The 57671-nt window shown below is 55.4% G+C and carries 53 protein-coding genes (1 of these 53 running past the window's edge); 39 read left to right on the top strand and 14 right to left on the bottom strand.

The features are described from left to right. The 8 genes in view from AB1F12_RS17350 to AB1F12_RS17315 are tightly spaced (at most 11 nt apart) and all read left to right on the top strand, a layout consistent with a single transcriptional unit that may run on beyond the window. Positions 1–1434: the 3' portion of a 4Fe-4S binding protein gene (locus AB1F12_RS17350; RefSeq protein WP_368188493.1), read on the top strand. The gene continues 741 nt to the left of window position 1, outside the view; 1434 of the gene's 2175 nt are visible here — the last part of the coding sequence; its start codon lies beyond the left edge, outside the window; its stop codon occupies positions 1432–1434. A gap of 10 nt (positions 1435–1444) precedes the next feature. Further along, on the top strand, positions 1445–3358 hold the full coding sequence (nosZ, locus tag AB1F12_RS17345) for a TAT-dependent nitrous-oxide reductase (protein WP_368188492.1): 1914 nt from the start codon (positions 1445–1447) through the stop codon (positions 3356–3358). A 2-nt stretch (positions 3359–3360) separates the two neighbouring features. Continuing rightward, the gene (locus tag AB1F12_RS17340; protein WP_368188491.1) at positions 3361–4611 is read left to right on the top strand and encodes a nitrous oxide reductase family maturation protein NosD; all 1251 of its coding nucleotides are present in this window, start codon (positions 3361–3363) and stop codon (positions 4609–4611) included. Further along, complete coding sequence (locus AB1F12_RS17335) at positions 4608–5501, top strand: ABC transporter ATP-binding protein (RefSeq protein WP_368188490.1); 894 nt, start codon at positions 4608–4610, stop codon at positions 5499–5501. The genes AB1F12_RS17340 and AB1F12_RS17335 overlap by 4 nt, the downstream gene beginning before the upstream one ends. Next, positions 5498–6319: an ABC transporter permease gene (locus tag AB1F12_RS17330; RefSeq protein ID WP_368188489.1), complete on the top strand. Its 822-nt coding sequence runs from the start codon at positions 5498–5500 to the stop codon at positions 6317–6319. The genes AB1F12_RS17335 and AB1F12_RS17330 overlap by 4 nt, the downstream gene beginning before the upstream one ends. After that, positions 6316–6834: a nitrous oxide reductase accessory protein NosL gene (locus AB1F12_RS17325; protein ID WP_368188488.1), complete on the top strand. Its 519-nt coding sequence runs from the start codon at positions 6316–6318 to the stop codon at positions 6832–6834. Before AB1F12_RS17330 ends, AB1F12_RS17325 begins: the two co-directional genes overlap by 4 nt. After that, positions 6831–7715: an FAD:protein FMN transferase gene (locus AB1F12_RS17320; protein ID WP_368188487.1), complete on the top strand. Its 885-nt coding sequence runs from the start codon at positions 6831–6833 to the stop codon at positions 7713–7715. Before AB1F12_RS17325 ends, AB1F12_RS17320 begins: the two co-directional genes overlap by 4 nt. 11 nt (positions 7716–7726) lie before the next feature. Next, entirely contained in the window at positions 7727–8113 is a 387-nt protein-coding gene (locus AB1F12_RS17315) for a cytochrome c family protein (RefSeq protein ID WP_368188486.1), read from the top strand. Positions 8114–8178: 65 nt separating this feature from the next. Here AB1F12_RS17315 and AB1F12_RS17310 read toward each other — a convergent pair whose 3' ends face one another. Then, a complete protein-coding gene (locus AB1F12_RS17310; protein WP_368188485.1) occupies positions 8179–8637 on the bottom strand; it encodes a MarR family winged helix-turn-helix transcriptional regulator in 459 nt (152 codons plus the stop codon). 101 nt (positions 8638–8738) lie between these two features. Between AB1F12_RS17310 and AB1F12_RS17305 the strand changes: the two genes are divergently transcribed. Continuing rightward, the gene (locus AB1F12_RS17305) at positions 8739–11882 is read left to right on the top strand and encodes a reductive dehalogenase domain-containing protein (RefSeq protein ID WP_368188484.1); all 3144 of its coding nucleotides are present in this window, start codon (positions 8739–8741) and stop codon (positions 11880–11882) included. A gap of 20 nt (positions 11883–11902) precedes the next feature. On the opposite strand, the gene AB1F12_RS17300 is transcribed toward AB1F12_RS17305, so the two are convergent. The 6 genes from AB1F12_RS17300 to AB1F12_RS17275 form a co-directional block, all read right to left on the bottom strand. Continuing rightward, positions 11903–12766: a carbohydrate ABC transporter permease gene (locus AB1F12_RS17300; protein ID WP_368188483.1), complete on the bottom strand. Its 864-nt coding sequence runs from the start codon at positions 12764–12766 to the stop codon at positions 11903–11905. Beyond that, positions 12763–13692 carry a carbohydrate ABC transporter permease gene (locus tag AB1F12_RS17295; protein WP_368188482.1) on the bottom strand — a complete coding sequence of 310 codons (930 nt, stop codon included), beginning with the start codon at positions 13690–13692 and terminating at the stop codon, positions 12763–12765. The genes AB1F12_RS17300 and AB1F12_RS17295 overlap by 4 nt, the downstream gene beginning before the upstream one ends. 54 nt (positions 13693–13746) lie before the next feature. Further along, on the bottom strand, positions 13747–14961 hold the full coding sequence (locus tag AB1F12_RS17290; protein ID WP_368188481.1) for an ABC transporter substrate-binding protein: 1215 nt from the start codon (positions 14959–14961) through the stop codon (positions 13747–13749). 53 nt (positions 14962–15014) lie between these two features. Then, entirely contained in the window at positions 15015–16193 is a 1179-nt protein-coding gene (locus AB1F12_RS17285) for an ABC transporter ATP-binding protein (RefSeq protein WP_368188480.1), read from the bottom strand. Positions 16194–16376: 183 nt separating this feature from the next. Continuing rightward, the gene (locus tag AB1F12_RS17280) at positions 16377–17033 is read right to left on the bottom strand and encodes a GntR family transcriptional regulator (protein WP_368188479.1); all 657 of its coding nucleotides are present in this window, start codon (positions 17031–17033) and stop codon (positions 16377–16379) included. Positions 17034–17251: 218 nt separating this feature from the next. Further along, on the bottom strand, positions 17252–17905 hold the full coding sequence (locus tag AB1F12_RS17275; protein ID WP_368188478.1) for a GntR family transcriptional regulator: 654 nt from the start codon (positions 17903–17905) through the stop codon (positions 17252–17254). A 251-nt stretch (positions 17906–18156) separates the two neighbouring features. On the opposite strand from AB1F12_RS17275, the gene AB1F12_RS17270 reads away from it, so the two are divergent. The 10 genes from AB1F12_RS17270 to AB1F12_RS17225 all read left to right on the top strand — a co-directional run bounded on the left by AB1F12_RS17270 (position 18157) and on the right by AB1F12_RS17225 (position 29373). Beyond that, positions 18157–20094: an ABC transporter substrate-binding protein gene (locus AB1F12_RS17270; protein WP_368188477.1), complete on the top strand. Its 1938-nt coding sequence runs from the start codon at positions 18157–18159 to the stop codon at positions 20092–20094. 107 nt (positions 20095–20201) lie between these two features. Next, the gene (locus tag AB1F12_RS17265; RefSeq protein WP_368188476.1) at positions 20202–21185 is read left to right on the top strand and encodes an ABC transporter permease; all 984 of its coding nucleotides are present in this window, start codon (positions 20202–20204) and stop codon (positions 21183–21185) included. Next, a complete protein-coding gene (locus AB1F12_RS17260) occupies positions 21182–22327 on the top strand; it encodes an ABC transporter permease (RefSeq protein WP_368188475.1) in 1146 nt (381 codons plus the stop codon). Before AB1F12_RS17265 ends, AB1F12_RS17260 begins: the two co-directional genes overlap by 4 nt. Continuing rightward, a complete protein-coding gene (locus tag AB1F12_RS17255) occupies positions 22302–23354 on the top strand; it encodes an ABC transporter ATP-binding protein (RefSeq protein ID WP_368188474.1) in 1053 nt (350 codons plus the stop codon). Before AB1F12_RS17260 ends, AB1F12_RS17255 begins: the two co-directional genes overlap by 26 nt. Beyond that, a complete protein-coding gene (locus AB1F12_RS17250) occupies positions 23347–24342 on the top strand; it encodes an ABC transporter ATP-binding protein (protein WP_368188473.1) in 996 nt (331 codons plus the stop codon). Before AB1F12_RS17255 ends, AB1F12_RS17250 begins: the two co-directional genes overlap by 8 nt. A gap of 30 nt (positions 24343–24372) precedes the next feature. Beyond that, a complete protein-coding gene (locus AB1F12_RS17245) occupies positions 24373–25596 on the top strand; it encodes a mandelate racemase/muconate lactonizing enzyme family protein (protein WP_368188472.1) in 1224 nt (407 codons plus the stop codon). A gap of 42 nt (positions 25597–25638) precedes the next feature. Beyond that, positions 25639–26871 carry an ABC transporter substrate-binding protein gene (locus AB1F12_RS17240; protein ID WP_368188471.1) on the top strand — a complete coding sequence of 411 codons (1233 nt, stop codon included), beginning with the start codon at positions 25639–25641 and terminating at the stop codon, positions 26869–26871. Positions 26872–26930: 59 nt separating this feature from the next. Then, positions 26931–27797 carry a carbohydrate ABC transporter permease gene (locus AB1F12_RS17235; protein ID WP_368188523.1) on the top strand — a complete coding sequence of 289 codons (867 nt, stop codon included), beginning with the start codon at positions 26931–26933 and terminating at the stop codon, positions 27795–27797. After that, a complete protein-coding gene (locus AB1F12_RS17230; protein ID WP_368188522.1) occupies positions 27794–28621 on the top strand; it encodes a carbohydrate ABC transporter permease in 828 nt (275 codons plus the stop codon). The genes AB1F12_RS17235 and AB1F12_RS17230 overlap by 4 nt, the downstream gene beginning before the upstream one ends. Continuing rightward, on the top strand, positions 28618–29373 hold the full coding sequence (locus AB1F12_RS17225) for an SDR family NAD(P)-dependent oxidoreductase (RefSeq protein WP_368188521.1): 756 nt from the start codon (positions 28618–28620) through the stop codon (positions 29371–29373). The genes AB1F12_RS17230 and AB1F12_RS17225 overlap by 4 nt, the downstream gene beginning before the upstream one ends. Before the next feature lie 128 nt (positions 29374–29501). On the opposite strand, the gene AB1F12_RS17220 is transcribed toward AB1F12_RS17225, so the two are convergent. Both AB1F12_RS17220 and AB1F12_RS17215 read right to left on the bottom strand, forming a co-directional pair. Further along, positions 29502–30110, bottom strand: a complete 609-nt coding sequence (locus AB1F12_RS17220) for an alpha/beta hydrolase (RefSeq protein ID WP_368188520.1) — start codon at positions 30108–30110, stop codon at positions 29502–29504. Position 30111: 1 nt separating this feature from the next. Then, the gene (locus tag AB1F12_RS17215) at positions 30112–31044 is read right to left on the bottom strand and encodes a VOC family protein (RefSeq protein ID WP_368188519.1); all 933 of its coding nucleotides are present in this window, start codon (positions 31042–31044) and stop codon (positions 30112–30114) included. A 112-nt stretch (positions 31045–31156) separates the two neighbouring features. Here AB1F12_RS17215 and AB1F12_RS17210 point away from each other — a divergent pair, with 112 nt between their 5' ends. From AB1F12_RS17210 to AB1F12_RS17190, 5 genes are all read left to right on the top strand, one after another. Continuing rightward, positions 31157–32065 carry a LysR family transcriptional regulator gene (locus AB1F12_RS17210; protein WP_368188518.1) on the top strand — a complete coding sequence of 303 codons (909 nt, stop codon included), beginning with the start codon at positions 31157–31159 and terminating at the stop codon, positions 32063–32065. A gap of 44 nt (positions 32066–32109) precedes the next feature. Further along, positions 32110–32583, top strand: a complete 474-nt coding sequence (locus AB1F12_RS17205; RefSeq protein WP_368188517.1) for a pirin-like C-terminal cupin domain-containing protein — start codon at positions 32110–32112, stop codon at positions 32581–32583. Between the two features lies 1 nt (position 32584). Then, positions 32585–33283 carry a pirin family protein gene (locus AB1F12_RS17200; protein ID WP_368188516.1) on the top strand — a complete coding sequence of 233 codons (699 nt, stop codon included), beginning with the start codon at positions 32585–32587 and terminating at the stop codon, positions 33281–33283. Between the two features lie 11 nt (positions 33284–33294). Next, entirely contained in the window at positions 33295–33813 is a 519-nt protein-coding gene (locus AB1F12_RS17195; RefSeq protein ID WP_368188515.1) for a VOC family protein, read from the top strand. Positions 33814–33882: 69 nt separating this feature from the next. Then, complete coding sequence (locus AB1F12_RS17190; protein ID WP_368188514.1) at positions 33883–34242, top strand: TfoX/Sxy family DNA transformation protein; 360 nt, start codon at positions 33883–33885, stop codon at positions 34240–34242. Between the two features lie 135 nt (positions 34243–34377). Here the strand turns inward: AB1F12_RS17190 and AB1F12_RS17185 are convergent, their stop codons facing one another. Beyond that, positions 34378–34644: a cupin domain-containing protein gene (locus AB1F12_RS17185; protein ID WP_368188513.1), complete on the bottom strand. Its 267-nt coding sequence runs from the start codon at positions 34642–34644 to the stop codon at positions 34378–34380. Between the two features lie 527 nt (positions 34645–35171). On the opposite strand from AB1F12_RS17185, the gene AB1F12_RS17180 reads away from it, so the two are divergent. The 6 genes from AB1F12_RS17180 (at position 35172) to AB1F12_RS17155 (ending at position 40756) form a co-directional block, all read left to right on the top strand. Beyond that, positions 35172–36167 carry a TRAP transporter substrate-binding protein gene (locus tag AB1F12_RS17180; RefSeq protein ID WP_368188512.1) on the top strand — a complete coding sequence of 332 codons (996 nt, stop codon included), beginning with the start codon at positions 35172–35174 and terminating at the stop codon, positions 36165–36167. Between the two features lie 72 nt (positions 36168–36239). Beyond that, positions 36240–36734, top strand: a complete 495-nt coding sequence (locus tag AB1F12_RS17175) for a TRAP transporter small permease (protein ID WP_368188511.1) — start codon at positions 36240–36242, stop codon at positions 36732–36734. Next, positions 36731–38041, top strand: a complete 1311-nt coding sequence (locus AB1F12_RS17170) for a TRAP transporter large permease (RefSeq protein ID WP_368188510.1) — start codon at positions 36731–36733, stop codon at positions 38039–38041. Before AB1F12_RS17175 ends, AB1F12_RS17170 begins: the two co-directional genes overlap by 4 nt. A 15-nt stretch (positions 38042–38056) precedes the next feature. After that, positions 38057–39205 (top strand): mannonate dehydratase, encoded by a 1149-nt coding sequence (gene uxuA / locus AB1F12_RS17165; RefSeq protein WP_368188509.1) that lies wholly within the window; start codon positions 38057–38059, stop codon positions 39203–39205. A 112-nt stretch (positions 39206–39317) separates the two neighbouring features. Further along, positions 39318–40034, top strand: a complete 717-nt coding sequence (locus tag AB1F12_RS17160) for a ribonuclease activity regulator RraA (protein WP_368188524.1) — start codon at positions 39318–39320, stop codon at positions 40032–40034. Beyond that, a complete protein-coding gene (locus AB1F12_RS17155; protein WP_368188508.1) occupies positions 40031–40756 on the top strand; it encodes a FadR/GntR family transcriptional regulator in 726 nt (241 codons plus the stop codon). Before AB1F12_RS17160 ends, AB1F12_RS17155 begins: the two co-directional genes overlap by 4 nt. Positions 40757–40771: 15 nt before the next feature. Here AB1F12_RS17155 and AB1F12_RS17150 read toward each other — a convergent pair whose 3' ends face one another. After that, positions 40772–41119: a cupin domain-containing protein gene (locus AB1F12_RS17150; RefSeq protein WP_368188507.1), complete on the bottom strand. Its 348-nt coding sequence runs from the start codon at positions 41117–41119 to the stop codon at positions 40772–40774. Between the two features lie 302 nt (positions 41120–41421). On the opposite strand from AB1F12_RS17150, the gene AB1F12_RS17145 reads away from it, so the two are divergent. From AB1F12_RS17145 to AB1F12_RS17105, 9 genes are all read left to right on the top strand, one after another. Then, a complete protein-coding gene (locus AB1F12_RS17145) occupies positions 41422–42153 on the top strand; it encodes a GntR family transcriptional regulator (protein WP_368188506.1) in 732 nt (243 codons plus the stop codon). Further along, the gene (locus AB1F12_RS17140) at positions 42141–43241 is read left to right on the top strand and encodes an ABC transporter ATP-binding protein (protein WP_368188505.1); all 1101 of its coding nucleotides are present in this window, start codon (positions 42141–42143) and stop codon (positions 43239–43241) included. Before AB1F12_RS17145 ends, AB1F12_RS17140 begins: the two co-directional genes overlap by 13 nt. Before the next feature lie 12 nt (positions 43242–43253). After that, positions 43254–44180, top strand: a complete 927-nt coding sequence (locus AB1F12_RS17135; RefSeq protein WP_368188504.1) for an ABC transporter permease — start codon at positions 43254–43256, stop codon at positions 44178–44180. Between the two features lie 10 nt (positions 44181–44190). Continuing rightward, positions 44191–45072 (top strand): carbohydrate ABC transporter permease, encoded by an 882-nt coding sequence (locus AB1F12_RS17130; RefSeq protein WP_368188503.1) that lies wholly within the window; start codon positions 44191–44193, stop codon positions 45070–45072. Between the two features lie 29 nt (positions 45073–45101). Then, entirely contained in the window at positions 45102–46649 is a 1548-nt protein-coding gene (locus tag AB1F12_RS17125; protein ID WP_368188502.1) for an extracellular solute-binding protein, read from the top strand. A gap of 74 nt (positions 46650–46723) precedes the next feature. After that, positions 46724–49054 carry a DUF4962 domain-containing protein gene (locus AB1F12_RS17120; protein ID WP_368188501.1) on the top strand — a complete coding sequence of 777 codons (2331 nt, stop codon included), beginning with the start codon at positions 46724–46726 and terminating at the stop codon, positions 49052–49054. A gap of 57 nt (positions 49055–49111) precedes the next feature. Continuing rightward, on the top strand, positions 49112–49858 hold the full coding sequence (locus AB1F12_RS17115; protein ID WP_368188500.1) for an SDR family NAD(P)-dependent oxidoreductase: 747 nt from the start codon (positions 49112–49114) through the stop codon (positions 49856–49858). 132 nt (positions 49859–49990) lie between these two features. Next, positions 49991–51538, top strand: coding sequence for an aldehyde dehydrogenase (NADP(+)) (locus tag AB1F12_RS17110; RefSeq protein ID WP_368188499.1), 1548 nt, complete (start codon positions 49991–49993; stop codon positions 51536–51538). Between the two features lie 268 nt (positions 51539–51806). Further along, entirely contained in the window at positions 51807–52724 is a 918-nt protein-coding gene (locus AB1F12_RS17105; RefSeq protein WP_368188498.1) for a sugar kinase, read from the top strand. Positions 52725–52748: 24 nt separating this feature from the next. Here the strand turns inward: AB1F12_RS17105 and AB1F12_RS17100 are convergent, their stop codons facing one another. The 3 genes from AB1F12_RS17100 to AB1F12_RS17090 all read right to left on the bottom strand — a co-directional run bounded on the left by AB1F12_RS17100 (position 52749) and on the right by AB1F12_RS17090 (position 57606). Further along, on the bottom strand, positions 52749–54992 hold the full coding sequence (locus tag AB1F12_RS17100; protein WP_368188497.1) for an EAL domain-containing protein: 2244 nt from the start codon (positions 54990–54992) through the stop codon (positions 52749–52751). 132 nt (positions 54993–55124) lie between these two features. Continuing rightward, positions 55125–56225 (bottom strand): ParB/RepB/Spo0J family partition protein, encoded by a 1101-nt coding sequence (locus AB1F12_RS17095; RefSeq protein WP_368188496.1) that lies wholly within the window; start codon positions 56223–56225, stop codon positions 55125–55127. Further along, positions 56218–57606, bottom strand: coding sequence for an AAA family ATPase (locus AB1F12_RS17090; protein ID WP_368188525.1), 1389 nt, complete (start codon positions 57604–57606; stop codon positions 56218–56220). The genes AB1F12_RS17095 and AB1F12_RS17090 overlap by 8 nt, the downstream gene beginning before the upstream one ends. Positions 57607–57671 lie beyond the last annotated feature (65 nt).

Here is a 57671-nt window from a genome sequence, read left to right as displayed (position 1 = left end):
ATGAATATGGCGTTGGTTTCGGTGCCATCCGTGGGGCTGTCGCTGCTGGGTGAGGCGGAATATCAGAACCTCGTCAATTGGCTGGAACCGGGTGAACAGGCCATTTTGGTTCTGGGCCGCGGATCCTATTCGTTCAAAGGGTCGGGCTATGTGCGCGGTGGGATTTTTGACCGCATTCAGCTGATCCAAGGCGATCGGGCCGTGCGGTTTTTTGATCGTCAACACCGTCGTTTGGGCGCGTTGGCCACAGCGGACGGGCCCGAGTTTAGCGAACTTGATCTGTTCAAAATCCCCGCCGATGCCGAATTTGATCCGGCCGAGCCGTTCCGACTGCAATTGTTAGTGCAGCGATCCGTCGGCGCGCTGGAACGGGCGTTTATCACCTTTGATCTGGGCTATGGCCTGCCGGAACAATACCTGTTGCCGATGGCGGCCCCCGTGGCGCTGTCAAACGACGCCGAAGAAGCCGAAGCCAAGGCCGCGTTGTGGAAACGGGTCTGGAAGGACAAGCAGGTCGAAATCGCGATTTTGGGCGCGATGTTGTTTGTGCTGACGGCGACGTTCTTTTTCCAATTCCAAGCGACCATGAACGCGCGCGCATTCCTGTGGTTCCGCATGGGGTTCTTAACCTTTACGTTGGTGTTTTTGGGCTGGTACGCCAATGCGCAATTGTCCGTCGTCAATCTGATGGCGCTGGCGGGCAGTTTGCGCGACGGGTTTAGCTGGGATGCGTTCCTGCTAGATCCGCTGGTGTTCATCCAATGGTTTGCCATCGCCGCGGCGCTGCTGTTTTGGGGCAGGGGGGCCTATTGCGGCTGGCTGTGCCCGTTTGGCGCATTGCAAGAAATCACCAACCGTATCGCGCGTCTGTTTCATGTGCCGCAATGGACGTTGCCATGGGGGCTGCATGAACGCCTATGGCCGATCAAGTATATGATTTTCCTAGGCCTTTTTGGGGTTTCCATGGTGTCGATCCCATTGGCCGAAACCTATGCCGAGGTTGAGCCGTTCAAAACCGCCATCATCCTGAAATTCGTGCGGGATTGGCCGTTTGTGATCTTTGCGCTGGCGCTGTTGCTGGCCGGGTTGTTCGTGGAACGGTTCTATTGTCGCTACATGTGCCCGCTGGGCGCAGCGCTGGCGATCCCGGCGCGCATCCGCATGTTTGACTGGCTCAAACGGTACAAAGAATGCGGAAGCCCCTGTCAGATTTGTCGTACCGAGTGTCCGGTTCAAGCCATTCATCCAACCGGTGAAATTAACCCAAATGAATGCGTGAACTGCCTGCATTGTCAGGTTCTGTATCAATCCAAGAACACCTGTCCTGTGGTCATAAAACAGGTGAAACGACGGTCCAAGGTGGGCTCCGCGGACATCACACTTAACCAACCACCGGCGTCGCATCCGAACGCCAAACGAACAACAGTTTCTTAAGGAGGAACTCATGTCCGAAGAAAATGGTAAATTAAACCTCACCCGCCGTGGCATGCTGGGCGCAACAGCCACCGGTGCTGTCATCGCCGGCACAGGCATCGGCGCCAACTTGCTGACCGCAAAACAAGCGTTGGCATCGACAAATGGCGACGCGTCGCTGGCCCCCGGTGAATTGGATGAATATTACGGGTTCTGGTCATCCGGCCAAACCGGCGAATTGCGCATTCTGGGCGTGCCATCCATGCGTGAATTCATGCGCGTGCCGGTGTTCAACCGCTGTTCGGCCACTGGCTGGGGCCAGACAAATGAATCCCTGAAAATCCTGACCGAAGGTCTGTTGCCCGAAACCAAGGAATTCTTGGCGGCCAACGGCAAAGTCACCTATGATAACGGCGATTTGCACCACCCGCATATGTCGTTCACGGACGGTGTTTATGACGGCCGGTTCATTTTCATGAACGACAAAGCCAACACCCGCGTCGCCCGTGTGCGCTGTGATGTGATGAAAACCGATAAGATCATCGAGATCCCAAATGCCATGGATATCCACGGCATGCGTCCGCAGAAATACCCCCGCACGGGCTATGTTTTTGCCAATGGTGAACACGAAGCACCGCTGGTCAACGACGGCAAAATTCTGGACCAGCCAGAAGAATACGTAAACATTTTCACCGCGATTGACGGCGACGCAATGGAGGTCGCTTGGCAGGTGATTGTGTCTGGGAACCTGGACAATACCGATTGCGATTATCAGGGTAAATACGCGTTTTCGACGTCCTATAACTCGGAAATGGGGATGAACCTGGCCGAGATGACCGAATCTGAAACCGACCACGTGGTTGTGTTCGACATCAAAGCGATTGAAGCCGCAGTAGCCGCCGGTAATTATCAGGAACTGAACGGCGTCAAAGTTGTCGATGGCCGCAAAGGGTCGGGCACCAACCTGACACGGTATGTGCCCATTCCAAATTCGCCACACGGTGTGAACGCAGCGCCAGACAAACGCCACATCATGATCAACGGCAAATTGTCACCAACGGTTTCGGTGATCGACGTTGAAAAACTGGATGCGTTGTTCTCGGAAAATGCGGATGAACGGTCTTGCATCGTGGCCGAACCTCAGCTGGGTCTGGGGCCATTGCACACGGCGTTTGATAACCGCGGCAATGCCTACACAACCCTGTTCTTGGACAGCCAAGTTGTGAAATGGGACATCGCCAAAGCGATCGAAGCCTTTGCCGGGGCTGACGTTGATCCGATCCTGGACAAAATCGACGTGCATTATCAGCCGGGTCACAATTCGACATCCATGGGTGAAACTGCGGATGCTGATGGTAAATGGCTGATTTCGATGAACAAGTTCTCAAAGGACCGGTTCTTGAATGTGGGTCCGTTGAAGCCTGAAAACGAGCAATTGATCGACATTTCCGGCGACAAAATGGAACTGGTCCATGATGGCCCAACCTTTGCGGAACCCCATGATAGCATCATCGTGCGCCGCGATATTGTGAACCCTGTCAACGTTTGGGACCGCATGGATCCAATGTGGGAAGACGCCCGAATTCAGGCCGAGGCCGACGGTGTTGATCTGGATTGGGGCCACGAAGAGGTGATCCGCGACGGCAACAAAGTGCGCGTCTATCTGTCATCCATCGCGCCTGAATTCTCGATGGAAAAATTCACCGTAAAACAGGGCGACGAAGTCACCGTTTATGTCACCAACATGGACGAAATTGACGATGTGACCCACGGGTTCTGCTTGGCCAATTACGGCGTCGCAATGGAAGTCGGCCCACAAGCCACCGCGTCGGTGACATTTGTTGCCGAACGTCCGGGCGTGCATTGGTTCTATTGCCAATGGTTCTGTCATGCGCTGCACATGGAAATGCGCGGTCGTATGTTTGTTGAACCGCGCGAGGCATAATCATGCGGTGGTTCCTGTTCATGAGCGCCCTGATGGTCGGTCCGGTTTGGGCCGAAACATGGGATGTGCCCAATCGGGCAGGGGCCATTGCGCAAACATTGCTTCAGGCGGAGGACGGCGACGTCCTTCGGCTGGAGCCCGGAACCTATTTCGAAAACATCGTTCTGGATCGACCCGTCACATTGGACGGGCAGGGCCATGCCATTATTGATGGCGGCGGCACAGGATCGGTGATTACCGTGACCGGACCGGGGATTGTGGTGCAGGGATTGACCATTATCGGGTCGGGGTCGGATCACGAAACCATTGATTCCGGCATTCAGCTGACCAAAACTTCCGTCGCCCCGCAGGTGTTGAACAACACCTTGATTGGCAACCTATACGGGGTTGATATTCACGGTGCTAAGGATGCACTGGTGCAGGGCAATCACATCGAAGGCCGCCAAGATCGCCACGTCAACGCACGCGGGAATGGCGTTTATGTGTGGAACGCGCCGGGGGCTGTGGTGGACGATAACTTCGTTCAATATGGCCGCGACGGTGTGTTTGTGAATTCCTCAAAACGCAACCGGTTCACCAATAACGAATTTCGCGATCTGCGGTTTGCCGTCCATTATATGTATGCCGACGATTCCGAAGTGTCGGGCAATCTGTCGATCAACAATGACCTCGGCTATGCGGTGATGTTCACGCGGCGGGTGCGGGTGATGGACAACATTTCGATCAATGACCGCGAACATGGCGTGATGCTGAATTATGCCAACCATTCGGTGTTTACCGGCAATGTGGTGCTGGGCGCGCAGGAAAAATGCACGTTTCTATATAACGCCCATAGCAACGAATTTAGCGGCAATTGGTTCGAAGGCTGCGGCATCGGCATTCATTTCACCGCCGGGAGCCAGAACAATCAGATCGTGGACAATGCCTTTGTCGGCAATCGCACGCAGGTCAAATATGTGTCAACGCAATGGGATGAATGGTCCGAAAACGGGCGCGGCAATTTCTGGTCTGACAACACCGCCTTTGATGTGGATGGCAACGGGATTGGCGATGCACCTTATCGGCCCAATGACAGCATGGATCACGTGCTGTGGACCCAACCTAGCGCCAAATTGCTGCTGGGGTCGCCCGCTGTGCAATTGGTGCGTTGGTCGCAATCCACGTTTCCCGCGCTGCTGCCCGGTGGCGTGATTGATTCCAGCCCTTTGATGCAGGCCACGCCCCCCGCCGCCATGGAAAGGCTGCCAGAATGACCAATCCAACTCTAACCATCCGCGATCTGCGCAAAATGCGCGGCAAATCAGAGGTGCTGCAAGGCGTCGATTTAAACGTCGCGCCGGGGGAACGTGTGGCGCTGTTGGGCCATAACGGGGCCGGGAAATCGACCCTGTTCAAATGTGTTTTGGGCCTGACGCGGATATCCGGCGGGCAGGTGGACATCGCCGGTGCGCGTCCCGGATCGGGGGCGGCGCGGCGCAACATTGCTTTCTTGCCAGAAGCCGTGTCCTTTCACAAAGCTTTGACCGGTCGCGAACAGCTAAACGTGTTTGCGCGATTGGAAAAATCAGAGGCTAACATAGCGCAATTGTTGGATCGTGTGGGGTTGGCGGATGCCATGGATCGCCGGATTGGCACCTATTCCAAAGGCATGCGGCAACGTCTGGGATTGGCGCAAATGCTGCTGGGGCGGCCGAAATTGGCGCTGCTCGATGAACCGACTAGCGGGCTGGATCCGATTTCGCGCCAGGACCTGTATGACATCATCGACGAAATGGCCGGGCAGGGGACCGCCATTGTGATTGCGTCCCACGCCCTGACCGAAGTCGAAGCCCGCACCGACCGCATCGCCATTCTGCGCAAAGGCGTGAAAGTGGCGGATGACACGTTGTCAAATCTGTCCATTCGGGCCGGGTTGCCGATCCGGCTGCGGTTTGAAACCCAAACCAACGCCGACCAGATCGCCGCGCAAATGGGCGGCACGCGGATCAACGGCGCGTCGGTCGAAATCAAATGTCCCGCCAGCGAAAAGATGCAGCATCTGCGTCGGATTGCCGATTTGGGGGACGTGATCTGTGATCTGGATGTGATCCCGCCGAGGCTGGATGATCTCTATCACCATTACGCAAAAGGAGACGCGCAATGACCCGTTTTCTGGCCATCACCCGCGCTGAAATCCTGATCCTGCGCCGCAATTTCTGGCTGTTCACCGCCACGTTGATCATGGTGCTGTTTGCACTGGCGCTGACCTTTGCCGGGTCCGCCCCAACCGGGTCGCTGGGCGTGGATATGTTAACGGTGTCTGTCGCGTCGATGACGACGCTGTCCGTTTATCTGGCGCCGCTTTTGGCGTTGATGATTTCCTTTGATGCCATCGCGGGCGAAGCCGACCGGGGATCGCTGGCGTTGCTGCTGACCTATCCGGCGGGGCGGGGCGAAATCCTGTTGGGTAAATTCTGCGCGCATCTGTTTGCCCTGTCGATTGCGATGATCGTTGGCTTTGGCAGTGCAGGCGCGGTTGCGGCGTTTTTGGGCGGCGCAGGCTCTGAAAGTTTGCTGGCATTGCTGCGCTTAATCCTGACCTCGATCCTGTTGGGGGCGGTGTTTTTATCGCTGGGTTATCTGGTCTCGGCGCTGGCCAATGGGGCCACGGCGGCGGCAGGCATGGCGGCGGGCATTTGGCTGGTCTTTGTGGTGTTGTTCGATCTGGGATTGCTGGGCGCAGTTGTCATGGATCAAGGCGGCACCTTTACCAAATCCGTATTCCCGTGGCTGTTGGTGGCCAATCCTGCGGATGCGTTCCGGGTTTGGAACATCGCCGCGTCAGACGGGGTTGCCATGACAACCGGGATGGCCGGGGCCGCGCGCACCTTGCCGTTTTGGGTTGCTCCGGCATCGCTGTTGGTCTGGCCGATTTTGTCATTTGCCACGGCGCATTTCGCGTTCCGAAAGGTCGAACCATGAAGCCGCTGATCCTGATTGCCTGCTGCGCGCTGATCGCCTGCAAAGAAGAGGTCGCCACAGCGCCGCCCGCCCCGGTCGCCATGACCGAGGCCGCGTTAAGCCATTTTTGCCAGATGAACGTTCTGGAACATGGCGGTCCCAAAGGGCAGATCCATCTAGAAGGCCACCCAAGCCCGCTGTTTTTTGCCCAAGTGCGCGATCTGGTGACCTATGTCAAAAGCCCGGAACGGGTCGCGGATATGGAGGCCATCTATGTCAGTGATATGGGCATGGCTGACAGTTGGCGCTATCCGGGGGCGGAAAACTGGATCGATGCGGAACAGGCCGTTTATGTGGTTGGATCGAATGTGGCGGGGGGCATGGGGGCGCCTGAAATAGTGCCGTTTTCTGATGCGCAATCGGCCCAAGGTTTCATCGATCAATATGGCGGACAGCTGCATGCCCTAGCTGATATTCCAGAGGATGCCGTGTTAGGCCCCGTTGATCTGGACGCCCCATTGGAGACCCCCCTATGACCATTATCAACCGTCGTCGGTTCCTTGCGATGTCCGCGTCAACTTTGGCTGTGCCTGCAATGGCGGGGCAGGCGGATGTGGCCATTTGGCGGGGCAGCGCCTTAGGTGCGCCGGCCAGTCTGCACATCGTGGGGCTGAGCCAAATCCAAGCGCAACCGATCTTTGATCAGGTTGAGGCGGAATTGCTACGACTAGAGCTGATCTATAGTCTATACCGCCCCAATTCGCAGATTATGCAGCTGAACACGACCGGTGTTTTAGATCATCCTGCGCCTGAATTGCTTGGGGTGCTCAGCCTGTCTGGCGCGTTGCATGATGCGTCAGATGGGGCGTTTGATCCAACCATTCAGCCGGTCTGGCAGGCGCGCGCGGGTCTGGACGCGGCCAATGGGCCGGTCGGTTGGTCGCATCTGCGTTTTGACACCCAAAGGGTGGTGTTTGAACGTCCCGGCATGGCGATGACACTGAACGGCATCGCCCAAGGCGCGGTGACAGATCAGATCGCCACATTGCTGCGCGGGATGGGGTTGCAAAATATTCTGATCGATATGGGCGAAGTGGCCGCAATTGGGGGGCATGAAAACGGGTCGGATTGGCAGGTCGGTATTGCTGATCCAGAGGGGCAGATCATTCAGCGGATCACCCTGCGGGACCGGGCCTTGGCCACGTCAGCGCCGATGCCATCCTTTGGATCGGACATGGCGCATATTTTCCATCCAAACGGGACCCCTGCGGTAAATCAGCTCGTTTCGATATCGGCGCCCTCGGCCATGTTGGCAGACGGATTATCCACCACTATATGCATGGCAGAACCTTCACAAGTTAGGTCAATTCTTCAACTGTTCCCGCATGCGCATGTTGAAAAAATAATGTCATTCTGAAAGGCAAACAAATGATCAAATCGAAAATTCTGGCGCTTGGCGCTGTTGTGGCAACGTCCTTTTCTGTGCCTGTTTATGCAAACGGTGATGCCGATGCGGGTCGCCGTGTGTTCAACCGTTGCAAGGCCTGCCACGCTGTGGGCGAAGACGCCCGCAACAAAGTGGGCCCAGTGTTGAACGGCGTGGTTGGCGCGGCGCCAGGCTTGGCCGCTGATTTCAGCTATTCTGACGAAATGCTGGCCGCTGCCGAAGGTGGGATGGTCTGGGACGCCGAAACGCTGACCGCGTTTTTGACCGATCCCAGCGCGCTGGTTCCGGGCACAAAAATGTCCTTTGCTGGCCTGCGCCGCGAAGGGGATATTGCAGATGTGATCGCCTATCTGGCGACATTCGAATAAAACATCGGATGCGATTTGCCCTGCCTGTCCGGATGCGGATGGGCAGGGTTTTTTGTGGCGAATTCTTAAAACCGATCCAGTGGTTTGGTTTCCCCAACCAACAATGCGGCCAGTAATTCATCTAGTAACAAATGCTGTTTTGGGCTAAGTTTGTCACTGAAATGCGCTTGGTTTTCGCGCACGATCGGGTGACACAGGTCCAGCTTGTCCTGCCCCAGAGGGGTTAAGCTGAGGTGACGGGATCGGCCATCTGTTTCGGTCAGGGCCTGATCAATCAACCCGTCTTTGCGCATCTGCACCAACAGCCGCGATGCGGCCTGTCGGGTGATGCCGATATAGTCCGCGATGTCCGAGGGCGTCGTGACATTTTCAAGCCCAATCCCAGATAAAACACACCAACGCAGCCGGGTGATCCCATGCGGGGCCAGCGCCGTTTCTAACCGGTTTTGGACGTGTTTGGACAATCGGCTCAGCCGATACCCCAGCCCCTGATGCAACGCGTAATCGTCCTTGGTTTCTGTCACGTCCGGCTCCTGAATGGGGGTTGGGGGTTAACACATTGACAGTTTAATGCGCAGTGATGATAATTAGCAAGGTTTACTAATTCAATCAGCACAGGTGATGCATGGGCGCACGGTTTTCGACAGGCAAAGAACGGGCGATGCATCTGGGGCCGTTTTCGCTTGAGATATTGAAACGCCATGGGGCGGTTGACCTGTTGAACGTGCCGTCATTTGATCCATTGCGGTTTCACATCCCAGAGCGGCCAACATCCATCGTGAATGCGATGGGCGATCATATGGCGATGCTGGACGCGATCCGCGACGGCATGGTGAACCGGGCAAAATCGCAGGTGCCTGAGGACGTGATCGAGCGATCTAATCATTTAAAATCATTCGGTTACTTTGCGGATGCTTCTATGGTTGGGGTATGCGAAATCCCCGATCTGGCGCGGCTTGAAACCCCGTATCGCAATCCAGATATCGACCGGCTGGCGGTCGAGCTACAGACACGACAGACCAAAACATTTGCCTCTGGCATCGATATGATCATGGCCGATTTAAAGGAATCCATGTCAGCCCCGCCCACCACGATTGACGGGCATAAAAACGCAATTGTGTTTCTTTATGAACATCCACGGGACCCAGTTGCGTCTGAACCGGGGGCGGATTGGATCATGGGGGCGACGGCGCATCGGTCGGCTTTGTTGGCGGCGGAAACTGCGGCCGTCATCGCCAATTACATCCGTTTGTTAGGATTTGAGGCCCGCGCGCATACGGCGACCACTTCGGATGTGGACCTGAACACATTGGCGGTCGCGTCAGGTTTGGCGATGGTGCAAAACGGTCAGGTGGTTGCCCCGTATTTGGGCGCGCGCTTTGGGATTGCTGCGGTGACAACATCGATGGATTTGTCCGCAGATCTGCCATTAGCCGAACTGCCGCGATCCCAGCACAAGGCCCCGTTTGCGCAGCGTGATTTTGCCATGGGCGCTCATCCGTTTGAGACCCTAAAACGAGTCCAGAGCCCGACCACGTTTATCGACGAACCCCGTGTGCCGCGTGTGCCTAAACGTACCGATATGTTCAGCCGCGCCTTGTTTGGCGACATGGGCAAGCCGCTACAGGATAAGGCCAAAGGCGGGCATTACGTGCGAAAATCCGCGCCGTCGATGGCGCAGCGTCGCGCGCTTGGGGCGTTTGTGTTGTTGCAAGATGGCGAAGTTGAGGTGGAACAGAGCCGCATTTCACCGCAAAAAGCCCATGATCTGGTTAAGGCCGCCAGCTATTTCCTAGGCGTGGATGCCGTGGGCATTTCGCGGTGCCCGGATTGGACATGGTATTCGCATGATGCGGCGGGACAGGAAATTGACCCGCCCCATGATCAGGCGATTTCGATGATCGTGGATCAGGGTTTTGACACAATGGAAGGGTCATCGGGCGATGATTGGATCGCCGTGGCCATGTCGATGCGGGCCTATCTTAGGTTTTCGCTGCAGGGCGGGGTGATCGCGCGGCAATTGCGCAATATCGGCTACAAAGCCAAAGCACATACCGTGATGGATGGCGAAGTGTTGCAGCCGCCATTGCTGTTGCTGGCCGGTTTGGGTGAGGTCAGCCGCATTGGCGAGGTGATCCTGAACCCCTATCTGGGACCGCGATTGAAATCGGGCGTGGTGACGACCGATCTGCCGATGGTTCATGACCTGCCCATTGATTTTGGACTGCAAAAATTCTGTGATTCGTGCAAAAAATGTGCGCGCGAATGTCCGTCAGGGGCCATCACGGCGGGTCCTAAACTGATGTTTAATGGCTATGAAATCTGGAAATCGGACAGCCAGAAATGCGCCACCTATCGGATTTCGACCGAGGGCGGCGCGATGTGCGGGCGCTGTATGAAAACCTGCCCGTGGAACCTAGAAGGCGTGCTGGCGGATCGGGCGTTTCGCTGGGCCGCGATGAAAATGCCAGCGACAGCCCCCGTGTTGGCCAAGTTGGATGACGTGATGAACCGGGGCGCGTTGAATCCGGTGAAAAAGTGGTGGTGGGATTTGGAAATTGATGCGGATGGCAGCTATGGCGCGGCGCGCAATCCGGTCAATGAACGGTCGCTGCAAAAGGATCTGAACCTGAAATATGAGGATCAGACATTGGCGGTCTATCCGGCCAATCTGGCGCCGCATCCCTATCCGTATCCCTATCCGATGGACCGCGAAAAGGGCATCGAAGCCTATCAGGAAATGATCACCGCCGAGGCCTATAAGGCGCGGTTGGAACAGGGGGATATTCAGGGACTGGCGCATAAAATTGCCACCCACGAAGACAGCCCCGTGGTGCAGGTGGTGATCAGCAAAGCCGAGCCGATGGGGCAGGGGATCACCAAATATGAGATGCGCGCCTTGGACGGGTCGGATTTGCCCGAATGGCAGGCTGGGGCGCATTTGGACATTGTCGTTGCACCCGAATTTCTGCGGCAATATTCGATGTCGGGCAATCCTGCGGACAGATCAACCTATCAGATTGGCGTTCTAAAAGAACAAGCAGGTCGTGGCGGGTCGGCATTGCTGCACCGGATTTTCGCAGAGGGACGCAAGGTGTTTGTGTCCAAACCGATCAACCATTTCCCCTTGGTGGCCGGGGCCAGCAAAACCTATCTGATGGGCGGCGGGATCGGGATCACGCCGATGATCGCCATGGCCCATGAATTGCACGCAAAAGGCGCTGCGTTTGAGTTGCATTATTCGGGTCGATCCCGCGCGCAGATGGGATATCTGGACGATTTGGCCGCGATGCCCTGGGCGCAAAATGTGCAGGTGCATGTATCATCCGAAGGCAGCCGCGCCCATTTGAATGCGATCCTGAAATACACACCCGGCGCGCATGTTTATACCTGCGGGGCCGACGCCTATATGACGGCGGTCATGGATGCGGCATCCGATTTCCCCGAAGAAAACCGGCATCTGGAATATTTCAGCGTGCCTGACATGCCGGATTATGAAAACCACGCCTTTTCAATCAAGCTGATGAAATCCGGGCGGGTTTTGCAGGTCCCTGCGGATCGCACCGCGTCGGATGTGTTGCTTGAAAATGGGGTGCATGTGGATGTGAAATGTTCCGATGGGATTTGCGGCGTGTGCAAATGCGGACTGGGCGCGGGGCAGGTGGAACATCGTGACTTTGTGCTGTCAAAGGCGCAGCGCGAAACGGCGTTTATCACCTGTCAGTCCCGCGCTGCTGACCCCGATGGTATCATCGAGCTAGATTTGTAGTGGGTGCGCCGCGTTGTCGATTATCCCTTTACGGCCCCCGCCGTGAGGCCCGATTGGAATTGACGGGTCATCAACAGATAGGCGATGACAACCGGTAAGGTTGAAACAACAACCGAACTGAACACCAGCCCCCATTCTGTCGAATACGCACCGATGAAGGAAACGATGCCAACCGGCATGGTCTGCACTTCTGGTTTAAAGGCGAGGATCAGCGGGATAAAGAATTCGTTCCACATCCAAACACCGTTCAGGATCGCAACGGAAATGAGGCCCGGTTTCATCAGTGGGACAACAATACGCCAGAAAATCTGCCATTCTGTTGCGCCGTCCATACGTGCGGCGTGGATCAGATCACGTGGCAAAGCGGCCGCGATTGGGGTCAGGACCAGCACGCCCAACGGCAGACCCATGGCGATATAGGGAACGATCAATGCCAGCAGCGTGCCAAAAAGCCCGACAGTTTTAAGCACGATAAACAGGGGCAGAATGATCGCATGCACAGGCACCAGCAAACCCGCCACAAAAAGCGTATATAGTCCCATGGCAAATTTTTTGGATTTTCGACTAAGACCATAGGCGATCATGGTTGCCAAAACGGTGCTGACCAAAACGGCGATCGTGGTGACGATGATGGTGTTGGGCAGCGTCAATGACAATTGGGCATCGGTCCAAGCACGGCTATAGTTTTCGACCCGCCATTGCGCAGGCAGGCCAAAGGGGTTCACAAAGAATTCCGGTACGGATTTAAACGATGCGATGACCATGAACAGGATCGGTCCAAGCACCCATATTGAGGCAATGACCAGTACCGCCGTTCGGGCGGATTTGCCCATGAACAATCCAAGGTTACTTTGACTGCGGCGCAGTTGAGGTTGTGGTGTCATCCTTCGATCTCCCGGCGGCGCAGAATGCGGATTAAGCCCCAGCAAATTGCAGCCATAATGAGCATCATTAACAGGGCCATGGCGACGCCAAAGGCAAACCGAATATCCGCGCTTGAAAATGACGATCCCCCAAATGCAGTGCGATAGATCAGCGTGCCCAGAACATCCGTGCCATAATTGGGTGCCCCCAGTGGACCGGTTAAGACATAGACCACATCAAAGGTGCGGAACGTGCCGATAAACGTCAGCACGGTCAGGGCGGTAAACGCGGGGGAAAGCTGGGGAAACACGATCCGCCAGAAAACCTGCCGGCTGTTGGCGCCGTCCATTTCGGCGGCTTGTTTTAGTTCTGTGGGGACATTTTGCAGCCCCGAAAGATAGATAATGATCGACCAGCCCATGGAATTCCAAGCGGTCACAAAAATGATCACAGCTAGGGCCGTGCCGGGCTGAGACAGCCATTGGCCTTTGAGAAAGCCCAGCCCGATCGCATCCAGCATTGGATTCACCAAACCGATATTGGGCGATAGCATCAGCGTCCAGACAAAGCCGGTGGCCACAAGCGACATGATGACCGGCAGAAACAGAACCGTGCGGTAAAACTGCATGAAACGGGGGTTTTCGTTGAGCAACACAGCAAGGTAAAGCCCGACGCTGTGTTGGAAAATCAGGATCGCCACAAAGATAATCGCGTTGTGAAACGCAGCGCGATAGAACGGCCAATAGGTCAGAATTTCGGAATAATTGGCAAGACCGATAAATTTCAGATCATTGCCTAGCCCGGACCAGTTTGTCAGCGAAATGCCAAAGGCCAGCGCCAGCGGCAACAGCATCACAGCCAGAAAGAACACAAACCCCGGCAACACAAACCAGAGATGGCCGTAGCGCAGAGAGAATTGAGATGGCGGTTTAGGGGATGCGGGCATAGGCACACTTTCGCAAAAGAAGAGGCCGCTCGGATAACGGCCCCTTTGGTCAGTTTAGTTGCTGGGTTGAACGGCGGCCTGAACCAGTTCGGCGAATTCCATCGGGGTCAATTCACCCAGAAACAACGCCGCGGTGTTTTGCTGTGCAACAGACCAGACATCCCCGGTTTCGGGCAATTCGTAAAACACCCGCATGTCATTGCTGCGCGTCGCCTGTACGAATTCTTCGAGGATGCGGTTTTCGGCCGGGATGATGTTTTTGTTGGTTGTCATGGTGATGTTGTCGACAACCATCTGTTGGGCTTTGTCCCCCATCATCCATTGCAAAAACGTAAGCGCGGCTTCGGAATGGTCGGTGTCTGAATTCACAAGATAGATGTATTCCAGCCCCGTCACAGTTGCTGGGTTATTGTCACCCACCGCAGGAAAGGGAACAACGCCCAGATCAACATTGGGGTTGATTTCCTGATAGCCGGCATAATCCGCAGATCCGCCCGGCATCATTGCGCCTTGGCCTAGTGCGGCCAGTGCTTTGCCTTCGACATAGGGCGTGGACAGGGCACCGGGCTGCATGCAATCCCCGATCTGCTGTAGAAACGCCGCGGCTTCGACCAGATCGGGATCAGTGAAGGCGCGTTCCCCACGGCGCAATTCCGCAAAGCCATCCACACCCAGAACCGATGCAGTCAGCATCATATACATGAATGACGGAACAATCCCATCGGATGCAGGAACGATCAGAGGTGTAACGCCCTGTTCCTTCATTGCGGCGCACATTTCGACGAATTCAGCTTGATTGGTGGGAGGCGTCATGCCGAGGTCTTCGAAGATGTTGCGGTGATAATACAAGCCCACCGAATAGGTTCCCAGAATTGGAACGCCCCAGATTGATCCGTTCTGATTGATCGCATCCACCGCTGCGTCGCGCAGGCTGGATGTGTCGAGCTTGCCTGTCAGTTCCATCGCGTAACCCGCTTGGGCGGCGGCCAGCGTTTCATTGCCCGCAGGCAATCCAAACAAATCAGGCGCTTCGCCCGCAGCGAGGGCTGTGTTTAATCGGGCCGAATAATTTGTGCCTGCGATCTCTTCCAATTCGATGGTGATGTTGGGGTGTTCTGCTTCAAACGCATCTAGGATCGCCTCGGCGCGGTCTTTCCATTCGGGGTGGTTGTGCCACATGGTCAATGTGACATCCTGGGCAAAGGCGGGTGCGATCGCACCAAATGTCATCGCGCTCGCCAAAAGGGCGCTTGTCAGTGTTTGTTTCATAATTAGTCCTCCTGAATACGGTTCGCAGGTCTCCCGCCTGCGGACCATTGGGGTTAGGTCGCGCGCAACGCGTGACCCGAATTGGGGTCGAAAAAATGCAAACGATTGGTGTCTACTGCGACCCGCACAACGTTGCCTGACTTGGCTTTTGACTGTGATGAAAAACGGCAAATGCAGGCTGATGTTGCCGCCCCGGCCAGATTTTCGTCAACAGCGTCGTCATCAATCAACACAGCTGGGGCATCCAGCCCGACATGGGCCATGTGATCGGACCCAAGGGATTCCAACAGCAAAACCGGGGCCGTCAGGCAGCAATCCTGTGGGTGATCTGGTTTCAGATCTGCATCTTCCAGGTCTTCGGGGCGCAGGCCCACGATGACCTCTGAGCCGACAAAGTTCAGCAAACCGGGATAGGTCTGTTGGGCCGCTTCAGGCACGCGCAGGGTCTGATCGCCCAATTTAACATGGATCGCGTCATCGGCTTTCATCACCGTACCCCGCATCAGGTTCATGGCGGGTGATCCGATAAACGAGGCAACAAACGTATTCGCAGGGGCGTTGTAAATATCGTCGGGTGTGGCGACTTGTTGCAATACACCATCACGCATCAGAGCAACCCGGTCGCCCATTGTCATGGCCTCTACCTGATCATGGGTGACGTAGATTGTGGTGACGTTCAACTGTCGCTGAATCTGGGCAACTTCGGCGCGCATTTTCACCCGCAGCTTTGCGTCCAGATTGGACAGGGGTTCATCCATCAGAAACACCGACGGACGCCGGATGATCGCGCGCCCCATGGCCACACGTTGGCGCTGGCCCCCGGATAACAGGCCGGGCTTACGGTCTAGATACGTCTCTAGTTGCAGGGTCTTGGCAACATCTGCAACGCGTTGAGAAATCTCAGCTTTGGGGGTCTTTGCGATCTGCAACGGAAAGGCGATATTGTCGAAAACCGTCATATGCGGATAAAGCGCATAAGACTGAAACACCATCGCGATGTCACGATCTCGGGACGCGAAATCGTTGACCACCTGATCGCCGATCAGAACTTCGCCGCTGCTGATGTCTTCTAGGCCGCCAATCATTTTCAGCGCCGTCGATTTGCCACATCCCGATGGCCCGACAAGCACGAGAAACTCACCGTCTTCGATATCAAGAGACAAGGCATTCAAAGCCGGCGCATGCGCCCCGTCATAGGACTTGCTGATTGCGTTCAATGTGACTTTCGCCATGTTTCCCCCATGCAGTGACCACCCAAAAGGATGCCCCATTGGATGGGATGCTCCCTGCATCCTGTCCAGTGTGCGACAGAGGCAAACATATTATATGATTCAAATCAACATATAATCTACACAAATGTTTATTTAATATATTATCTGATATATCGCAACGTTATCAATATGATACATGTTCGTTTAACGTGGGTTGCGCATTGTCATCAGTTGAAGATGCATTTGATCCCCGGCGCCGTGCACATGGCGTTTGATGGTTTCAACCGCCCCGTTGATGTCGCTTTTTCGGAAGGCATCGATCAGTTCTCGGTGTTCTCGCAGCACCTCGGCGTGACGCGCGCGCGAAATGGGGACGTTCATCGCGAGGGCGTTTAAAATGCGACGTTGCAATTTCCAGATGCCAAAGGCGCGCCGGTTATAATGTTTGCGCGCCATAAACTCATGAAAACGCAAATCGACACCGGTAAATGTGACCTTATCCTCGACCGAAACCGCCTCTAGCTCGGATTGTATCCGTTCCAGTTCAATCAGGTCCGCTTCGGTACAGCTTTTGGCAAAGGTTTCGACAAAATATGGCTCCATCAGTTGAAGAACCTCGAAAATGTCGCGCAGTGATTCCGCATCAAAGGTGGCGACAGTGGCCCCTTTGTTCTGCTCAATCGTGACGATCCCTTCGCCTTGAAGCAGGCGCAGCGCTTCGCGGACGGGGATGATTGAGGTGCCGTATCGCGTGGCCAGATCCTGCACCTTTAGGCGGGTGCCACCGGGAAAGGTGCCCGTGCCAATATCGCCTAGGATGCGGCTGTAAATCGAGGTTGTGTCGCCGACATTCTTTGCCACGTTTTACCCTTAGATGATTTTGCCGTGAAAAAGATGCTGATTTTGCGGTTCTCTTTCATAGCTGATCTTGGTCAGATGTAATATCTTTTTATTCATATCAATAGACATTGAATTGGACAACACTCTGACCTGTCGATCAATCGGTCACTGATTATATATGATTTTCCGACAAAAACCGCGCCCAGTCGGATCGGTCGGCTGGCCATTGGGATTGGGGTCTAGATGCCCAACGCACGCATTTGCTGTGACATCTGCGTAAACGACCCGTCGACATGCTGTCTGATGACCCGGTCCGCCTCGGCGGCGTCATTTGCTTCGAAGGCGGCAATCAACGCGTCGTGTTCCTGCAAGATGGTTGCGTGTCGGGTGGCGCTGATGCGCAGGGGCGCGGCGTGAACATTCAACGCGGTGCGCAGTTTTTTCCATGTTTCGGCGGCGACCTGATTGTAGTGATATTGGCAAATCAGGCCGTGAAATTCTGAATCGAGTTTGCGGAATTGGGCCATCTGGCCTGTTTCCGCGGCCTTCAGATGTTTCTGAAGGGTGCGCAATTCCTTTACAATTGCCGGATCAGCATTTTCGGCAAACCAACCGACAAAATAGGGTTCCAGTAGTTTCAGGACCTCAAAGATATTCTGAATCGTGCTGGAATCTGCCTGTTTGATTGTTGCGCCGCGATTCTGGTGGATCTCTACAAATCCTTCGCCCTGCATCTGGCGCAATGTTTCGCGCACCGGGCTGGCGCTGACGCCGTAGCGTTTTGATAAGTCCGATATTTTTAACCGCTGGCCGCCCACAAGCCGCCCGCTGGAAATTTCGTCCAGAATCGCTTCGTACAGACTGTCGCTGTGGTTCGGGGTGGGCTGAACCATAAGAATTGGGCCTCCTGTGCCTGCAAAACCATTCAACAGGCTGATCTTTATTAACGTCGAAGTCGTGGATTTTCAACGGAATTTACGTTTCTTCGCGAAAAAAGAACGATATTATTAACAAAATCGTCGACGATTTGGTAAATTTAGTGCTACTAAGTCGACGGGAGATTCGGCGGGATATCCGTCGTCGGAAAGATCGGAGGACATTTTTTGTTCTGTCCGGTCACACACAACGGTGGAGGAGCCGGACAATGAAATTACCGACCTATCGACATGCTTTGAAGGGAACCGTGGCCAGCCTGTGCCTGATGGCGGCAGGGGCTTTGCCCGCATATGCACAAGATTACAGCGAAGCGCCAATGCTGGCCGAAAAGGTTGCGGCGGGGGAATTGCCCCCTGTTGAGGACCGCCTGCCAACAGACCCAATGGTCATGGAGGTTCTGGACGAAGTAGGTGAATATGGTGGCACGCTGCGCCGGGCGATCCTGGGCGGGGGTGATCAGCACAATATGGTGCGCCTGATTTCCAACGAAAATTTGCTGCGATGGAATGCGGATTGGTCTGCTGTGGTTCCAAACATCGCAGAAAGCTATGACGTATCTGAGGATGCGACGACCTTTACGTTCAAACTGCGTGAGGGCATTCGCTGGTCAGATGGTGCACCGTTTACAGCGGATGACATCATGTTTTGGTACGAAGTGTTTGGCGACGAACGTCTGACACCGTCCAAACACCCGATGTATGTGGGCGATTCAGGTCCCGTCGAAGTGACCAAAATCGATGACACAACGGTTGAGTTCAAATTCGGCGAGGCAAATGGCCTGTTTTTGCAGAACATGGCCTATGGGTTTGGCTATTATGTCGTGAACTATCCACGTCATTATCTAGAGCAATTCCACACAGATTATAACGACGACATTCAGGCGTTGATCGACGCAGAGCCAGCAGCCAGCGATTGGGTTCAATTGTTCAACCTGCGGGCAGGTCCCATGCATACGCCAGCATTTTGGCAGAACGCAAATCGGCCGACGCTGCATCCGTGGCATATCGAAGAGGGCTATGGCACCACGCAGCGCATGGTTGCCTCTCGTAACCCATATTATTGGAAAGTTGACGAATCCGGTCAGCAATTGCCCTATATCGATCAGGTCACTTGGGAACAGGTCGAAGATCCAGAAGCGATTCTTTTGCGCGCCTTTAACGGTGAAATCGACTATATGGCGCGCCATATCGGGCGGCCTGCAAATCTGGCGGGTTTGACCGATAACGCCGAACGCGGTCAATACGGGTTCTATGGTGTGGGCGATATTGGTGCCAGCCAGGCGGCGCTGATGTTTAACCTCAATAATCAGGACCCGGCCCTGAACGAAATCGTCAATACGTTTGAATTCCGCCAAGCGATGAGCCACGCCATTGACCGCCAAGAGATCATTGATCTGGTCTATCTCGGGGTGGGTGCGCCAGTGCAGACTTCGCCGCATCCGTCGGCGCCGTTTTACAACGAAGACTGGTCCAAGCAACACACTGCCTTTGATCCGGATGCCGCAAATGCGTTGCTGGATGGGATGGGGCTGGATCAGCGTGACGATGACGGTTTCCGCCTGCGCCCAGACGGAGAGCGCCTGACATTTGTGTTCCTCGTCGCGGATGTCTTTGGGTTCCAATATCCTGACGTGATGGAATTGGTGTCGGAATATGCGGCCAATGTTGGGGTTGATATTCAGGTCCGCGCCAGCGACCGGTCACGCCTACAAGAGGTAGCCTCGGCGGCGGAACATGATGGTTATATCTGGAACTGTCCCGGTGGTCTGTCGGATGCCTATACCAACCCCGATTGCTATCTGCCCCGTGGGCAGGCCGTTTATTGGGCGCCGGAATGGGCTGCATGGGGTGTAGATCCTGCAACAGGCACCGAGCCCCCGGAAAACATCAAGGCATTGTTCACCGCCTATGAAGGTGTGACCGGATCAGCCGACCCCGCGGTTCAGCTTGCCGCACTCGAAGACTTGATCGAGCAATCCACCAGTCAGCTACTGACAATTGGTCTGATGCAAAGTGACGGTGCCTTTGGGATCGCGCGCAACAATTTGCGCAACTATCCCGATCCAATGCCGATCGCTGGTCAGCTGTGGACGCCTGCGCCTTATACTGCGCAGTTCTTCTTTGAAGGCGGCGATAACCTCGATTAACCCAACAGGTTCTGCACGGCCTCACGGTGGTGCAGAATCTTAAAACGGGATGAGGCTTGTATCCTCCCTGCCTCATCCCGCCAATCTATCCTACCGAAAAGATTGACATGCTTTTGTTTCTGACCCGCAGATTGATCTACATGATCCCGACCCTGTTTCTGGTGTCAGTGGTCACGTTCATCGTCATCCAGCTGCCTCCGGGGGATTACCTGGACACGCTGGCGGCCGAACTGAATGAATTGGGCGGTCTGGACGACGGCACCCGGCAGGCGCTTGAGGACCAGTATGGTCTGGGCCAGCCGATGTATGTGCAATATTTCAAATGGATGCGCGGTATACTGTTTTACGGTGACTTTGGCATTTCATTTGAACGCAATGTGCCTGTGAATGATCTGATCTGGGACCGTTTGGGTTGGACATTTGCGATCTCGGTGCTCACGCTTTTGTTCATCTGGATGACAGCGCTGCCCATCGGCATCTATTCCGCCGTCAAGAAATATTCGGCCGGTGACTATGCCGCGACATTTTTTGGATTTGTCGGGCTCGCGGTTCCGAATTTTCTGCTGGCTTTGGTCATGATGTATGTCGCGTTCAAATATTTCGGCCAGAGCGTGGGCGGGCTGGTCAGCCCTGAATTTATCGGCGAACCATGGACAGTCGAAAAAATCATCGACCTGTTAAAACATATCTGGATGCCGATTGTTGTTGTTGGAACGTCCGGCGCGGCGGCGCTGATCCGGATCATGCGTGCCAATCTGTTGGACGAGTTATACCGCCCCTATGTTGTTACGGCCCGTGCCAAAGGCATGTCCGAATTTCAGTTGTTGATGCGCTATCCGGTGCGTGTGGCGTTAAACCCGTTCATCTCGACCATTGGGTGGATTTTGCCATCGCTTGTGTCAGGTGAAATTATTGTCGCCGTGGTGATGAACCTGCCAACAACCGGGCCGCTATTGCTGCGCGCGTTGCTGGTGCAGGATATGTATCTCGCCGGCTCTCTTATTTTCCTTGTCAGTATTTTGACGGTGATCGGCACATTGGTGTCTGACCTGTTGCTGGCATGGATCGACCCAAGGATCCGATACCAATGAGTGCGATTGATCAATCCATTGACCCCTTGGCCCAAGCTGATCCGCAAACCCCAGATTTGCTAGGTCCACGTGCGCTGATGTGGCGTAAATTCAAACGCCACAAAATCGCCTATTTCAGCCTGTGGCTGGTCGGGTTCATCTATATTGTGGCGCTGTTTGGCCATTTCTTTGCGCCCGCGGATCCGGGCCAGACAAACCGGCGCGGTATTTTTGTCCCCCCGCAAGGCATCCATTTCTTTGTGACGGACCAAAATGGTGACAGTCGTTTTCAGCTACATGCCAATGCGCTGGACATGAAAATCGATCAAGCCACCATGCGCCGCAGCTATGAAGACAGCGAAGATGAGATTATCCCGCTGGGCTTCTTTGTTGAGGGACATGAATACACCGTTCTGGGGTTGTTTCCGGCTCACCGGCATTTCTTTGGGCCTATTGATCCTGATGACACGTTTTACCTGTTTGGCTCGGACCGTTTAGGGCGCGACATTCTAAGCCGCATCGTCGCCGGAACCGCCGTGTCGATGTCCATCGGTCTGGTGGGGGTTGTGGTCAGCCTTGTGATTGGTGTGTCGCTGGGGGGGATTTCCGGTTTTTATGGCGGTTGGATTGATAACCTGATCCAGCGGTTAATCGAATTCTTGCGCTCCATTCCGACCATTCCATTGTGGATGGGGCTGGCAGCCGCAATTCCGCTGGGCTGGCCACCTTTGCGCACCTATTTCATCGTGACGTTGATCGTGTCGATGATCGGCTGGACATCCCTGGCCCGCGAAGTGCGCGGCAAATTCCTATCGCTGCGATCCGAAGATTTCATCACCGCCGCTCGCCTGGACGGGCTGAGCGATTGGGAAGTCATCCGCAAACATATGGTGCCCAGTTTTTCGAGCCATATTATCGCGTCACTGACACTGGCCGTTCCCCTGATGATCCTTGCGGAAACCTCTCTGTCCTTTCTGGGGATCGGTTTGCAGCCTCCGATTATTTCATGGGGAACATTGCTGAAAGAAGCCCAAAACATCCGCACAATCATCGAAGCACCTTGGCTTCTGATTTTTCCGGGCGCCACCATTGTGGTTGCCGTGCTTGCACTCAATTTTCTTGGGGACGGCCTTCGTGATGCCGCTGATCCAAATGCCCACTGATATGAACATGCCTCCACCCACCGGCCCCGCCATGGTCGAAATCCGCGATCTGGCTACGCATTTTTTCACGGATGACGGCGTGGTAAAGGCGGTGGACGGCGTTGATCTGGATGTCTTTGCCAATCGCACGTTGTGCATTTTGGGGGAATCCGGTTGCGGTAAATCCATCATGGCGCGGTCGATCCTGCGGATTGTAGACGCGCCCGGCCGGATCGTGCACGGGTCGATCACCTATCGCGCCAATGATGGCCGCCATGTTGATCTCGCGGCGGCGCGCCCCGGTTCCCGCCAGTTGCGCGACATCCGCGGTCAGGACATCGCGATGATTTTTCAGGAACCGATGTCGTCACTGGGGCCGATCACCAAAATCGGCAAACAGATTACCGAAACGATCCTACTGCATCGCAACATCCGCAAATCAGAAGCCCGCGAAATTGCGATTGAATTGCTGAACAAAGTTGGCATTCCACGCCCAGCAGAACGGATGGAGGCCTATCCATTTGAACTGTCAGGTGGCATGCGGCAACGGGCGATGATTGCAATGGCCCTCTCTTGTGAGCCACGCCTGCTGATCGCAGATGAACCCACAACGGCCCTTGATGTGACGACGCAGGCGCAGATCCTCGATCTGATTGCAGAATTAAAAGAAGACACTGGTATGGGGGTCATGCTGATCACCCATGATCTGGGTGTTGTCGCCGAAGTCGCCGAAGATGTGGCCGTGATGTATATGGGCCGCGTCGTTGAAAAAGGCGACGTGTTTTCGATTTTTGAGGACCCAAAACACCCCTATACGCGCGCGCTATTGGCATCGGTGCCAAAAATCGGTGGCGCTAGAGGGGGGCGGTTGCCGGCCATTCGGGGCATGGTGCCCCACCCATTGGCGCGGCCATCGGGCTGCCCGTTTCGGACCCGGTGTGACAGCTTTATGCCCGGCACCTGTGACACAGCCATGCCCGCTTTGACGCGGTCCGGGGAAACCGATGTGGCGTGTTTCCTCCATTCAACTGAGGTGGCCGATGTCTGATCCCATTCTTCAGGTACGCAATCTGGATAAACAATTCCCCGGCGCGGGCGGCATGCTGGGCAAAGCGGCAAGCCCGGTCCGGGCCGTGGACGATGTCAGTTTTGACGTCATCAGAGGCGAAACATTTGGCATTGTCGGGGAATCCGGCAGTGGGAAAACCACGCTTGGGCGCTGTTTGATGCGCATCCATGATCCGACCAGCGGCAGTGTGATGTTTTCCCCCAAAGGGGCGGATCAGTCCGACATCACCACATTGGATAAGCAAGGTTTGCGTGACGTCTGGAAACGCATGCGCATGATTTTTCAGGATCCCCAATCGTCGCTGAACCCGCGTTTGCGTGTGGTTGATATCGTCGGTCAGGTTCTGCGCAAATCCGAAGGCCTGAGCGGGCAGGCCCTGTCGGCGCGTGTGTCCGGATTGTTGGAACAGGTGGGCCTGCGGCCAGAATTCCTGATGCGCTATCCCAATGCGTTTTCAGGGGGCCAACGGCAGCGGCTGGGCATTGCACGGGCATTGGCAACAAAGCCCGAACTGGTGATTGCTGACGAAGCCGTATCAGCGCTGGACGTGTCCATTCAGGCCCAGACCCTGAACCTGTTGCAGGATTTGCAGGATGAATTCCAGCTAACCTATGTGTTCATCGCGCATGACTTGGCGGTTGTGCAGCATATCTGTGATCGCATAGCGGTGATGTATCTGGGTCAGATTGTTGAATTGTCGACCACTGAGGAATTGTTTGACAATCCCAAACACCCTTATACCCGCGCGCTGCTTTCGGCGGTGCCGATCCCAGATCCCCGCGCCCGCAAAGTCCGCACCAAAGCCCCGGCACTGGCCGATGGATCTGTGTCTAAAAACGGCTGCCGTTTTGCGGCGCGGTGTCCCCATGCCACCGACCTGTGTCGCGCCGAACGACCGCCAAAGATCACGATCAACGGCGCAGATGTGCTTTGCCATTATGCCACGGAATTATCAGCGAAAAATTGACCCGCCATACTCGCCCAAGGAACCTTGTTTATGTCCAGCACCCAGCCACCCAAGACCCAGCTTAACCCGGCACCATTTGTTGGCGCCGAGGCAAACCATCCGGCCAAAATCGCCGAGATAAAGCCCATTCTTGTGCGGGTTGGTTGGCGCAATCAGCTCTTGGTCAAAGTTACGACCGAAGATGGTTTGATTGGCTGGGGCGAAAGCGGGCTGTCGGGACGGGAAGGCGCTGTTTCGGCAACGATCGCGCATTTTTCGAACTTTTTGCTGGGGCAGGATTCGCGCCGGATCGGGCGCATTTGGCAGGAATGTTATCGCAGCCAGTATTTTGAAGGCGGGCGGGTGTTGACCGCCGCAATTTCGGCCATCGATATTGCGCTATATGATCTGCTGGGCAAACGGTTGGGTGTACCGGTGCATCAGCTTTTGGGCGGCGCGCAGCGGGATCGTGTGCCGACCTTTGCCAGCACTATGGCAAAATCAACAGAGGCCATCATCGCCGATGTTAAAACATTGACTGATGCCGGTTGGACCTGTGTTCGGACCTATCCCAGCGGGTTTAATGACAGCGAAGTTTTTGAACCCCGCGCAACCCTTCCCCAGGCGGCGGCCGAATTGATGGCCGTGCGTGAAACCTTTGGGCGCGGGCTTGTGCTTGGGGTTGATATGCATCACCGCTATTCAGTCGCCGAAGCGGCAAGTTTCTGCAACATGATGCCAGCCGGGACGCTTGATTTCATCGAAGAGCCGATCCGCTGTGAAACACCAGAAGCCTATGCAACGCTGCGCACCATGACGGATATTCCTTTCGCAATCGGAGAAGAGTTTTCATCCAAATGGGAGGCCGCGCGTTATCTGGAAGCGGGTCTGACCCAATATATGCGCCTGGACATTTGCAACATTGGCGGGTTCACCGAAGCGTTGAAGGTCGCCGGCTGGTCAGAACGGCACTATGTTGACTTGATGCCCCATAACCCGCTGGGCCCTGTTTGTACGGCCGCGTCGGTGCATTTGTCTGCAGTGGTTCCCAATTTCAGTTGGCTGGAAATCCGACAATCACCTGTTGAACAACTCGGGTTTCATGATCGTGGATTGTTCCCGGTTCAGATGGAAATGGACGGTCCAAATTACCGGGTTCCCGATGCACCCGGCCTGGGTGTTGAGGTCAGCGAAGACCTGATCAGCAGTACCAAAGTTGACGATGTCGAAGCCCCGCATTTGCGGCGGCCAGACGGATCTGTCACCAATTGGTAACCAAAGCGACAGACCTATTTTACGTATCAAACGGAGGATAACATGAAGCATTTGATGAAACTGACGACAGCCAGTGCGCTTGCTTTGGCCGTGGCTGGCCCGGTGATGGCACAGAGCGTGACGCTGGATGTGACCGCCTGGAAAGGCAACGAAGCCGAACCAGCGGGCCTGCCCGAACTGATCGCCGCCTTCCAAGAGCAACATCCCGATATCAAAGTTGAACTCAGCTATATTGGCCGTTTGGACACAGATACCGTTATTCCGCCGCGTTTACAGGGCGGGGATCCGCCGGATGTCATGATGACGGACATGCCGTTGCTTGATGTGTGGGGCAATGCCGGGTTGCTGACGGATCTGGGCACGGACAGTGAATGGTATGGACGGATTCCCGCCGATTTGCAGGGCGCGCTGACATCAGGTGATGCGGCATATATTATGCCACTCGAAGTCATCGGCATGGGCAATTTTGTCAATATGGGCCTGCTGCGCGAAGTGGGACTCCAAGAGCCGCCCACCACCATTGACGAGCTGATTGCCGCATGTGGTGCGCTGTCGGATGCGGGTATCAATCCGATGATCTTTACCGGTGGTTTTTCGGCGCCTTTGTTCCTGATCGCCAACGGGATCGAAGCGTCTGATGTGGAACCAGCTGTGTTGGGGTCTGGCGAGGCCAGCTTTGCTGAGGATGCGGGTTTTAACGCCGGTATGGACCTGATCCGCCAATTGATGGACGCTGAATGTTTTGATCCTGATGCACAGGCTGGCCTTGATCCATGGAGCACAGCCCTGACCGAATTTCAGGGTGGCAACTTTGCGATGATGCCGCAGGGCGCGTGGAACATCACGGCGTTCTCAGATGTCGAAGGGCTGGATTTTGTCTTTGCGCCGATCCCGTCTGGTCAGGATAGCGGTGTTGCACTTGATCTGTTTGGGATTGGGTGGTCAATCGCCTCTGGTAGCGAAAACCAAGAAGCGGCGCGCACCTTTGTGGAATGGTTTGCACAGCCAGAGCAGATTCAGGTGATGATCGACGCTGAATCCGCCTATACGCCGTTTGACGATGGCGCCAGCGGCATGCCTGCGCTTGCTGCGTCATATGATGCGGCGCGCGAAAATGGCGGCATTATCAACTATCCTTTTGCGTTGTTGCAGTGGCCAAAGCCGCTCGAGGGCGAAATCTGGGATAGCTTGACGGGCTTTTTGTTGAACACGGACCGAACAAATGCAGATGTTCTGGAACGTTGGGACGAGGCTGTCGAAGACGCTAATTTCTGATAGTGAGCGCTGAGGCATTCACAGCGTGCCTCAGCGACTGACCTGGGAAAGGTTCTGAGATGTCAAAACGGTCCTTCCTTTTGTTTACCCTGCCTGCACTGATCGTGCTGGGTGTGTTTTTTGTGTATCCGATTGTTTTGACGCTTCAGCTGAGTTTAACCAATTCCACCGGAGTGGGTGAGGCGGATTTCACAGGGTGGCGTAACTATGAACGTATTATCAGCCGGGACCGATACCCTGCTGCGCTATGGGTCACGCTCAAATTCACGTTTATAGTCGTCACATTCCAAACAATCGCCGGGCTGTTTCTGGCTGCGTTGTTGCACCGATTGCCCGCCATTCGCAGTTTCTGCCGGGCGGCTTTGTTCACGCCGGCGATGATGTCTTTTGTTGTTGTGGGATATGTCTGGCAGTTCATCTATTCGCCATTTTCCGGCGGCTTGAACGCGGTTTTGCGCGGGGCCGGAATGGATGGGCTGGCGCGGGGCTGGCTGGGGGATCCTGAAACGGCGCTCTATGCCATTGCCATTGCCCATATCTGGATGTTTGTCGGGTATACGACGGCGATCTTTTTGGCGGGTTACGCAAATATTCCAAATGATATCGAAGAGGCAGGGCGGCTGGACGGGGCATCCTCTTGGCAACGGTTTCGCCATCTGGAAATCCCGCTCTTGGCACCTTCTTTTACGATCAACATCATGCTTTCAACGATTGGCACGCTGAAAACGTTTGAGCTGCCATTTATCATGACGCGCGGGGGCCCTGATGGTGCAACGCGCACGCTGAGTCTGGAAATCATCAACCAGCTATTTGGCAATTATCGCTTTGGATTTGCATCGTCACTGTCGATCATCATGCTGATCATCGTGGTCGCCGTTGCCGTTGCACAAAACTGGTATCTGCGCAGCCGGGAGAACGTCCAATGACCCCAATGAGACAGATACGTTCGATCCTGATCCATGCCTTTGTGTTGGCGCTTGTTGTCACATTGCTGATGCCGCTTTTGTATATGCTGACCATGTCATTCCGCACAGCAACCGAAATTGCCGCCCAACCGTTGGGATTGCCGGACCGACTGGCATGGGAAAATTATACGCAGGCGTTCACGTCTATGAACTACCTGCGTTCGGTGGCAAATTCGGTGGGGATCACCGTGTCTGTAACCATGCTCACCGCGATGTTGGGATCCATGGCGGCATTTCCGCTGGCCCGCAACAGCAGTCGTGTGGCGCGGGGTTTGATTATGTTGGTGGCGCTCGGGCTTGCGACCCCGAACTTTGTGACCATCACGCCGATCTTTGTGATTTTCCGCGAACTTCAATTGTTGGATACGTATCTGGGGATCATCCTCGCCTTTACGGCCCTGAACCTGCCATTGGCGATTTTCTTTTATGTGGGTTTTATCGCCGCGATCCCCAAAGATCTGATCGAAGCCGCAAAGCTGGATCATTGCAGTGATTGGCAAATTTTCTGGCACGTTATCCGCCCTCTGCTTGGACCTGCCACCGCGACATTGTCCCTGTTTGTCATGCTGATGGTCTGGAACGACTTCACCTATCCTTTGCTGCTGCTGACCGACAAAGACAAATTCACCGTGACAATTTCGGTCTACCGGTTTGTTGGCAATCAGAACATCCAGCCTGACATGTTGTTCCCGGCGGCGGTTCTGGGATCATTGCCTCTGTTGATCCTGTTCGCCATCTTTCAGCGACGTATTGTGGCAGGTGTGACAGCAGGAGCCGTCAAATGATCGATCTAAAGGAACGTGTTATTGTCGTGACGGGCGCTGGTGCGGGTATTGGACTTGGGATCGCCAAGGCGTTGGCGTCGTCTGGGGCGCAGGTTTTTGGATGTGATGTGACCCCCGAAAGCGCGGCGGTCATTACCGCCATTGGGGCAACCCCGATCACCGCAGATGTCAGCGATCCGGCCAGTCTGACCCAAGCTGTCGCTACCGCACGACGTATAGGCGGTCGGCTGGACGGGTTGGTTAACAATGCGGGTCTCACGCTCACGGCCCCGTTTCTAGAGGCAGAGATCGGCATGTGGGATCGGCTGTGGCAGACCAATCAACGATCGGTGTTGGTGGGATGTCAGGCCGCGGCTCGTATCATGGTCCAAGACGGGCGCAAAGGTGTGCTGCTTAATGTGGCATCCGTGCATTCCCATGCCAGCGCCCCGGATTACGAAGGATATGCCGCAACCAAGGGCGCGATCCTTGCAACGACCCGCGCAATGGCCTGGAGCTTGGGCCCGCATGGTATCCGCGTGAATTCACTGTCGCCGGGATTAACGATGACCGAACAAGTTGCCAAAGTCGCAAAAGACAAGGCAACGGCCGATCTGTTCGCCACATGGCATGCAGATGGCGAAACCGCCAGCGTCACCGAAATGGCGCAGGTCGCGACGTTTCTGATGTCGGATGCATCTGCGGCACTGACCGGGACAGACATTGTCGCAGATCACGGAACCCTTGCGCATCTATGTGATTTTGGCGGGTAGGCAGTTAACTCAATGTGACGGGGCAAAATTTTGTACCCTGTGGGTGTCGTCGCGTAATAGGTCTTATGTGAAATAAAATTGTCCCTTTGGCGGATCAGGTCAGGAATGACCCGTCACGTTGAATCGATCTACCCAGCGCGAAAAAATCCCGCCAGAGCGGCGATTTCACCATCCCTGATATCATGCCCGTCTGCATGGATTTCTGTGCTGACGTCGGCGCCATTTCGGGCAAACCAGTCAATCAATTCTGCGCTCAGATACCACGGACAGATTGGATCGCTGCGACCTGCTGTGATCAAAACGGACGTTCCCGCCAATCCCGAAATATCAGCGGGCGTCCATGGGATCAAAGGGTGCAACAGGCCCACACGATCAAACATTTTCGGCTGTGACATGACCAAAGACGCCAAAATATTTGCGCCGTTAGAATAGCCAAAACCGTAAACCGGCGCGTCGGGATAGTCGGCCTTCCATGCCGCGACATAGTCCCCCAATCGCCGTGTGCGCAGGGCGAAATCCGCCATGTCATAGCGCCCTTCGCCGGTGCGGCGGAAAAACCGCGCCGCTCCGTTTTCATTCACGTCACCCCGCGGCGACACCACGCCCGCATCCGGACACAGCATGCGGGCCAGATCGAAAAACTGACGTTCATCCCCGCCCGTCCCATGCAAGGCAAAGATCAAAGCCCCGCCATTTTCCGCCGGGGTGAACTGAGTGATGTAGCTGTCTTTTGACATGTTAATCCTCGATCTTTGGCAATGCGGCCTCGATATGATCCCGATAGGGTTCATAGCGTGTCGGCAGTTTCAGATCGTGGCCCAGCTGAGCCATGTCTTCGTCCCGATCAAACCCGGGTTCATTGGTGGCAATTTCAAACAACACACCGCCGGGGCTGCGAAAATAGATGGCATAGAAATAGTCGCGATCGATCACCGGCGTGACCTGATACCCGGTGTCAATCAGCGCCTTGCGCACGGCGTCCTGCGCGGCGCGATCCTCAACCGCAAAGGCGATGTGATGCACCGAACCGCTGCCTTGGATTGCGACGGACCCCGATTGCACCGCTTCGATATCAATCGTGGCTGCGCCATTGCCGTTTTCGATCTGATAGCGGGTGATGTCACCAGCGCGATCAACGGAGTGATAGCCCATGAATTGCAACAATTCCCCAATCGCAGCCTGTTCGCGAACCCGCAATCTGGCACCGTTAAAGCCCAGAATGCCCACATCTGCATCGATGCCCATCCCCGTCCAGGGATTGCGATTTTCTGGCGTCGCCTCAACCAGCGCGAAACTGTCGCCATCCGGGCCTTCGAATTCCAGCCGCGCCGCCCCAAACAGGGTGCCGCGCCGCAACCCGGTGACGTTTAAATCGGCCAACCGGTTTTCCCAGAACCCCAACCCGCCCTTGGGCACAGCAAATTCCGTCACGCCCACCTCGCCCGTGCCGCGCACGCCTTTTTGCAAGTTGCCGAACGGGAAATAGGTCATGACGCTGCCCGGCGTGCCCGCCCCGTCGCCATAATATAGGTGGTACACTTCGGGCGCGTCGAAATTAACGGTTTTCTTAACGCGGCGCTGCCCCAGAACTTGGGTGAAAAACCGGTTGTTCTGATTGGCATCTGACGCCAGCGACGTGACGTGGTGCAAACCTTTTATGCTGCTGATCATGAGGCTCTCTTTCTCTCGTTCACTCAATATGCCTCGGGACCTACCTGATAAGAGAATGCACATTAATGATAATTGTATTGTATATTTCATTGTCGCAATTGTAATAATAACCATGCAAGATCTAAAACCCATCCGAGTCTTTCTAGAAGTCGCCACCCAGAAAAGCTTTTCTGCGGCGGCCCAAAACCTGCGCATGACACCCGCCAGCGTGACCCGCATCGTAGCGCGGCTAGAGGAAAACCTAGGGCATCAGCTGTTGTTGCGAACAACGCGACAGGTGTCTTTGTCCTCCACCGGCGCCATTATCGCGGCGCGCTATCGCCCTGTGATCGAAGAATTTGATCGCGTCACGCAGGAACTGGACCGGCTGACCAAACCGGATCGCGGCACGTTGTCGATAAACGTGCCCATGTCCTTTGGGATGCGCCTGATGCCAAAATTGATCGAAAGCTATCAACTGGCTTATCCGAATGTGGCGCTCAATCTTAACTTTAATGACTCGCTGATCGATATTCTGGCGGAACAATGCGATCTGGCCCTTCGGGTGTCGCAACCGCCCACCGACAAATCGATGATCTGGCGCAAAATCTGCGAAATCCCGCGCCAATTGGTGGTGTCGCCCAAATTGCTGGTCAATTACGACCTGCCCTCTGATCCCCAAGATCTGAACCAACAGCTTTGCCTGTCCTATACCGACAAAGGCAGCGCCGAGACGTGGCAATTTCGATCCAGTGGCAGCCAGAGAAAAGTAAACGCGGGCACACAAATCGCGTCCAATAATGGGGATTTCCTTTATTCTGCGGTGTGCAATGGGTCTGGGCTGGCGGTGTTGCCAGATTTTATCGTGGCCGACGGCATCCGGTCGGGCGACGTGTTGCGCGCGCTGCCTGACTGGACCTGCCCGCCGTTGGTTTTGGGCCTGTATTACCCCCCCTATAGCGCCCTGCCGCCGCTGGTCAGCAGTTTCACCGACTTTGTCGAAGCCTTTCTAAGGGATCAAAATGGGTTCGACTTTTCGTAACTCGGATCACCTCTTCCATGTAAATTATACCCGAAAGGCCTCTCATGAGCTGGAACCCCACACTTGATCCGCACTGCCCTGAGATCGGCAATCTGAACGCGATTGAAACCATCATCATCCCCCGCAGTCGCGATCTGGGCGGGTTTGAACATCACGGGCGGCAGGATTTGCCATTGCTGGACGGAGAAGGCAAAAGCGTGCGCCTGATCATCGGCAATGCCTGGGGCGAAACAGCGCCCGTGCGCACCTTTTCCGAGATGTTTTACGCGGATGTCCTATTGGAACGCGGCGCCTCTATTCCCCTGCCCGAAAACCACGAAGATCGCGGCGTCTATGTCACCAGCGGGTCGATAAATGTGGCGGGTCAGGACTTTGCCGCCGGTCAAATGATGGTGTTCCGTCCGGGGGACAAAATCGAAGCCGCAAAGGTGGCTTGGGCGGCGGGGGATTGGGCCCATGGTCGGTTCCAGCTGCCCCCCGACGACAACGACGAATTTATCCCCCTACCGGAGGCCTAATATGGCGATGATCCACGAACGCATGAACCGCGGGCGCACACAAATGGGGTGGCTGGACAGTTTCCACACCTTTTCATTTGGCGGATTTATGGACCCGACCAGAATGGGGTTTCGCAATCTGCGTGTGATCAACGAAGACCGGGTTGTGCCCGGCGCTGGATTTAGCGCGCATCGCCACGAACATATGGATATCCTCACCTATGTTTTGTCCGGCGCGCTCAGTCATCAGGATTCGCTTGGCAACAGCGCCACCATCCAAGCCGGAGAGTTTCAGCTGATGTCGGCAGGCAATGGTGTGACCCATTCCGAACATAACGCGTCCCAAACAGAGCCGGTGCATTTCCTGCAGATCTGGCTGATCCCAGAGCGACAGATCGACCACCCAACCTATGATAGCATCCTAATTTCGAACCAAGATGTCGACAATCGGTTTGGGCTGGTCGCGGGGCCAGACACCACAACAAATGGCCTGTCGCTGTTGTCAAACACGCGGGTCTATCTGGCACGCCTGCGGGATGGGCAGGTCCTGTCGCATGAATTCGATCCTGCCCATGCGGGTTTTTTGCACGTGGTCAGCGGCCATATCGACATCAATGGCGAAGGTTTGGCCACCGGGGATGCATTGGAATTTGAACACCGCGATGGCTGTACTATCACCGCACATAGCGAGGCTGAGCTGCTGTTGTTTGATTTGTCATAAGGGGGAAACCAATGACTTTACCCGGACTAAAAGGCGTCGAACATGTTGGGATCACCGTCCCGAACCTCGACGACGCGATGACATTTTTCAAACAGGTTCTGGGCGCAGAAATCCTCTATGAGATCGGCCCATTTGAGGCCGAGGACAACTGGATGACCGATAACCTCGGCGTTGATGCGCGTGCGCGGGTGCCGAGGCTTTGCATGATCCGTGTTGGCAATGGTCCGACCCTCGAAGTGTTTGAATATGAGGCGCAGAACCAGCAGCAACATCCCCCGCGCAACAGCGATATCGGGGGCCATCATCTGGCTCTTTATGTTGATGACATGGATCTGGCCGTCGCGGATCTTCAGGCGCGTGGTTTAGCCGTCTTGGGCCAGCCCAAAACAGTCACCGACGGACCCTCTGCCGGTCTAAGCTGGGTTTATTTTCTCGCACCGTGGGGGCTTCAACTTGAATTGGTAAGCTACCCCACCGGAATTGCGGCATATAAAACAACGGCCTACAGGGGTTATGCACGTGGACAATAATGTCATTGAAACGGTTGCTTTTCCGATCAAAACCTATTCAAACCACCTGTTGCAACAATGTGCCGCCCCATGAAAAAACCCGCGAAATCCGGCAAAGGTTCCCCTGTCACATCCATTATGAACCTCGGCCCCGCAACTGAAAAACTGTTTGCAAAACATGGCTTTCACACGGCCCAAGACATCATCGACATCGGGGCCGATCAGGCCTATGCCCAGATGACGCGGTCGGGACTAAAGCCAAATTTCATTGGCTATTACGGCTTGGTGCTTGGGTTACAAGGTCGACCATGGACCGATTGTTTTCCCGCCGAAAAGGCAGAGCTAAGGCGCAAATTTGATCTGTTAAAAGCCCAAAATCACGACGCAGATCGCGATGAATTGGAAACGATTTTGTCGGATATCGGCGTTGTTGGCCCCCCAAAACGATAGGTAAAACCGGGCCTGTATTTTTGCGGCGCGACGACCTATGTGATTTTGCAAATTTCCACTGTGCCACCACTGCATCTATAGCGGATGGTGGAAACAAAAATTACAAATTGACGACTGAGTTTGATCGATCGCAGCTTAGCGACGGGGGATCCCGGTCTGTTCGGCCAATGGCGCGTCGCGCTGTGTCACGCCATCCAGCATGACAAACATCATAACACATGGTTCATCACCCCGATTGGCCCAAGCATGGTTGGTCCCACGCTGAATGACGACATCACCGGGTCTTAATACACGATCCCCAGTTTCATCATCCAGCAGCATTGTAATTTCGCCCGACAAAACAACCGCATAGTCCAAACTGTCCGTGCGATGCATAAACGGATGCCGGGCATTTTCCGGCATTTCAGCCCCGGCCCCATCGCATACTTTTCCCCTAAATCAATGATATCATTCTGACTTTCTGGTAAAAATTCGACACAGCGGAACACGCTTCCTTGGGGTGGAGGCGGCAGGGTGATTTCGCCCAGACAGGTTTCGGTTGGCCCGTCATATTCCGCAGGCCCCCCGTCGCTCATCCAGAAATTGGTTAACCTAACACCCGGCCGATTGGGGCGTTCCAACACATGCGTTGCGATCTGATCTGACTCGACGATAGCGGTTCCATTTGCATCATGACCTGTTACGATTCGACGAAATTCTCTCATCCAAGGGGATCCTGTTCATTGCGTTACACCAGCGACAAACGACACATTGCGGTGCCTGATGGTAAAATTGACCATTTCATTCTCACAAATGCGCAAATGGCCCATCCAATGATAGATTAGTTACAAAAAAATACAAATTCATTTGACACTTTACAAATCATCCGCCCATAACAAAGACGCTAAATCCCCCGAAACGACGGGCGGTAGTAGTTTTGGGAGGAACACATGACTATCTACACATCACTAAAAAGCATCGCCATCGGTGCCGTCTCGGCCACGGCCCTGTTGGCGTCGGTTGTATCCGCCGACACAGTCACCCTGCGCGGCGCCAGCATGTTTGATGAAAACCACGCATTCACAAAAACCATGATAGAATTCGCCGATCTGGTTGCCGAAAACTATGACGGTGACGTGGAATTTGACCTGCGGCTGAACGGTGAACTGGGCGTCGAAAGCGACTATGTCACGTTCCTGCAACAAAGTGTTGCCATCGATTACACCATCATGGCCCCGTCCAATATGGCGACGTTTGCCCCGTCAATCCCGCTCATGGATATGCCGTTTTTGTTCCGCGATCTGGACCATTGGGACGCGGCCCTGTCCAGCGGCGTCATGGCGCCGCTAGAGGCGGAACTGCTTGAAAAAGCGGACATTATGATCATCGGCTATACCGGTGGCGGCGTGCGCAATCTGGCCTCGGCTGCGCCTATTGCAAACCTTGATGAGCTGACCGGACATAAAATGCGGGTCATGGGCGCCCCTATTCAGGCGCAGATTTTTTCCGCCATTCAGGCCGCCCCATCTGCGATTGCCTATAACGAGGTTTACAACGCCATTCAGACCGGCGTGATTGCCGGTTTTGAAAACGAAGCGGCGTCGATCCAGAACCTGAAATTCTACGAAGTGGCCCCCCACATCACCCTGACCCGGCACACGATCACCGTGCGCCCCATCGTGATGAGCGGCAAATCATTCCGCAATCTGCCAGAGGATCTGCAAGCGGCCGTTTTGACCGCCGGTGCAGAGGCGGGTGCCTTTGGTCGCAATCTGGAAAGCACAGAAGACGGGATCAAATTGCAGGAAATGATCGATGCGGGTCAGGTTTTTGTACAGGAATTTGAGGGTCGCGATGCCTTGCTTGAAATGGTGATCCCGGTTCAGGACGCCTATGCAGAGGAACTGGGCGCAACAGAGTTGTTAAACGCAATTCGCACGCAGTAACGATCGCAGACACATTTTGCCACCGGCGTCATTTTGGCGTCGGTGGATTACTTTCCCAAAGGGGTTTCAGCTATGATCGGGCGTTTTCTGAACACCTTTTGCAATGGGCTTAGGGTGCTGCTGGGACTGCTGGTCGCTGCGCTGGCCATCCCCGTCGCCATGCAGGTCATTGCGCGCTATACCGGCCTGATCCCCGTTTACCTCTGGACCGAAGAATTGGCGACATTCCTGTTTGTCTGGGTTGTCATGATCGGTGCGATGGTCGCGATCTGGGACGGCACGCATTTTGACGTACGCGTCATTCCCGATGCCCGCCATCCGTTGCTAAAGCTGATCCAAGACGGGCTGGTGTTGATCCTGATCTTTGGGTTTGCGTGCATTTTTGCGTGGTACGGGGTCGAATATGCCAAATTTGGCTATATCCAAAACTCGGTCATGATGCGGGCCAATATGCTGATCACCTATATCTCGGTGCCCATTTCCGGCGTGGTCTGGATGATGTTCACCCTCTACCGTCTCTCCGAAGCCTTTGCGCATTATCGCGCTGAAACGAAAGCACTTTCATGATTGTCTCAACGGGCTTGGCCTGCGCGATTCTGGTGGGCGGGTTCATCCTGTTGGTGCTGATACGGGTGCCGGTTGCCTTTGCGCTTGGGATTGCGACGATCCCGATTGTTGTGCTGGAATTGCGCCTGACCCCGTTCATCGTGCTGGATCGGATGTTTCAATCCTATAATTCGTTCATCCTGCTGGCGGTGCCGTTTTTCCTGCTGGCCGCCAACCTGATGAATTCGGGCAAAATCACCGACAAACTGATCGATCTGGCCCGCGTGTTAACCGGTTGGATGCCGGGCGGATTGGGCCATGTGAATGTGGCCGTGTCGATGTTGTTTGCCGGGATTTCCGGGTCATCAACGGCGGATGCGGCGGGATGCGGCAAAATCCTGATCCCCGCCATGGTCAAAGAAGGCTATGACACAAGGTTCGCCATTGCGATCACCGCCTGTTCATCGGTGATGGGCGTGATCATCCCCCCCAGCATCCTGATGATCGTCTGGGGCGGGGTCATGCAAACCTCTGTCGGGGCGCTGTTTCTGGCCGGGGCAACGCCGGGGCTGATGATCGGCATGGCGTTGATGGGCACCGTTTATGTCTATTCGAAAATCTATGATTATCCGATCATCGGCACGCCGACGATGTGCGATATCTGGACCGCCTTCAAAGGGTCGTTTCTGGCGTTGCTGACCCCGATCTTTGTCGTGGGTGGCATTGTCGGAGGCATCGTTACCCCCACCGAAAGCGCGATCATCGCCGCTGCCTATTCGCTGATTTTGGGCATGTTTGTCTATCGCACCGTGTCCGTGCGCGATCTGGGAACGATCTTTTATGACACGGGCCGGTTTGCGTCGATTTCGTTGTTTGCCATTGGCTCTGCCTCGGCCTTTGGCTGGTTGCTGGCGTTTTACAACGTGCCGCGCCTGATCGTTGACGTCATGACCAGCCTTGAATTTGGCCCCTTTGGCACCTCCCTCATTATTGCTGGATTGTTTCTGTTCTTTGGCCTGTTCATCGACGCGATCCCGACCATCATCATTCTGGGCACAGTCCTGTTGCCGGTCGCCACGGCCGCCGAAATCCACCCGATTGTCTTTGCGATCATCGGCATTGTGTCGCTGGCCTTTGGTCTGGTCACGCCGCCCTATGGGTTGTGTTTGTTAATCTCAGCCTCGATCGGCGGGATGAATGTGGTGCAGGTCATGCGCGACGTGGCGATCATTTTGTTGCCTATGTTGGTGATTTTGATACTCATTATCCTGATGCCAAATATTGCGCTGTGGCTGCCCAAACTGATGATGCCCGCAACCTTCAACTGACCGAGTGACCCTCTTATGCTAGAAACTTGGCGCTGGTTCGGCCCAAATGATCCCATCACGCTGGCTCAGGTTAAACAAACCGGCGCCCGTGGGGTTGTGACCGCCCTGCATGACAAACAAGCCGGCGAAATCTGGCCGCTTTGCGATATCGTCGCATTGCGGGATCAGATCGCAGAGGCCGGGCTGCGTTGGGATGTCTGCGAAAGCATCTGGATGCCCGACGACATCAAATTACATGGCGCGCAGGCCCATAAACACCTGTCCGTCTGGAAGGATAGCCTGGCCAATCTGGGCCGCGCTGGCGTCAAAACCGTGTGTTATAATTTCATGCCGGTGCTGGATTGGACCCGCACGGATTTGGCCTATTCCATCCCCGGCACAGGCAAAGCGCTGCGGTTCGATTGCATCGATTTCGCCCTTTATGATGTGTTTGTGCTGGCCCGGCCCAATGCGGCCGATGATTATTCCGATGATGTATTATCCCAAGCGCAGTTTCGCCATTCCGCCCTATCGCCCGCGCAGATCGACCAGCTGGAACGCAACATTATCGCAGGGCTGCCCGGCGGTGCCGCTGGGTTTTCACGCAGCACAATCGCCAGCCGCATTGCGCAATTTGACGATCTGACAAACGCCGATATGCGCGCAAATTTTGCGGGCTTTTTAGCGGAAATCGTCCCTGTTGCAGCCGAATTTGACATCAAACTGGCCATTCACCCGGATGACCCGCCCTTTTCGCTCTTTGGTTTGCCGCGCATCGTGTCCACCGCGGATGACCTGCAATACATCCTTGATTGCGTGGATCATCCGTCCAATGGGCTGACCTTTTGCACCGGTTCCCTTGGGGCGCGCGCCGATAATGACCTGATCGCCATGGCGCAACATTTTGGGGATCGCATTCATTTTGCCCATCTGCGCAACGTTCAGATTGAACCTGACGGCTCGTTTCACGAAGCGCAGCATCTGGCCGGCTCCACCGATATGATCGCGATTTTACAGACGCTTAGGCAATTGCGCGATGATCTGCCCATGCGGCCCGATCATGGTCATTTGCTGGATTACGAAACCGCCAACGCCCCGGCCCCCGGATATTCCTATCTGGGACGCCTCAAGGGCCTGTCGGAATTACGTGGGGCCATTGCCACCCTGCAAAAGAACGAAATATAACAAATTTCCAAATCTGTTTACAAATTATTGACAAATTAAAGCCGACCGCATATCACTGATTCAACGGCCAAGCGGCCCGTCCAGCAACCGGACGCCAAAAGGAACCAGAATGATGTCACACCTGAACCCGCAAACCTTGGAAAAGCTCAAAAATGTCAGCACAGCGACCCTGACAACTGCGCTGTTCAAACGTGGCTTTCGCAACATCTATATCCAAGGCCCCCAGCGCCTGAACCCCGGCCCCAACATGGTTGGTCTGGCCTATACCCTGCGCTACATCCCCGCCCGAGAGGACCTAGACGGGCTGGATTCCTTTGCGGATCGTGGAAACCCACAGCGCAAAGGCGTCGAAGAATGCCCCGAAGGCGCTGTTTTTGTTATCGATTCTCGCCAAGACGCCACCGCTGCCTCTGCTGGTTGTATTCTGGCGACCCGGCTTCAAACCTTGGGCTGTCATGGCATCGTGACCGATGGCGGGTTCCGCGATACCCCCGAAATTTCGGCGCTGGACATGCCCGCCTATCACACGCGCCCCAGTGCCCCGACCAATCTGACCAAACACCATGCCGTGGCCGTCAACGATGCGATTGCCTGCGGGGGCGTGTCTGTTTTTCCCGGCGATGTGATTGTCGGCGATAACGAAGGTGTTGTATGTATCCCCAACCATATGGCTGACGAAGTCGCCGAAGACGCGATTGAAATGACAGTATTTGAAGACTTTGTTATGGAAATGGTACAAAAAGGGGCATCCACTTTCGGTCTGTACCCACCGACCGACCCATCAACAAAGGACAAGTTCAGCGCGTGGCGACAGACAAAGGGAAGATGAAGACAAAATCAAACGACACTTCGGACCGCGTTCCACGCGACCGGACCCTATCAGATCGGGTCTATGAAACCGTTTTGTCGATGATTGTCGAAGGTGAAATCGCCGTCGGGGCCAAGCTGCCGACGGAACATGCCCTCAGTGAACAGCTGAATGTGTCGCGCCCGATTTTGCGTCAGGCGTTGAAACAATTGCGCGAAGATGGCGTTGTGGTGTCCCGTCAGGGATCCGGTTCCTTTGTGCAGCGCCGCCCGGATGAAGCGATCCTGAACTTTGCCCCGGTTGGGTCTATCGCGGACATTCAGCGTACATTCGAATTTCGCGCCGCCGTCGAGGGCGAAGCCGCCTATATCGCCGCGCAACGTCGCACCGATGCGGATCTGCTCAGGCTCAAAGACGCGCTGACCGAACTGGACCGCTGTGTTTCTGAGGGCGCGTTGGGTGTTGACGCCGATGAGGCATTCCATGTGGTGATCTGCGCGGCGTCCGATAACAAATATTTCCTCGCCGCGCGCACATCGATGAAATCCAACATTCTGACCGGCATGAATTTGACCCGTAATCTGTCCCTGACCAAGCCGCAGGAACGATTAGAACTGGTCCAAAAAGAGCATTACGAAATTTACGACGCCATTGTTGCGCAGGATTCAGACGCGGCCCGCACCGCCATGCGCAACCACGTGGAAAATGCCCGAAATCGTGTGTTTGAAGGGTCCGTGTTTTAACGGATTCTCGCGGATCTAGCTCAGCGGCCAACCATGGGCCTGCATAAAATCGTCCCGCCGCGGCGCAAAGGCATCAAACAGCACGCCCTCTTGTAGACAAATACAGGAATGAACCGCGTTGGATGGGATCAAAAGCCCGTCCCCGGGTTTCAACACTTTGGTTTCGCCCGACAGGGTGAATTCAAACAGTCCCGACGCCACATAGGTTGTCTGGGTGTGGACATGGTGATGCGGCGCGCCGATACCGCCGGTTTCAAATCGAAACTCGACCATCATCAACGCTTTGTTTTCACACAACAAACGCCGCTTTGCCCCCGGCCCAGAAATCATCCACTCTGACGCATTATCTGAATTCACTTTCATCCGGGTCGTCCTTTCACGCAATATTTCGCAATATTGAACGGGGTCATATTTGTAAAAACTTGTATTTTTAAATCGGTGAAACGTCAATGTAAGTTTACGACTTTTACCAACCCAATCCGAATCAAACCGACATCTGCGGGCTTTATCCAGATTTCTGACCACGCATTTTACGGGCGCGAGGATGCAATATTTTACAATTTCACCAAAACATCAATGTTGTAATTAATTTGTAAATATTTGGATTGTCAAATTTGCACAACTAAGATACTAGTTTCTGCATGTCAGCTCAGGGAGGGGATGATATGCCATCAGATCACGCACATCCGCGCCCTGAATTTGCGCGGGATGTTTCGCTAAGTGACTTGCTAAGGGGTATCACCCTAAATGGTGATATTTCTGTGGCAAATCAGGTATATAACCACCTGCGAAACCTGATCGTGACCCTCAAAATCTATCCCGGTCAGCTGATTTCAGAAAAAGAAGTCGCCCAGATTTTCAGCGCCAGCAAAACCCCGGTCCGCGAAGCGATCATTCGGCTCGAAGAAGTTGAACTTGTAAATATTGTTCCCAAAAGTGGCACCTATGTCGCCCCTTTAAATGTAAATCGCTACGCCGCGGCCTGTTTTACCCGCCTGCACCTTGAAATTGGCGGGGTGCGCGCCGCCGCTAAGCATAAAAACCGACGTGATTTCAGGGACATCTTTGCCGATATCATGGCCCAGCAAGAGCGGTGCGTCGCCCAAAAGAACCACGAAGGGTTCTTTCATCTGGATGAGCTGCTGCACAAAACCATTTTTGAGGTCGCCGGCGTGCCGCATGTCTGGGACGTCATTCATCGCACGCAGGCCGATGTGCATCGCGTGCGCCATCTACGGCGTATCCACAACAAACGGAACGAAGCCAAAGTCATCGCGGATCGCCCCGACCTGCTGGCTTTTATCGAAACACTTAACACGACGCGGTCACGCCAAAAGCGGGGGAAATCCCCCAATGGCGGCGTGCATCAGGGGATGGAGGAAACATGTCAGGCGTAGTTCTTGAGCAAATTGTCAAACGCTACGGGGCGGTCGAAGTGGTCCACGGGATCGACTTGGAAATCGCGCCTCAGGAATTTGTCGTGTTGGTTGGCCCGTCTGGCTGTGGCAAATCCACGACGTTGCGGATGATCGCCGGGCTAGAAGAAATTTCCGACGGGGTGCTCAAAATCGCCGATCGTGTGGTCAATCGAGTTGCGCCCAAAGACCGCGATGTGGCGATGGTGTTTCAGAACTACGCCCTATACCCGCACCTGAATGTGGCCGACAATATCGCGTTTGGCCTGCGCATTCGTAAGGTCAAGAAAGACCAGATCGTCCAGTCCGTTTCCGAGGTCGCCGATATTCTGGGGCTGAGCGAATATCTGGATCGCCGCCCCGCGGATTTGTCCGGCGGTCAGCGCCAACGGGTTGCCATGGGCCGCGCGATTGTGCGCCATCCCGAAGTGTTCCTGTTTGACGAACCCTTGTCCAATCTGGACGCCAAGCTGCGCACCCAAATGCGCGCCGAGATTAAACGCCTGCATAATCGTCTGGGCGTGACCAGCATTTATGTGACCCATGATCAGGTCGAAGCCATGACCTTGGCCGACCGCATTGTGGTGATGAGCGACGGCAAAATCGAACAGATCGGCACGCCGATGGACCTGTTCAACAACCCGGTGAACACCTTTGTTGCGGGGTTTATCGGATCGCCCCCGATGAACCAGATCGACGCCGTTGTTGGGTCTAATGATGCCGGACCCGTCGCCAAAATCGGGGATGTGGATGTGCAATTGCCCGCTTTGGACGCGTTGAAAAACGCCACCGGTCGCAAGATCGTTGTCGGCATGCGCCCCGAACATGTATCGATCACCCCGATCGCGGGCGGGTCACAATTGCCGGTCGAACTGGACCTGATCGAAACCCTGGGTTCTGAGGCGTTGCTGCACACCCATGTGGCCAACAAACCCTTTGTCATCAAAGCCGACACAAACGGCGAAGTCATGCGACTAAGCGATGTCACATCCCTGTCCATCGCCCCCGAACAGATCAAAGTTTTCGACGGGGAATCCGGCATGGCGTTTGGCCATCCAGGCACGATTTAGGGCGGGTTAGAGATGGAAAATCACAATTCCAGGCTGCATCACTTTGCCGATCATATGCGCGCCAATTGGCAGCTTTATATCCTGCTGGCGCCCACGATCATCTGGCTGCTCGTGTTCCTTTATAAACCCATGTATGGCCTGCAAATCGCGTTCAAAGATTACAGCATCTTTCGCGGCATTCAGGGATCGCCTTGGGTTGGGCTGGACCATTTTCATGCGCTGTTTGCCAATGATCAGTTCATCCGCGCCCTGAAAAACACCGTCACATTATCCGCCCTCAGCCTGTGTATCGGGTTCCCTGTGCCGATCTTTCTGGCGTTGATGTTCAACGAAATCCTGAACCAGTTTTTCAAACGCACCGCCCAGACGATCACCTATCTGCCGCACTTTATTTCGTCGGTGATTATCGCCGGGATCGTGATCACCGCCTTTTCCCCCTCTGCGGGGATCGTGAACACGGTGATTGGCTGGTTTGGAGTCGATTCCGTCTATTTCCTGACCAAGCCGGAATGGTTCCGTCCCATCTATATCGGGTCCACCATTTGGCAAGAGGCCGGGTTTTCCTCCATCGTGTTTCTGGCCGCCATCGCCGGGGTCAATCCATCCCTCTACGAAAGTGCGGTCATCGACGGGGCGTCCCGTTGGCAGATGGTCTGGAAAATCACCCTGCCGTCGATCCTGCCCACGATCATCTTCATGCTGATCATCCGCATCGGCAATCTGCTGGAGGTCGGGTTTGAAATGATCATCCTGCTGTATCAGCCCGCGACCTATCAAACGGCGGATGTGGTCAACACCTTTATCTATCGTCAGGGCCTGCAAGCCGGACAATACGATCTGGCAGGCGCAGCCGGTCTGTTCAACGCCGTGGTGGCCTTTGTGCTGGTGATGACCGCCAACACAATTTCCCGCCGCGTTTCCAAAACTTCGCTTTGGTAAGGGGCTGATCATGCAGAATATGAACCTCTATTCGCGCGGCGACAAATTGTTTGCCTATATCAACATGTTCCTGATCGGGCTGTTCACGCTGTCGACGTTGTACCCGTTCCTTTATATCGCGTCGATTTCGCTCAGTTCGGGGGGGCAGGCGGCGGCGGGCAATGTGGTGCTGGGGCCTATCGAAACCACATTCGAAGCCTATAAATGGGTGCTCAGTTCGTCAGAATTCTGGATCAGCTACAAAAACACGTTCATCTATACGATCGGCGGCGTGATCATGAGCCTGATCATCATCATCCCCGGATCCTACGCCCTGTCGCGCCCCCAGCTAAAGGGCCGCCGGTTCTGGAATCTGATGGTCGCGTTCACCATGTGGTTCCACGCTGGCATGATCCCGTTTTTCCTGAACATGCGCGATTTGGGCCTGCTGGACAGCTATTTTGGCATCATCATCGGCTTTGCGGTCAACGGGTTTAACATCATCCTTTTGCGCAACTTTTTCGAAGGCATCCCCGCCAGTTTCGAAGAGGCCGCCCGCATGGATGGCGCCAATGATTTCCAAGTGTTGTGGAAGGTCTATGTGCCCCTGTCCAAACCCGCCATCGCCACGGTGACGCTGTTTTGTATCGTGTCGCGCTGGAACGGATTTTTCTGGGCGATGGTGCTGTTGAACGACCAAGACAAACTGCCATTGCAGGTCTATCTGCGCCGCGTGATCGTCGAATTGACAGCCGATGATCAGTTTTCAGCCACCGCCATGAACGCCGCCTATTCCGTCGAAACGGTCACGGCCGCGATCATCGTCTGTTCGATCATCCCGGTGCTGATCGTCTACCCGTTCATCCAGAAATACTTCAACCGCGGCATCCTTGTTGGCGGTGTCAAAGAATGACCAAACGCATGAACCTTAGGGAGGATAATATGCGAAATTCGACGTTTTGGGCGGTGGCCCTTGCCACCACTGTTCTGACCACACCCGCCAGCGTGATGGCCGATGGGCATTTGCAAGTTGTGGACGAACCGCTTGAATTATCGATCCATTTGCACGACCGCCGTTTTACCTATGTGGATGATTGGCCCGTCGAACAAGAAGCCGCGCGCATGACCGGCGTGTCCCTGCGCAACGCCACCGCAGGCAACACCACCGACAGCGAAGAAGCGTTCAACCTGATGTTGGCCTCAGGCGACATTCCCGACATCGTGGGCGGTGCCCGGTTCAAAGACAATGCCAACCGCTATGGCCCCGAAGGCGCGTTCATTCCGCTTCAGGATCTGATCGCTGAATATGCGCCAAACATTCAGGCGCAAATGGATGCGCGCCCTGAAATCTTTGCCTCGGCCCTCGCGGCGGATGGCAACATGTATTTTGTGCCCTATCTGACAGATGGCAAATATGGCCGCGCCTATTTCATCCGCGAAGACTGGCTGGAAACGCTGGGTCTGGACCATCCCCAAAACGTCGAAGAGCTGCACGCGGTTCTGACTGCATTCCGCAATGGAGATCCAAACGGCAACGGCGAAATGGACGAAGTGCCCGCGTTTTTCCGCAATTGGGAAGAAATCCTGCGTCTGGTCACGTTCTGGGATGGTCGCAGCTCTGGGTCGGACACCTATCACGATTTCCACATTGCGGACGGCGAAGTGCGCCACGGCTATGTCGGTGACGGCTACCGCGACGGCATCAAACATATCGCGCAATGGTACGCAGAGGGTCTGATCGATCCAGAAGTGTTCACACGTGGATCATCTGCGCGCGATTATCTGCTGTCCAACGATCTGGGCGGGTTCACCCATGACTGGTTTGCCTCTACCGCAGGCTACAACGATTCCGTTGCCGAAGCTGTGCCCGGCTTTTCATTCCAAGCCTTCCCACCGCCTGAATCCATCAGCGGCGTGCGCATGGAAGAACACCGTCGCATCCCGATCAAACCCGAAGGCTGGGCGATCAGCTATACCAATGAAAACCCTGTCGAAACCATCAAATACATGGATTTCTGGTGGTCCGAAGAAGGCCGCCGTTTGGCCAATTTCGGCATCGAAGGGGAACAATACACGCTGGTTGACGGCGCCCCCGTCTTTACCGAAGAATTCCTAGCCCAAGATGGCGCTGTGAACGCCAAGCTGAACAATATCGGCGCGCAGGTGCGGCGTGGGTTCTGGCAGGATTACAATTATGAAATCCAGTGGAGCAACGAACACGCGCTGCGCGGCATCGCCCTATATGACCAAGGCGATTACCTGATTGATCAGTTCCTGGGCGTGGCCTTCAACGAAGCCGAACAAGACGTCTATGACGATCACTGGATCAGCATCCGCACCTATATGCTGGAACGTCAGCAAGCGTGGATTTTGGGCACCGGTAACGTCGAGGACGAATGGGACGATTATCTGGCGCAGCTGGATCGCCTCGGCATGACCGAAGTGCTGGCCGCGATGCAATCCGCCTATGACCGTCAATACGGCGAATAGGCGACTGCCGGGCTGCCCTGCTCTCCAGTTTGCGGGGCGGCCCATCTTTTTCTTTATTCAAGGACCACAATTCGATGGCGACGACGACTTCTACATTGGCCTATCTGGACGAACCCCGCGCCGGGCGGCTGAACATTCAATACGCACCAGATGGCGGTTCTGTGGTGGAAAACCCGCCCCGTTTCATGTGGTTGCCCGTGGTCGAAGACGAAGCCAGCTATGTTTTGCGGGTCTCACCCGATCCAGAATATCCCGCCGCCAAAACGCAGGTGTTTTCTGACATTCCGCTGAATTTCCACACGCCTGATGCGGCGTTTGAACCGGGTCAATATCACTGGTCCTATGCGGTTTGGGATGCGCAATCCGGCGCGCCAAAAACCGACTGGTCCACATCGCGCAGCTTTGATGTGGCCGCCGATCTGCCCGTGATCCCCTTGCCCGACCGCCAAGCCCGCTATGCAGATGCGGACGGCGCACATCCCCGTCTTTGGCTGGGGCCTAAGGGGTTGAAAAAATTCAAATCCGCCGTGGCCAAAGATGCCGATCATTGCACATGGTCCACGTTTTACGAAAAATCCGTGCTGCCATGGATGGACCGCCCCGTGATGGGCGAACCTGCGGGCTATCCCGATCACAAACGGGTCGCGTCGATCTGGCGTCAAACCTACATTGATTGTCAGGAACTGATCTATGCGATCCGTCATCTGGCAATCGGCGGACATGTCACCGACAATCCCGACATGGTGGCCCGCGCCAAGGAATGGCTGCTCGAAGTGGCCAGCTGGGACCCCGCCGGCACCACGTCACGCGGCTATACCGACGAATGGGCGTTTCGCGTCACCGATGCGCTGGCTTGGGGCTATGATTGGCTGTATCATGATCTGACACAGGACGAACGCGACATGGTGCGCGCATCCCTGCTGATCCGCACCCGCGAGATTGCCGATCACATCATCAAACACGCCAATATCCACCTGTTCCCCTATGACAGCCATGCTGTGCGGGCGGTTTATGCGGTGCTGATCCCCGCCAGCATCGCCCTGCTGAACGAAGAACCAGAAGCCCGCGACTGGCTGGATTATTCCATCGAATTTCTGTTCACCGTCTATTCGCCCTGGGGTGACACGGATGGCGGCTGGGCCGAGGGGCCGCATTACTGGATGACCGGCATGGCCTACCTGACCGAAGCCGCGAACCTGCTGAAATTGTACACCGGGCTGAACCTGTATGACCGGCCCTTTTTCCAGAAAACCGGCGACATGCCGCTTTATACCAAAGCGCCCGATACACGCCGTGCCACCTTTGGCGATGACAGCACCATGGGCGATCTGCCCTGCCTGAAAATCGGCTATAACCTGCGTCAATTTGCGGGTGTGACCGGCAATGGCGCCTATCAATGGTATTACGACGAAATCAAACGCAACGATCCCGGCACCGAAATGGCGTTTTACAATTACGGCTGGTGGGACCTGAATTTTGACGAAATGCTGTATCGCACCGATTGGCCGGTGATTGACGCAGTTGCCCCGTCTGACATCGACAAATTGCGGTTTTTCAAAGGGATCGGATGGGCTGCGATCCAGCTTCGTCTGGATGATCCCGACCAGCATATTCAATTCGTGATGAAGGCGTCCCCCTTTGGGGCGATCAGCCACAGCCACGGAGATCAAAACGCGTTTTGCCTGTCCGCCTATGGCGAAGATCTGGCCGTGCAATCGGGTTATTACGTGTCGTTCAACAGCTCGATGCATCAGGATTGGCGCAAACAGACCAAATCAAAAAACGCGATCCTGATCAATGGGCAGGGCCAATATGCGGGCCGCGACAAAGCCATGCAAATGCAATCGGTCGGCACGATCAAAGCCGCCCAGCAACACGACGATCACATCTATATCAAAGGCGACGCCACCCCGGCCTACAAACTGGTATCCCCAGAAGTCACGTCCGTGGAACGCGAAGTCTATTTTGTCCGCGACAGCTATTTCATCATCGTGGACAGCATCGATGCCAGCCAAGACATCGACATCGAATGGCGGCTGCACGCCAATCACGGCTTTGAGCTGGGCGAAAATTCGTTCCGCATGACCGGCGAAAAGGCCGGGTTTTACGGTCAGGTCATCTGGTCGGAATCCGGCACGCCCCAGATCAGCCAGACCAAAGGCTATCCCGGTGTCGACATGGCCGAAATCAAAGACCAGCCCATCGGGTCCTTCCTCAGCGTGACCTATCCAAAATCGCGCCGCCACCGCATCGCAACCCTGCTGGTCCCCTATCCCAAAAACGCCCCAAAACGGATTTTCCACTTCATGGATGATCAGGGCTACGACTGTGATCTGTATTTCACCGATGCCGATGAAAACGCGTTCAAAGTGGTCATGAAAAAACTGGCCAGCACCGCAATTTAACCTGAATAACCGCCCGATTTTGTGAACGGGCGAACCTAATTCAAACTGGAGAAGACAATGAAACTTAAAGGTAAAACAGCGATTGTGACGGGCGGCGGTCGTGACATTGGTCGCGCATGTGTGATGGAACTGGCAGCCCAAGGTGCCAATGTTGCCATCAATTATCACGCCAGCTCCGAAGGTGCTGAATCTGCGGTGGCAGACATCAAAGCGGCGGGCGGCAATGCCTTTGCGATGCAGGGTGATCTAACCAAAGAGGCCGACATCAAAGCATTGGTTGCCAAAACCGTCGCTGACTTTGGCCAGATCGACACGCTGATCCACGTCACCGGCGGCATTCTGGCGCGCGTGAAAATGGAAGACATGACATTGGATCACTGGAACGCAGTGATGGATGTGAACCTGACCTCATTTGTGCTGGCCGTGCGCGAATGCCTGCCCCACATGACCGACGGATCGTCGATTGTGTCCATGGCATCTCAGGCGGGCCGTGACGGGGGGGGGCCCGGTGCCACGGCCTATGGCGCCTCAAAGGGTGCGATGATCACATTGACCCGCGGCCTGGCCAAAGAGCTGGGCCCAAAAATCCGCGTCAATTCCCTGTGCCCCGGCATGATCGACACGGATTTCCACAACATCTTTACCAAAGACGAAGTGCGCACCCATGTGGCCAACATCACCCCGCTGAAACGCGAAGGCACATCCCAAGAAGTGGCCAAAGCCGCGGTGTTCCTTGCCTCTGACGAAGCGTCCTTTGTCACCGGTGCCAATGTCGACATCAATGGCGGCATGTTGTTCTCATAAATGCCGAAATATGGCGACCGGCACAGGATCCGCCGGTCGCCCCCAGCCACATCGCGCGGCCCGTCTGTCGGGACGCGCTTTGTTGGTTTGACATACCGGCCTCACACTTCCCTTTTGACGAAAGTAGCCACCATGACACATTCAGATTTGCTGGACCCCAAAGTCGCGACCATCCCCCTCATGGGCAAACACCTGATCGCAGGCCAATGGGTCGGCGCAGAGGCAACTTTTGCCAACGAACCTGCCTTTGGGGACGTGGATCATTTTGCCACCGGAACCCCCGATTTGGTCGACCGCGCCGCGCAGGCCGCCGAACAGGCATTTTGGTCCTATTCCGCCCTGCCCCGCACCAAACGCGCGGCATTTTTGCGCGCCATTGCCCATGAAATCGACCGGCGTGGCGCAGCCATCACCGCCCAAGGCACCAAAGAAACCGGCCTGCCAGAGGCCCGCCTGAACGGCGAACGCGGCCGCACCACCGGACAGCTGAACCTGTTCGCGGATCACATCGAATCTGGCGATTATCTGGACCGACGTTATAATGCCGCCCTGCCCGATCGCGCGCCCCTGCCCCGGCCCGACATTCGCCTGATGCAACGCCCCATCGGTCCCGTCGCCGTGTTTGGCGCGTCCAACTTTCCGCTGGCCTTTTCCACCGCTGGGGGCGACACCGCCGCCGCATTGGCCGCCGGTTGCCCTGTGGTGGTCAAAGGCCATTCCGCCCATCCCGGCGTGTCTGATCTGGTTGCCCAAGCCATTGATGCCGCTATTAAATCCTGTGACATCCACCCCGGCGTGTTCAGCCAAATCCAAGGCGGCAATCGCGCCGTGGGTCAGGCCGTTGTGCAACATCCATTGATCAAGGCCGTGGGCTTTACCGGATCACTGGGCGGGGGTCGTGCGCTGTTTGACCTCTGTGCATCGCGTCCCGAACCGATCCCGTTTTTCGGCGAATTGGGCAGCGTCAATCCGATGTTTATGCTGCCCGGCGCGCTGGCGAACAAAGGCGCGGATCTGGCCACGGGCTGGGCTGCGTCATTGACCATGGGCGCGGGCCAGTTCTGCACCAATCCCGGCATCGCCATCCTGTTTGACGGCGACGCGGCAGACGCCTTTGTCGCCGCCACCGCACAGGCGTTGGAACAGGTCGGCGCCCAGACCATGCTGACATCCGGCATTGCGCAGGCGTTTCATCACGGGCGTGACCAATTCACCGGCGCGGACCATGTCGAACAGGTCATGACATCGACCTGTGACGCACGCAGCGCCACGCCGTATCTGTTCAAAGCCACCGCCCAGACATGGCTGGCCAACCCCACCCTACAAGAAGAGGTGTTCGGCCCGTTGGCCATGGTCATCACCGTCACCTCAGAGGCGGAAATGTTCGACGTCGCCCATGCGATGGTCGGGCAATTGACCTGCACGCTGCATCTGGACGAAGACGACACCACCACCGCGCGCGCCTTGCTGCCGATCCTGGAACGCAAAGCGGGGCGTGTTTTGGCCAACGGGTTTCCCACCGGGGTGGAGGTCTGTGACGCGATGGTGCATGGCGGCCCCTACCCGGCCTCGACCAACTTTGGCGCGACCTCTGTTGGCACCTTGTCGATCCGCCGGTTCCTGCGCCCCGTCAGCTATCAGAATTTGCCCGCCGGCCTTCTGCCGGATGATCTGGATTAATCCCTAAACCCCATGCCTGTTTTGGGCGTGGGGTCCGCCTTTGGCCCTACCAAATTGGGGGTTTTGTCAATCAGCTTGCCTGTGGCGATTGTTTCGTCATACAAAAAACCCAATTCCACCCGCACAAAGAACACCACATGACCGGCAGAGCAGCAGATCAAATCATGGCATCTACGGTGCTGCACTTGCGCCCGGGGACCCTGACCAACAGACGCCCCCAGCCCGCTGAATTTGGGATCCGTCGCGCCAAACTCTTGGAGATTTTTAAATGACCGCCAAACGGCCCATCCGCCGCATCGCCTGCATTGGCGAAGTCATGATCGAGCTGATCGCAAAACCCGACGGCTCCGCCCGCGTCGGCGTGGCCGGAGACACCTTTAACACCGCCGTTTACCTTGCGCGTGCGTTGCGCGGCAGTGACGTGTCGGTGGCGTATGTGACGGCGTTGGGCACGGACCCCTATTCGGATCGCATTCTGGACGAAATCAACCGGCACGGAATTGATGCATCGCTGGTTGAGCAACGCGATGGGCAAATGCCCGGCCTGTATGCCATCGACACGGATGAAAACGGCGAACGCAGTTTCAGCTATTGGCGGTCCGCCGCGGCGGCGCGTCAGCTGTTTTCACCCGGTGGCACAGTGTCGTTTCGCGATCTGGACGGGTTTGATATGGTGCTGTTTACCGGGATTTCCATCGCCATTTTGCCCGCAGAGATCCGGGATGCGGTGATCCGCTGGGCCCAGAATTTCAGCGCAGCGGGCGGCACCATTGTCTATGACAGCAATTATCGCCCGCGCCTGTGGGAAAATGCGCAAACCGCCCGGGACGTCAACGCGAAGATGTGGCGTCTGGCGGATATTGCGCTGCCTTCTGTCGATGACGAACAGGCCTTGTTTTCCGATGCAAATGCAGATGCCGTTGCGGCCCGATTAAAAGGTTGGAATGTCACCCGTGGCGCGATGAAACGCGGCCCCGAAGGACCGCTTGATCTGGCAGGCGAGCATGTTTTTGAACCCTCAAACGTCAAAATTAACGTTGTGGACACCACCGCCGCCGGGGACAGTTTCAACGCCGGATATCTGGCGGCGATTGCTCTGGGTCAAAGTTCTGGCCAAGCCATGCAAGCCGGTCATGATTTGGCCGGGCGCGTCATCGCCGCCCCGGGCGCCATCATCCCTGAATAATGCCCCAGCCCGCCCGATTGCGACCTATCCAGCCATCGGGCCTTTGCGCAGGTATTCTTCGCCCGCCAAAAAGCTTTGCAATGCGTCAGCGCTCATTGGGCGGGACAAAAGATAGCCTTGCATCATCGTACAGCCAACCGCGCGGGCCGTGCGAAATTGTTCTTGGGTTTCAATACCTTCCGCGCAAACCTCAATATTCAGAGCATGCCCCATTTCGGTAATCGTCGCCAGCAACCTGCGATATTCACGTGACGCAGGCGCGGCCTGAACCAGCGATCGATCGATTTTGAAACAATGAGGCCGCAGCCGCAGCAAACTGGTGACCGACGAATAGCCGGTTCCAAAATCGTCAATCTCAATCCGAAACCCGCGCTCTTTCAACGCTTCGACATTGTTGGTCAACCGGCTGTTCTGATCATCCAAAAAGATAGATTCCAACAGCTCAAACGCGATCCGTGACGGGTCGATGCCCGTGGCATCCACCATGTCCATCAAATTGGGGTCGTTCAGCCGACGAAACGAAACATTCACCGAAATCTGCGGCACGTTCAGGCCCAGATCATCCCAATGCGCCAGATCCATCGTGGCGCGTTCCAGGATGCACTGATCCAAATCGTTTTCGATCTTCAAACTATGCGCCTGCCCCATGAACCCTTTCGGACTCACGATGCCCAAATGCGGATGTTGCCAGCGCGCCAGCGCCTCTACGCCGACCACCTGGCGTCCGTCGCGGGAAAACTGCGGCTGGTAATAAGGGATAATCTGCCCCGCGCTCACAGCCTCTAGCAGTTCATCATTGCGATACAAAACCGGGCTGGCGACGGTCTCTTTCTGTTTGGAAAACAGATAGCGGTTGCGCCCGTGTTGTTTGGCCCGATACATCGCGTGATCCGCCTGTGTCAGCCATTCATCCGGGGTCAAATCCCCGCCCTGCCCTACGTCATGAATGCCCGCTGACAGACCAATCCGATGCTTCATCTTACCGGCCGAAAACGGCGGTTGCACACAATCGATCAGCCGTTTGGCGGTGTCTTCTAATCGTTCGGATGCGGTTTGATCATCACCCGCTCTGGGCAAACACAAAACCACGAATTCATCCCCGCCACTGCGCGCCAAAAACGTGTCACTGCCAGCTGCGTCTTTTAGGCGATCTGCCACCTGCACCAACAATTGATCGCCGACCGAATGCCCCATGGAATCGTTCACGCCCTTAAAGCCGTCCAAATCCATCTGAATAAGCCCCGGAAAATCGGCATCTGACATTTGCCGCAGTTTTCGATCCAAATAGCGGCGATTTGGCAGCCCTGTCAGGTGATCATGCAGGGCCAGTACCTCAACCTCGCTGCGGGCCTCTTCTAGCTGCTGTTCGCGCCGCTGAAGCGTCAGGATCGTTGCCTGTCGCTGCAACGACATCCGGTTGGTCATAAACGCCAACGCACAAACCGCCCCCACAACTAAGGTGATCAAGACCTGAAAACGCGCGACATGGACCGTGCTGCCCCATCCGCCGATCGGGCGGGCGTATAATTCCCAGAACCCATTTCGGAACAAAACGCTGGTTGAAACCGGATCATCCCGCAAAACATCAAAGTCCCCGAAAAACGGATCTTTGCCAGTGCTGCGATCCCCGACCAAGGCCACCTCTAGCCCTAAATCAGGATCGGTCAGACCCGATTGCGCGTACAGGCTGGGGATATCGATCACAAAGGACAGCAACCCCCAAAAGGCATGAGTGTCGTCCTGGGTGGCAAAGACGGGGTAGCGCCCAATAAAGGCAGACCCCCCTTGAACAAGGTTCACAGGGCCGACAAGCATAAATTCACCCGTGTCGCGCACATGGAACGCATCCTGTCGCTGGGCGTCATTTTGGTTGTAATCCAGCCCAATGGCCGATTGATTTTCTTCGAATGGATAAACCAGATTCACGACCATGTCTTTCGCCGCACCGACATTGATCACCATATCCAGATGATCAAATACCCGCGCGCTCAACCATTCAAACCGACGTTGACCGATATTGGGTTCTACGGACAATGTAGAAACCAACCCATATCCCGCTTGGATTGGGGCGTTCAAACTGCTCTCAATAGAGGTGCTCAATCGTGCAACCTGTGTGCGCACACGTTCGCGTTCGTTCTGTTGTTCGATGCGCAAATGTTGCTGGTCTGCAAACAGCCCGGCGGTGATCATCGCCATCACCACGTACAAAGTTGGCAAATAGCCGCGCCAACCGGCCCTAACATTTGTGTCACTGGACGGTTGCTGCATTATATCCAAATCCGAAATTTACACGCCGTCATGCATTCATCGAAATTGTTAATAAATTACTAATATCGCGCTTATGAACGTTAAACCCACAGCGTCTTTTTGATCCGATGCTTGGTTTCGCGGCGAAACCGATTATGGCTTCTCCAACAGGGCTTGAATCTCGGCCATCAGGCTTTCCATCAAATCAGCGCTCAAACCCTGCCCTTCCAGGCGCAGAACATGGCCATCTGCGTCCTCTCCGCGCCGGATGGTGATCCCTGAACTGGTCCGCAAAGGCGATGATTTCTGCCACTTGACCGGGCTGGATTTGGGCCGTGATGGCCGCCCTCCCCGGCTGTTAACTTTGGGCTGTAATTCGGTTTTCAGAACGGCCGGCTCAACCAACGCCCATTCATTTTCCGGGTCTTCTGCCTCTCGGGCCAATGCTTCTCTCAGCTCAGATTCCGCCCCAATCCGCAACGCCGCCGCCAACCGCAATCCGCGTTTTTCGGTCAACGCCTCAGGATAGCTTAACAAATCCCCAAGCTCTTCAAAAATCATCGCAAAGGACCGCACCTTGGATCGTTTTGCCTTTGATGCGCTGGCAAACAAGGTGTTGATCGCCGCCTCGGTGTTGACAAACGCGCCCTGCTGGGCGGCAATCACAGCAATGCGTCCGCGTTCAAAATGGCTCAGATTGGCGCGAATTTCGTTTTCCTCAACCATCGCCGCAAAGGATTCATCCGCCTCTTTTCGAGGGCGAATAATCGCGCGAATGGTTTGATATTTCGACTGCCCCGACAGGTCCAGCAACATACGAAACGCCATCAGCCGACGATAGCCCGACACCAGCCCAAATTGCGTCTCACTGCCTGCGTTTTCCGGCAGCTCAAACACCTCAATCGGCAATCGCAACCCTTGGGCCGCAATAGAGGTGCACAGCTCTTGCATTTCGCCTTCGTCGAGCAGGCTACGATCCCGGATCATCGCATCCGCATTGATGACGTCCAGTGGGATTTCCGTCATCAAAAGCCCGTCCGTCTGCGCCTGTTTCAAGCGTTCGGAATCCTGCTTGTGACGTGCCTGTTCAGCACGATCCTCCACCGATCCGGTTTCCAGATGCGCTGCGCTATCAGCCGCCACCTGGGTGATCGGTGCCACCATGCCCCGGCTTGTGGTTTCGCGGCGAAACTCCTCTTCGATCCGGTTTAAATCGTCAGCGCTTGGGGTCTCTAGCTTTCTCCGCTTAGCCATTTGAACCATCCTCTTCTTGCATCTTCAGATCACGCCACCATGTGCCCAGTACGATCTCTTTGACCTCGGCCCAAGTGCGATCAAATGTTTCACGCCCCCTGACATAGGTGTCACGATTAAATTCTCTGTAATCCGCCTCATAGATACCATTTACCTGCTCGCCAGCCTGACCCACCATTGCGGTCATTTCCTGACGATAGGTTGTGGTAAAATCACCAAAATAGGCCTGAATAACATTGGCCAAATCGGTCTGCTGACTGGCGTCAAATCGCGTGATCAAGGCCCGAACAGCGTCCCATTCGAACTTAACCTCTGGCAGCCCTGACCGACGTCGCGCGGCGTTTTCGCCATCTTCGACACTGGCAAAGGTCGAGTACAACATGTCAAAAAACCGCCCCGTAGAGTCGAATTCCAAGAAACTTGCCCCCAACGGTACCAGCAAGATATCCGCAGCGGCCAATGCGTTAATGGTTAAATATCCAAGTGCCGGTGGCGTGTCCAAAAAGATGATGTCGTAATCATCCAAAATGGTTTCGTTGCTCAACGCATTGGTCAACGCATCCCATAACGGCCAGCTGCGCAATCCCATCCGCCAAACCGGAATTTGGAACTCGGCCCAGTAAAGATTCAGCTGCGCGCCCAACAGATCAATATTGGGCCAATGGGTGGATTGAATGATGTCGCGCGCGGAGGTTTGCAACGATTCCGTCAGCGTTTCGTCAAAGGGCAGGGGGGCCTCGCCAGCTGCGGCGCGAACGGCGTTTTCCGCCTGCAGCGCCTGTGCGTAATCCTTGGCAATCAAGGGAAAGGCCGTGGACCATTCATCGTCCACCTTGCCCCCCATGATCGATGTCAGTGACCCTTGGCTATCAAGGTCGATCACCAGCACTTTGTATCCGTCAAGCGCAGCAGACATGGCCAAATGCGCGGTGGTGGTCGTTTTTGATGTCCCGCCTTTGAAATTGCTGACAGCGATCACTTTGGCGGGCAGGCCTTTGGGACGCCAAGGCAGGTATTCTTTGTCTGCGGACCCTTCTGCGGCAAAAAACGTCCGTAATTTCAGAACATCTTCTAGCGAATACCACTTCGAATTGCCTTCACCGACACCTTGGGGCAAATCCGGGTTCTTTTTCAGCACGCGCCGGAAATGGGCCGGAGCCAATGGGATCAGATATTTGCACACTTCCCAAGTTGAAAATCGGCGCAGACGTTTTTCTCCGTCCGGGGAATAGCCCCGTTTTGCGAGATCCTCTCGGCCACGTGCGGCAAAGGCCGCCGCTTTCGCGAATCGCGCTGTGTCGATAGGATCAGATAACTTTTCCGCAGCTTTCGCCGGGTCGATGTTGAAATACGGCGGTAGGGGCTCTTTGGAGGAAGTCATCATATTACCTGCGACATGTTCTATTGATTAGAACATATTGTGAAATCTATCGCACATGAAAGGGT

This window comes from Aestuariibius sp. HNIBRBA575 (genome assembly GCF_040932005.1).
GTDB lineage: Bacteria > Pseudomonadota > Alphaproteobacteria > Rhodobacterales > Rhodobacteraceae > CANLNM01.
This window is presented reverse-complemented; position numbering and strand designations above follow the sequence as displayed.

Bases quoted from the DNA above. Each gene is read 5' to 3' on its own strand.
- AB1F12_RS17235 (WP_368188523.1), top strand. From the start codon at position 26,931: ATGTCAAAACGGTCCTTCCTTTTGTTTACCCTGCCTGCACTGATCGTG.
- AB1F12_RS17170 (WP_368188510.1), top strand. From the start codon at position 36,731: ATGATTGTCTCAACGGGCTTGGCCTGCGCGATTCTGGTGGGCGGGTTC.
- AB1F12_RS17260 (WP_368188475.1), top strand. From the start codon at position 21,182: ATGAGTGCGATTGATCAATCCATTGACCCCTTGGCCCAAGCTGATCCG.
- AB1F12_RS17300 (WP_368188483.1), bottom strand. From the start codon at position 12,766: ATGACACCACAACCTCAACTGCGCCGCAGTCAAAGTAACCTTGGATTG.
- AB1F12_RS17240 (WP_368188471.1), top strand. From the start codon at position 25,639: ATGAAGCATTTGATGAAACTGACGACAGCCAGTGCGCTTGCTTTGGCC.
- AB1F12_RS17175 (WP_368188511.1), top strand. From the start codon at position 36,240: ATGATCGGGCGTTTTCTGAACACCTTTTGCAATGGGCTTAGGGTGCTG.
- AB1F12_RS17245 (WP_368188472.1), top strand. From the start codon at position 24,373: ATGTCCAGCACCCAGCCACCCAAGACCCAGCTTAACCCGGCACCATTT.
- AB1F12_RS17275 (WP_368188478.1), bottom strand. From the start codon at position 17,905: ATGGTTCAGCCCACCCCGAACCACAGCGACAGTCTGTACGAAGCGATT.
- AB1F12_RS17095 (WP_368188496.1), bottom strand. From the start codon at position 56,225: ATGGCTAAGCGGAGAAAGCTAGAGACCCCAAGCGCTGACGATTTAAAC.
- AB1F12_RS17225 (WP_368188521.1), top strand. From the start codon at position 28,618: ATGATCGATCTAAAGGAACGTGTTATTGTCGTGACGGGCGCTGGTGCG.
- AB1F12_RS17255 (WP_368188474.1), top strand. From the start codon at position 22,302: ATGCCGCTGATCCAAATGCCCACTGATATGAACATGCCTCCACCCACC.
- AB1F12_RS17110 (WP_368188499.1), top strand. From the start codon at position 49,991: ATGACACATTCAGATTTGCTGGACCCCAAAGTCGCGACCATCCCCCTC.
- AB1F12_RS17190 (WP_368188514.1), top strand. From the start codon at position 33,883: ATGAAAAAACCCGCGAAATCCGGCAAAGGTTCCCCTGTCACATCCATT.
- AB1F12_RS17185 (WP_368188513.1), bottom strand. From the start codon at position 34,644: ATGCCGGAAAATGCCCGGCATCCGTTTATGCATCGCACGGACAGTTTG.
- AB1F12_RS17315 (WP_368188486.1), top strand. From the start codon at position 7,727: ATGATCAAATCGAAAATTCTGGCGCTTGGCGCTGTTGTGGCAACGTCC.
- AB1F12_RS17265 (WP_368188476.1), top strand. From the start codon at position 20,202: ATGCTTTTGTTTCTGACCCGCAGATTGATCTACATGATCCCGACCCTG.
- AB1F12_RS17150 (WP_368188507.1), bottom strand. From the start codon at position 41,119: ATGAAAGTGAATTCAGATAATGCGTCAGAGTGGATGATTTCTGGGCCG.
- AB1F12_RS17130 (WP_368188503.1), top strand. From the start codon at position 44,191: ATGCAGAATATGAACCTCTATTCGCGCGGCGACAAATTGTTTGCCTAT.
- AB1F12_RS17125 (WP_368188502.1), top strand. From the start codon at position 45,102: ATGCGAAATTCGACGTTTTGGGCGGTGGCCCTTGCCACCACTGTTCTG.
- AB1F12_RS17115 (WP_368188500.1), top strand. From the start codon at position 49,112: ATGAAACTTAAAGGTAAAACAGCGATTGTGACGGGCGGCGGTCGTGAC.
- AB1F12_RS17335 (WP_368188490.1), top strand. From the start codon at position 4,608: ATGACCAATCCAACTCTAACCATCCGCGATCTGCGCAAAATGCGCGGC.
- AB1F12_RS17270 (WP_368188477.1), top strand. From the start codon at position 18,157: ATGAAATTACCGACCTATCGACATGCTTTGAAGGGAACCGTGGCCAGC.
- AB1F12_RS17210 (WP_368188518.1), top strand. From the start codon at position 31,157: ATGCAAGATCTAAAACCCATCCGAGTCTTTCTAGAAGTCGCCACCCAG.
- AB1F12_RS17140 (WP_368188505.1), top strand. From the start codon at position 42,141: ATGTCAGGCGTAGTTCTTGAGCAAATTGTCAAACGCTACGGGGCGGTC.
- AB1F12_RS17135 (WP_368188504.1), top strand. From the start codon at position 43,254: ATGGAAAATCACAATTCCAGGCTGCATCACTTTGCCGATCATATGCGC.
- AB1F12_RS17290 (WP_368188481.1), bottom strand. From the start codon at position 14,961: ATGAAACAAACACTGACAAGCGCCCTTTTGGCGAGCGCGATGACATTT.
- AB1F12_RS17230 (WP_368188522.1), top strand. From the start codon at position 27,794: ATGACCCCAATGAGACAGATACGTTCGATCCTGATCCATGCCTTTGTG.
- AB1F12_RS17200 (WP_368188516.1), top strand. From the start codon at position 32,585: ATGGCGATGATCCACGAACGCATGAACCGCGGGCGCACACAAATGGGG.
- AB1F12_RS17295 (WP_368188482.1), bottom strand. From the start codon at position 13,692: ATGCCCGCATCCCCTAAACCGCCATCTCAATTCTCTCTGCGCTACGGC.
- AB1F12_RS17320 (WP_368188487.1), top strand. From the start codon at position 6,831: ATGACCATTATCAACCGTCGTCGGTTCCTTGCGATGTCCGCGTCAACT.
- nosZ (WP_368188492.1), top strand. From the start codon at position 1,445: ATGTCCGAAGAAAATGGTAAATTAAACCTCACCCGCCGTGGCATGCTG.
- uxuA (WP_368188509.1), top strand. From the start codon at position 38,057: ATGCTAGAAACTTGGCGCTGGTTCGGCCCAAATGATCCCATCACGCTG.
- AB1F12_RS17105 (WP_368188498.1), top strand. From the start codon at position 51,807: ATGACCGCCAAACGGCCCATCCGCCGCATCGCCTGCATTGGCGAAGTC.
- AB1F12_RS17090 (WP_368188525.1), bottom strand. From the start codon at position 57,606: ATGACTTCCTCCAAAGAGCCCCTACCGCCGTATTTCAACATCGACCCG.
- AB1F12_RS17250 (WP_368188473.1), top strand. From the start codon at position 23,347: ATGTCTGATCCCATTCTTCAGGTACGCAATCTGGATAAACAATTCCCC.
- AB1F12_RS17215 (WP_368188519.1), bottom strand. From the start codon at position 31,044: ATGATCAGCAGCATAAAAGGTTTGCACCACGTCACGTCGCTGGCGTCA.
- AB1F12_RS17155 (WP_368188508.1), top strand. From the start codon at position 40,031: ATGAAGACAAAATCAAACGACACTTCGGACCGCGTTCCACGCGACCGG.
- AB1F12_RS17285 (WP_368188480.1), bottom strand. From the start codon at position 16,193: ATGGCGAAAGTCACATTGAACGCAATCAGCAAGTCCTATGACGGGGCG.
- AB1F12_RS17330 (WP_368188489.1), top strand. From the start codon at position 5,498: ATGACCCGTTTTCTGGCCATCACCCGCGCTGAAATCCTGATCCTGCGC.
- AB1F12_RS17220 (WP_368188520.1), bottom strand. From the start codon at position 30,110: ATGTCAAAAGACAGCTACATCACTCAGTTCACCCCGGCGGAAAATGGC.
- AB1F12_RS17180 (WP_368188512.1), top strand. From the start codon at position 35,172: ATGACTATCTACACATCACTAAAAAGCATCGCCATCGGTGCCGTCTCG.
- AB1F12_RS17145 (WP_368188506.1), top strand. From the start codon at position 41,422: ATGCCATCAGATCACGCACATCCGCGCCCTGAATTTGCGCGGGATGTT.
- AB1F12_RS17340 (WP_368188491.1), top strand. From the start codon at position 3,361: ATGCGGTGGTTCCTGTTCATGAGCGCCCTGATGGTCGGTCCGGTTTGG.
- AB1F12_RS17305 (WP_368188484.1), top strand. From the start codon at position 8,739: ATGGGCGCACGGTTTTCGACAGGCAAAGAACGGGCGATGCATCTGGGG.
- AB1F12_RS17325 (WP_368188488.1), top strand. From the start codon at position 6,316: ATGAAGCCGCTGATCCTGATTGCCTGCTGCGCGCTGATCGCCTGCAAA.
- AB1F12_RS17100 (WP_368188497.1), bottom strand. From the start codon at position 54,992: ATGCAGCAACCGTCCAGTGACACAAATGTTAGGGCCGGTTGGCGCGGC.
- AB1F12_RS17120 (WP_368188501.1), top strand. From the start codon at position 46,724: ATGGCGACGACGACTTCTACATTGGCCTATCTGGACGAACCCCGCGCC.
- AB1F12_RS17160 (WP_368188524.1), top strand. From the start codon at position 39,318: ATGTCACACCTGAACCCGCAAACCTTGGAAAAGCTCAAAAATGTCAGC.
- AB1F12_RS17205 (WP_368188517.1), top strand. From the start codon at position 32,110: ATGAGCTGGAACCCCACACTTGATCCGCACTGCCCTGAGATCGGCAAT.
- AB1F12_RS17195 (WP_368188515.1), top strand. From the start codon at position 33,295: ATGACTTTACCCGGACTAAAAGGCGTCGAACATGTTGGGATCACCGTC.